This is a genomic window from Nonomuraea diastatica (assembly GCF_004349015.1).
Lineage (GTDB): Bacteria > Actinomycetota > Actinomycetes > Streptosporangiales > Streptosporangiaceae > Nonomuraea > Nonomuraea diastatica.
On record NZ_SMKP01000055.1, the window covers coordinates 1 to 54,045 of the forward strand.

Sequence of the window (54,045 nt, forward strand, 5' to 3'; positions counted from 1 at the left end):
GCTGGGGGGCTGGCACGCCATCTTCTGGATCAACCTCCCCCTCGCCGCCCTCGCCGCCGTCGCCGTCCACCTCACGGTCCCTGGCCGCCCCGTACGTTCTCTCCGAACGGCCACCGTCCCCGCGGACGCCACCAAACCGGGACAACTCCCCGCGGACGCCACCGAAGCGGGACAACGCCCCGCGGGCACGGCCGGAGGACGATCGCTCCCCGCACACACGACCGAAACGGGCAACGGTCCCGCGGGCACCACCGCAGGGCGATCCATCCCCGCAGGAGCCGAAGCGGGCGACGGTCCCGCGGACATCCCCCGGGGGCGGTTCGTTCCCGCGGGTGGTGATGGGCGGGTGGACGTGGTCGGCGGCGGGCTGCTGGCGCTGGCGCTCGGTCTGCTGGTGGTCGGCCTGTACAACCCCGACCCCGCCAAGGCAGTGCTTCCCCCGTGGGGCCTGCCCGTGATCGCCGCCGGCGCGCTGGTGGCCGTGCTCTTCGTCTGGTGGGAGGTCCGCTCCCCCGTCCGCCTGCTCGACCTGTCCGGCACCCGCAAGGGCCCGCTGCTCGCCACCCTGGCGGTGAGTTTCCTGGCCGGGGCCTCGCTGCTCGTGACCATGGTGTTCGTCCAGTTCACCGCCCAGACGCTGCTCGGCGCCGACGCGTTGGGGGCGTCGCTGATCCTGGCCAGGTTCCTGGCCGCGCTGACGGTGGGCGCGCTGCTCGGCGGGCTCCTGGCGCGCAAGGCGGGTGATCGGGCCGTGGCGGTGGCGGGCATGGTGCTGGCGGCGGCCGGCTACTGGCTGATGAGCCGCTGGCCGCTCGACCTGGAGAGCGCGGGCCTGCTGATGGACCTCCACCTGGTCGTCGCCGGGCTGGGTCTGGGGCTGGTCATCGCGCCGGTCTCGTCGGCGGTGCTGCGGGTGAGCCCGGCGGCCCAGCACGGCGTCGCCTCGGCGGCGGTCGTGGTGGCCAGGATGATGGGCATGCTGATCGGCATCGCGGCCGTGTCGGCGTGGGGTTTCTACCGGTTCCAGTCGCTGACCGCCCACCTGGACACGCCGCTCCCGTTCGGTGTGGACGCCGTGACCTACCAGCGGCAGTTGGCCGACTACACCGCGAAGGTGCAGGCGGCGCTGCACGTCGAGTACACCGAGATGTTCCTCGTCACGGCGTTCATCTGCGTGCTCGGCGCGGGCGTCGCGCTGCTCATGCCGTCCATCGCCCGGACCCGCTGAGGGGTGCCGGGCGATGGACGGCAGGCGGGAAGGTTACGGGGAGAGGCGGTGCAGGTCGCGGGGGAAGGCGGTGACCTGGCGGATGTTGGCGGCGCCCGTCAGCCGCGCCGTCCACCGTTCAAGCCCCAGGGCGAACCCTCCGTGCGGCGGCATCCCGTACGTGAATGCCTGCAGATACCCTTCGTACGCCTCCGTCCCCTCACCCCGGGCGGCCAGCGCGGCGACGTAGTCCGCGTACGCGTGCAGCCGCTGCCCGCCCGTGACCAGCTCCAGCCCTCGGAACAACAGGTCGAACCCGTTGGAGTAGCCCGGCCTGGCGGGATCGGGGTGGGTGTAGAAGGGCCGTTTGGCCATCGGGTAGCCGGTGACGAAGAGGAACTCCGACCCGTGTTCCCGCAGCGCCCACTCCGACAGCCGGCGTTCCTGCGCGGGTGACAGGTCGGGCTCCTCGGAGGACGTCAGCCGCTGCGCCTCGGTGAAGTGGATGGCCGGGATCTCGGCGGGCACCTCGGGCAACGTGGCGCCGAGCAGGGCGGCGGCGGAGGCGGCACGGCGGCGTACCGACTCCAGCATGCCCGCCATCGCCTCGCGCAGCACCGCCATCACGTCGCGGTGGTCGCGGACGAAGCCGAGCTCGGCGTCGAGGCTGGTGTACTGGGCCAGGTGGCGCACGGTGTCGTGCGGCTCGGCGCGGAAGACGGGCCCGACCTCGTAGACCCGCTCGAACACCCCGACCATCGCCTGCTTGCAGAACTGCGGTGACTGCGCCAGGTAGGCGGGCCTGCCGAAGTAGTCGATGCCGAAGACGTTCGCGCCGGACTCGGTGGCCGAGCCGACGATCTTCGGGGTGTGGATCTCGGTAAAGCCGAGCCCGTCGAGCGTCTCGCGGAACCCGGCCACGCCTGCGGCCGCGATCTCCAGCGGCGCCCTGAGGCGGGGGTGCCGCAGCGCGACGGGGGCGTGGTCGAGGATCGTCGGGAGCGTCGCACCCGGCTCCGGCCGGTAGAGGTCGAACGGCGGAGCCGTGCACGGCTCCGCCAGCACCTCGATCTCCGGCGCGACCAGCTCGAACCCTCCGGGGGCCTGCGGGCTGGCCGTCACGGTGCCGGTGACTTCGACGACGCTCTCCTCGCCCGGCAGGTCGCGCGCGGTCACCGCCTGGGCGAGGCCGGTGCGGTCTCTGACGACGAGGAAGGACACGGACTTCAGTTGCCGGCGGCGATGGACCCAGCCGGCGATCGTCACTCGTTGCCCGGCGTGCTCAGCGAGCTCCGCCGACATGACACGAGAGATCATCACAGCTCCTCACGAGGAAATGCATGATCCCTTGGGAGTGCGGGGGAGAAGGGAGCTCCCGGTGCCACCGCACTTTCGCCGCCCCTGGTCGAGGCGGCCTCGAGGACCCGATGACGGAAGTCAGGCGGCGGGGCATTTCCTCCCCGCACTCGGGAGTGTCTTCGCCGGAGGTGCACGGGACCGCCTTCACAGCTGCCGGCGGCTCTCTCGGCCCGTGCGGGACCTCGGCTACTCGTCTCCGTCGACGTTTGCGGTAAATCCTACGATCCCACGGAGGGGGACGGCAAAACCTTTGCCGCCCCCAGGCGAGCTATCGGTCCTTTTTCGAGCGCTTCTCCCGGATCTTCATCGTGACCTCGATCGGCGACCCGGCGAAGCCGAACTCCTCGCGGATGCGGCGCTCCACGAAGCGGCGGTAGGTGTCTTCCAGCCAGCCCGAGGTGAACAACACGAACTTGGGCGGCTCCACCGACGCCTGCGTGGCGAAGAGGATCTTCGGCTGCTTGCCGCCCCGCACCGGCGGCGGCGTCTGCTGCACCAGCTCGGTCAGGAACGCGTTGAGCCGGGCCGTGGGCACCCGCGTGGACCACGAGTCGAGCGCCTTCTCCAGCGCGGGGACCAGCCGGTCGACGTGCCGCCCCGTCGTGGCGGAGATGTTGACGCGCAGCGCCCACGGAGTGCGGACGAGCTGCCGGTCGATCTCCTTCTCCAGGTAGTAGCGGCGGTCCTCGTCGACCAGGTCCCACTTGTTGAAGGCGACCACCATCGCCCGCCCCGACTCGATGACCAGGCCGATGATGCGGAGATCCTGCTCGGTGAGCGGCTGGCTGGCGTCGATCAGCACGATCGCCACCTCAGTGCGCTCCAGGGCCGCGCGCGTGCGCATGGCGGCGTAGAAGTCGGCGCCCTGCAGCTCGCGGTCACGCCGCCGGATGCCGGCCGTGTCGACGAAGCGCCAGGTGCGCCCGCCCAGCTCGACCAGCTCGTCAACCGGATCGCGGGTGGTGCCGGCCATCGGGTCGACCAGGACCCGCTCCTCCCCCGCCAGCTTGTTGAGCAACGAGGACTTGCCGACGTTGGGCTTGCCGAGAAGGGCGACGCGGGCGGGCCCGCGCTCGGCCCCGAACGTCACCTCGGGCGTCTCCGGCAGCGCGTCGAGCACCACGTCGAGCAGGTCGCCGCTGGAGCGGCCGTGCAGGGCGGAGACGGGATAGGGCTCGCCGAGCCCGAGCGACCACAGCGCGGCCGCCTCCAGCTCAAGCTGCTGGTTGTCGACCTTGTTGGCGGCCAGGATGACCGGCTTGCCCGACTGCCGCAGCACCGAGCCCACGGTCTCGTCGGCGTCGGTCGCGCCGACGGTGGTGTCGACCACGAACACGATCACGTCGGCCAGCTCCGCCGCGATCTGGGCCTGCTCGGCGATGCGCAGGTTCATCCCGGTCGCGTCAGGGTCCCATCCTCCGGTGTCGACCACGGTGAAGCGGCGGCCGCGCCAGTTGGCTTCGTAGGTGACGCGGTCGCGGGTGACGCCCGGCACATCCTCGACGACCGCCTCGCGGCGGCCGATGATGCGGTTGACCAGCGTGGACTTGCCGACGTTCGGCCGCCCCACGATGGCGACGACCGGCAGCGGCACGGCGTCGCCGTGCTCGGTGATCTCAAGATCGTCGAGGTCGGCCTCGACCCAATCCCCCGTTGACACGATGTTTCGTCCTTAGTGAGTACCGCACCTGCTCGTCAGGTGCGCTCGCGAATGCGGTCGCCGCCGGGCCCGCCCGGGCCCGTCTGCTCGGCGACCAGTCTCAGCACCTCCGCGATGACCTCGTCGAGGCGCATCGCGGTGGTGTCGAGCTCGACGGCGCCATCCGCCATCGAGAGTGGGTCGGCCTTACGTGTCGAGTCGAGGGTGTCACGCCTGGCCATGGCCTCCTGCTGCGCCCGGGCTGTCGAGCCGGCCAGCTCCGCGCTGCGCCGCAGGGCACGCGCCTCGGCGCTGGCCGTCAGATAGATCTTGACGGCGGCGCCGGGGCAGACGACCGTGCCGATATCGCGGCCCTCGACCACGATGCCACCGGCGCCGATGATCTCCCGCTGCCGCGCGACCAGGCGGGCGCGCACCTCGGGGACGGCGGCGACGACGGAGACGGAGCCGGTGACGTCGGCCTCCCTGATCGGCCCCGCGACGTCGACCTCGTCGACATGGATCGCCGGGCTGTCGGGGTCGGTGCCGGAGACGATCAGCGGCTCGCCGCAGCGGGCCGCGATCGCGCCGGGGTCGGCCAGGTCGACGCCCTGCCGGAGCATCCACCACGTCATCGCGCGGTACATCGCCCCGGTGTCGAGGTAACGCAGGCCCAGCGCGCGGGCCACTCCGCGCGAGACGCTCGACTTGCCCGACCCCGAAGGGCCGTCCATGGCGACGACCAGACCCGTCACGGTCTCTCCCTCTTCACGTTGTTCCACCCGACTTGAAGAGGCTACAGCCTCCGGCTCGGTCGGCGATCCAGCCTCCGTGGCGGCCGAGCGGCACCCTGGCCGGCAGGTGCACGGTGGCGACCGGCTCTCCCGCGTACGCACCCCGCCTCAGGCTCCGCGCCAACGTACACCTTGTCGGACGGTGCACTCACCTGCGCGGACACCGTCCAGGAATTTGAGTCCGAGAAGGGCGGCGACGTCGAGACCCTCGTCGGCGAGTCTGACATGCGGGCGGGACGCCCCGGCTATCCGCTGCGGGTGCCGCCCTCGGGGCCGGGGCTTGGGTTTCCCCTCATTCGCCTGCCGGGCTGTCCCAGCCAGAGACGAACCACCGGACTGCTCCAGTGGCCGGATCGTACAACCGCCGGCTGATGGTGCCGATGTTGCCTCCGTAGACGTGGATCCCGACGGTGGGCTGGTCGCCGAGGGCTGTGACGGCGTGGACGTCGTCGTCGGTCGTACAGCACACGGTGACCTGCCCGCGTTCCCACACCTGCTCGCCGGCGGGCGTCAGGGCTCTCCCCGGCTCGGACGCCGCGGGCTTGACGTAGCGGAGCTCGCGTTCGGCTCCCGAGTAGATCCCGACGACACCCCATGTCTCGTGTCCGTGCACGGGTGTGCGTTGACCGACGTTCCAGACGACGGACGCAAGTGACCAGCTGTCGTCGGGGGCGATGTACAGCGGGTACGTGGCATGGTGCTCCTCCGACGGCCGGGTGAACTCTCGGGGAAGCCGGTAGTCGCTGGCCAGCAGACCGGACAACTGGCCGCGATCTGCTTCGTGATCGCGTACTCGTCGTCGATGCCGCTGACCAACGACGCCACGTCTTTGATGAAGGTGTCCATGGTCTCCACTCACATACGGCTCGGTTGCGTTCGCGGTCACCGGCTCTTGGCGGTGAACGTCAGGTGAGTGACGCCAGAGGGCGTGGAGACCGCCTCGATGTGGTACGCCTCCTCCAGCGACTCCAGGCCGTCCCAGAGCCGGACGCCGCGGCCGAGCAGGATCGGGGCCTGGACGACGTGCATGTGATCGACCAGCCCCTCGGCGAGGAAGTCGCGTATGACGGAGGGCCCGCCGCCCAGGCGCACGTCCTGGCCGTCGGCCGCTTTGCGGGCCTTCTCGAGCGCCTCCGCGGGCGAGGCGTCAAGGAAGTGGAACGTGGTGCCGCCCTCCATCTCGACCGAGGGCCGCGGCCGGTGGGTGAGCACGAAGACCGGCGTGTGGAATGGCGGGTTGGTGCCCCACGCGCCCTTGTAGTCGAGGTCGTCCTGCCAGCCAGGCGGGCCGAACTTGCCGGCGCCCATGATCTCGGCGCCGATGCCGCGACCGTGCATCGCAGCGAATGCGTTGTCGGCGCCGACACTCCCATCGCGGCCGCCGCCCATCTCATGCCAGTACCGGGTGGCGAACATCCAGTCGTGCAGGCGCTCACCGGCGTGACCGAACGGGGCGCCGGGAGCTTGACCCTCTCCGGTGCCGAAGCCGTCCAGCGAGACGGTGAAGTTGTGAACGCGCAACTTTCCCATGGTTGCTTCCTCTACCTTTCAGTAGCCGATGACGTTCCGTCCAGGAACATCGACACGTCCGGCACCACCTTGTTCATCGCGAAACTCTCGCCCTGTCGGCGCGGCAGCACCTCCTGTCCTGGGGCCGGAGGATAACTGTGTCTATAGGACACTGTGTATGATAGATACGGTTTAGGTGGCATGACAAGAGGGAGGGGCGGCGATGCCGGCCAGCGAGGATCAGAAAGCAGTGGCCGAGCTGTTGTGGGGCCTCCGGAAACCGCCCAGCAGAGGCCCCAGGCCCGCCTTCGACATCGCCCAGATCGCCGACACCGCCGTGAAGGTCGCCGACGCCGAGGGACTGGAGGCGGTCTCCATGCAACGAGTCGCCGCCGAGCTCGGCTTCACCAAGATGGCCCTTTACCGCTACGTCAACGACAAGGCCGAACTGATCGCCGTCATGATCGAAGCCGCGGTCGGCCCAGCCCCCGACCTGAGCGGGGTCTGCGGATGGCGGGCCAAGCTCGAAGAGTACGCCCGCCAGCTGTCCGCCGCCTGGAGGCTCCGCCCCTGGCTGCCGTCGATCACCGCGGGCGACCGCGTGATGGGCCCACGAGAGACCGGGTGGCCAGAGAGCGCCCTCAGCGCCCTGGCCGACACCCCCCTGACCGAACGCGAACGCCTGGACGCGATCATGCTGGTGTCCAACCACATCCGCGCCACCCACGCAGCCGCCACCCCTGGCACCCAGACCTGGACGGCCGGCAACGCCGCCCCGATCATGCGCGACCTGCTCCTGCTCAACGCCGACCGTTTCCCGCTGCTCGCCACCACGCAGGCCGCCCCTTCGGCCACCACGATCCAGGAGTTCGGCCTACACGCCATTCTCGACGGTGTCGAACACGCCATCACCCAACGCACCCCGAAACAGTGAGCTTGTGGAGGGTGGCCGCCACCCAAGCAGCGGGCCTGGTACGCGGTAACCGCCACCCCCGGCACCACCGTCTCTTGGTCGTCACGCTGGTTTCCGCCCCTGCCCCGGCCGCCCGTCAACGCCCACGGCAGGACTAACGGCCGCCGCCCCGGTAAGTGACCTCTTGTGACAGACGAAGCACGCGTCACAGTCGTCGTGGCCAGCAAGGACAGGCTTCGGGCACTGGCCCGATCCCTTCCGATGCACCCGCGGCCGGTGATCCTCGTGGACAACGGTTCCACCGACGGGACGGCCTGGTTCGTGCGCCGCCACTTCCCCGACGTCCTGCTGGTCGAGCCGGGTTCCAATCTCGGCGCTCCCGGCCGCAACCTCGGCGTGCGGATGGCCGGAACACCGTACGTGGCCTTCGCCGACGACGACTCCTGGTGGGCGCCTGGCGCGCTGGAGCGGGCCGCCGACGTGCTGGACGCCCATCCCCGGCTGGCCGTTCTCGGCGCGCGCGTGCTGGTGGGCCCGGAGGAGCGGCTGGATCCGGTGTCGGAGCTGATGCGTCGCTCGCCGCTCGGCAGGGAGCCGGATCTGCCGGGGCCGAGTGTGCTGGGGTTCCTGGCGTGCGGGGCGGTGGTGCGCAGGGAGGCGTTCCTGGAGGCGGACGGCTTCGACGACGTGATCTTCTTCTTCGGGGAGGAGGAGCGCCTGGCGGTCGACCTGGCCGCGAAGGGGTGGGGGCTGGCGTACGTGGACGACGTCGTGGCCCACCACCATCCGTCGCCGGCCAAGGACCCGCGCGGCAGGCAGGTGCTGGCCCTGCGGAACGCCGTGCTGACCGCGGTGTTGCGCCGCCCGTGGCCGGTGGTGGCGCGGCGGGCGCTCGACGCCCTGCGGGCGGGACCAGCCGGATGGGAGGGGCTGCGCACGGCCGTGCCGCGCCTTCCGGGGGCGCTGGCGGAGCGGCGGGGGTTGCCGCGCGCCGTGGAGCGGGCACGACGGCGGCTGGAACGGGCCGGCGGCTGAGCACAGGCGTGCGGTTACGTCTCACCGAACGGGGGCAGCAGGCGCTCATGAGTACCGCACCTAACCCGATCGACCTGCAGAAACACCTGGGTGGCGTCGACTACCCAGCCGGCAAGGCCGATCTGATCAAGGCCGCGCGCGACCACAACGCGAGCAAGGACATCGTCGAAGCCCTGGAGGCCATGCCCGACCGCCAGTACGACGGCCCGAACGCCGTGAGCGAGGCCGTCACCAAACGCTGACCCGCTGGGACGCGGCGGACGGGGACTGGGAGGCCCCGTCCGCCGCGCCGCCCTCATCTCACGGGATCCCGGCGCTCAACGCGAACGCCCTGACGGGCACGAGCCCGCGTTTGAGCAGCCGGTACGTCGGCAGCGGGCTGCTGCTGACCATCTCCTTGTAGGCGACGGCGGCCCGTCCCTTCAGATACCACCGGCGGGGGCTGTCGTCCGGCCGGGTGAACTGGATGACGGCGTCCTTCCGTCCCAGGCTGACCGGCTGGTGGATATATCCGAACCTGAACTGTTTCGGGGTTTTCCCTCGCAGGGTGGCGGCCAGCGAGTCGGCCGCGTGCAGGCCGGTGGGGATGCCGCCCTGGCAGGTGCCGTGCAGCACCCCGAACTTCTGGGTGACCGCGGCGGCGTCGCCGACGGCGTACACGTCAGGGTGTGACACCGAGCGGAGCGCCGAGTCCACCACGATCCTGTCACGGGCGTCCACGCTCAGCCCGGACCCGGCGACCAGGGGCAGACCCCGGGTGCCGGCCGTCCAGAGTGTCACGTCGGAGTGAATCAGCTCTCCGCCGACCAGTTCGACGGCGTCCGGCAGGACCTTGTGGACCTCCACGCCGGTGCGCACCTCGACGCAGAGCCGCTCCAGCGCCGCGTCCAGGTGGGCTCGGGCCCGCTCCCCCATCATGGAGCCGGGCCGTCCCCTGGACAGCAGGACGACGTGCAGGCGCGGGTGCGCCTCGGCGAACTCCGCCGCCGATTCGATGCCGGTCAGCCCGCCGCCCACCACGACCACCGTGCCGCTGCGCAGCGTGCCGAGATGCCCGCAGAGCCGTACGGCCTGCTCGTGGTCGTAGAAAGTGTAGGCGTGGCTGTCGGCTCCGGGCACCGAGGCGTCTGCGACGGCGCCGAGCGCGTAGATCAGCTTGTCGTAGCCGAGCACACGCCCGTCGTCGAGGTGCGCCTCGTGGCGTGCCGCGTCGAGCCGGGCGACCCGGCCCAGCACGACGTCGAGGCCGGTGCCCGCGACGATCTCGTCCAGCGGGTGCACGGCGAGCGACTCCCCCGCCGCCGTCTGGTGCAGCCTGAGCCGCTCGGTGAAGGTGGGCGAGGCGTTCACCAGCCTGACCCTGCCGCCCACGCGGCGGGTTTTGGCGGCGACCCTGACGGCCGCCGCGATGCCGGTGTAGCCCGCGCCCAGAACCAGGATGTTGCTCATCTTCCTTACCTCCTCGATTCGCCCCGAAGACGGATCGAGCAGGCTCGGACGTGACATCGGCTGCTAGGGAACCTGCCAGCCGCGTTCGCGCAGGGCCTCGGAGAGCGTGGCGGCCGCGTCGGGCTGCACCGACAGCTCGGCGATGCCCAGCGGCAGCCCTGGGGCGTGCTCCAGGCGCACGTCCTCGACGTTGACGCCGACCTCGTCGCACACCTGGAACAGCCGGGCCAGCTGGCCGGGACGGTCACCGATGACGACCTGGACGACGGCGTAGGAGGAGGCGGGGCCGCCGTGCTTGCCGGGGATACGATCGTGGCCGACGACACCCCGCTTGAGCAGCTGGGTGATCTCGCCGGTCGCGGTGCCGTCGCCCTCGGCCAGGGCCCGCAGCGCGCTCGCCGCGTCGGCCAGGTCGTGCGCGACGGCTTCCAGCACCTCGGCGACCGGGGAGGCGTTGCCCGACAGGATGCCGAGCCAGAGCCCGGGGTCGCTGCCCGCGATCCGGGTGACGTCGCGCACGCCCTGCCCGGCCAGGCCGAGGGCGACGTCGGTGGCGTCGGCCAGGCGCGCGGCCACGGCGGAGGCCGCGACGTGGGGCGCGTGGGAGACGACGGCGACAGCCCGGTCGTGGTCGGTGGCGCTGACCTCGACCGCGTTGGCGCCGCACAACTCGATCAGGCGCAGCACGGCCGCCTTCGCCTCGGGGTCGGCCTCGGCCGTGGGGCACAGCGCCCACGGCCGGCCCAGGAAAAGGTCGTCCCTGGCCGCCCCCGGGCCGGACTTCTCGCGGCCGGCGAGCGGGTGGGAGGCGACGTAGGCGGACAGGTCGCAGCCGAGCTGCGCGGCCCGGTGGATGGGCTCGGCTTTGACGCTGGCGACGTCGGTGTAGAACCTGGCCGCCTGAAGGCGCTGCAGCTCGAGCAGCTCGGTCGCCACGTGGGCGGGGGGCACCGCGATGATCGCCAGGTCGGCCTGCTCAGTGGCCCGGCCGTCCTGCGGCCCTGGCTCCTCGCCCGCGGGGCCCACGTGCCCCCGCCCTGGCTTCTCGGCCGCCGGGTCGCCGGGCTGGGCGGGGTGCGGGCCGCCGGGCCGCCACTCCTCACCCGCCCCGAGCTCCCGTGCCAGCCGTACGGCTCCCTGATCGCGGTCGGCGAGCAGCACGCGCACACCGCGCTTGCGCAGCGCCAACGCCGCGGAGGTGCCGATGAGACCGGTGCCGACGACGAGCACGGTGCGAAGTTCCATCTGGTGTCCTGATTTATCGGGCCATTGGGATAGCCAGTATCTCGTTATGTGGTGCCCGGTCGCTCACTGCGCGATGTCCTGCCGCAGTGCCACCGCGCCACGCAGGTAAACATGCTGGATCTCGGCCCTCGCGCGGTCGGTCTCCACGTGGGCCATGAGGCGCACCACGCGGGGCAGCCCACCCGGCACGGCGATCTCGGTGCAGCAGATCAGCGGCACCTCGTGGAAACCGAGCTTCCGCGCCGCGAGCGCGGGAAACTCGGCCGTCAGATCGGGCGTGGCCGTGAACAGCACGCTGATCACGTCATCGGGGGTCAGCTCGTTACGCTCCATGATCGCGCTGACCAGCTCGGTCGTCCCTTCGATGATCGAGCCACGGTCGTCGGCGTCCACCTGGATCGCCCCACGAATCGCGCGCACCATGTGGTCGGTCCCCTTCCCCTAACCGGGCGAGCCCGTGCGAGGATCGCACGGGCTCCTTCGTCCGGCCAGGTTACAGCTTCACGGCAGCGTAGAGCTCGCCGACTTCCTTCAGGCTGAGCGCCCGGATGGTGCCCGGCTTCGTACGGCCCAGCTTCACCGGACCGAATTCGATCCTGGCCAGGTCGATCACCCGGTGGCCCGCCACCTCCAGCATGCGCCGTACGACGTGCCTGCGGCCCTCGTGCAGCACGACCTCGACCAGCGCCTGCTGCCCGTGTTCCTGCACGACGGTGAAGCTGTCGGCCCTGACGATGCCGTCCTCCAGCTCGATGCCCTGCTTGAGCCTGCGGCCCAGGTCGCGCGGGATCGGCCCGGGCACCTTGGCCCAGTATTTCTTCTGCACCCCATAGCTCGGATGCGTCAGCCTGTTGGCCAGCTCGCCGTCGTTGGTGAGCAGCAGCAGACCCTCGGTCTCGGTGTCGAGCCTGCCCACGTGAAACAGCCTCGGCGCCAGCTCCTCGACGTAGTCGGCCAGGCACGGGCGACCCTGCGGGTCGTCCATCGTGGAGACGACGCCGATGGGCTTGTTGAGAGCGTAGTAGACGAGGTCGGGGGCGGTGGGGATGCGCTTCCCGTCGACGTGGATGACCTGCGTCGCGGGATCGACCTTGGCGCCGAACCTCCGTACGACCTGGCCGTTCACCGTGACCCGGCCCTCGCCGATCATCTCCTCGCACGCCCTGCGGCTGGCGACGCCCGCCTGGGCGAGCACCTTCTGCAGCCGCACGCCGTCAGGGACCTCGGTGGTGTCGCGCTCGTCGGAGTAGCCCTCAGGGTAGAAGTCACGGTCGCGCAGGGGCTGGCGGGCCGCCTTCACCCGGTCGTGCTGGGGGCTGCCGTAGCCACGTCCGCCGCTGCGCCTGCCCCCGATCGTCTGAACGTCGTCCCGCCGGGGAGCACGCCCGTTGTCGCGCCCGGTACGCCCGGCGTCGCGCCCGGTGCGGGCATCGCCGTCCCGCCTGCCGTAGCGGGACCTGGTGGACTCGGTGTCCCGGGGAGCGGCCTCACGACGCCCGCTCCTGTCGGCCCGGAACCCGCCGCGCTCCTCACGCCGCTCGCCCCCGTAACCACCCCGGTCGGCCCTGCCGCCCTGTTCGGATCGGTAACCTCCGCGCTCGTCACGCCGCTCGGACCGGTAACCTCCGCCACGCTCGTCACGCCGCTCGGACCGGTAACCTCCGCCACGCTCGTCACGCCGCTCGGACCGGTAACCTCCGCCACGCTCGTCACGTCGCTCGGACCCGTAACCTCCGCGCTCGTCACGCCGCTCGGACCGGTAACCTCCGCCACGCTCGTCACGCCGCTCGGACCCGTAACCTCCGCGCTCGTCACGCCGCTCGGACCGGTAACCGCCACCGCGCTCGTCACGCCGCTCAGACCGGTAACCACGCTCGAACCTGTCGCCGCGCTCGGAACGCTGACCGCCTGCGCGGTCATCACGGCGCTCGGAACGGTAACCACCAGCGCGCCCGGACGCGTAACCGCCACCGCGCTCGTCGCGACGCTCGGAACGGTAACCGTCCCGGTCGCCACGAGGACGCTCACCACGTCCGTAACGGTCGTCGCGGCCATCGCGCTCGCCGCGGTCGCCGCGGTCGCCGCGGTCGCCGCGGTCGCCGCGTGTGGAGCGGTCGTCGCGGTCGGCTCCTCGCGAGTAGCGGCCGCCGGCGTCGTCGCGCCCGGCGGGCCTGCCGTACCGGGCGCGGGTGCCGCCCCGGTCGGCGCGAAGGGAGTCGCGGGAGGGGCGGGCGTCGCCTACGGAGTCGCGGCCGCGGGCACGGTCGTCGCCCCGGAAGTCGTCACGGAAGTCGTCACGCCGAGGCCCACCTCTGGAGTCTCTTCGGCCGGTGCCACCGCGGAAGTCGTCACGCCGGGAGTCGCCACGGGCGTCGTCGGAGCGGAAGGCGGGACGCCCACCACGGCCGGAGCCGCCCGTGCGTCCACGACCGCGTCCATCACCGGACGGGGTGCTGCGCCTGTTGATCACTTTGTTGTCTCCTCGAGGTTTTCCACGTCGTCGGGGAGGAAGGGCGCGAGCTCGGGGAGCTCGCTCAGATCCCGTAGTCCCAGACGTTCAAGGAAGTATGAGCTTGTCCGGTAGAGCACCGCTTGGCTCTCCGGGTCGGTGCCGGCCTCTTCGACCAGCCCTCTGGCGACGAGTGTGCGCATGACACCGTCGCTGTTGACGCCGCGTACGGCGGCGACGCGGGAACGGCTCACCGGTTGCCGGTAGGCCACGACCGCGAGTGTTTCGAGCGCGGCCTGGGTGAGCCGCGTCTGCTGGCCGTCGCGTACGAACCTTTCGACCAGCGGCGCGCAGCCGGCACGCGTGTAGAAACGCCAACCACCCGCCACTTCTCTCAAATCGAAACCCCGTCCGGCGGCGGTGTATTCCGCCGCCAGCCCACGCAGCGCCACGGCGACCTCGTGGGTGGGCCGTTCGAGCACCTGAGCCAGCGTCACCTCGGCGACCGGCTCGTCAACGACAAGCAGGATAGCCTCAAGCGCCGCCTCGAGCCTCGGCCCCTCCCCCGGCTCGGTCTCCTCGGCGCCCACCGCGGGCCCGGCGGCGGCGTCCTGGCCTGGCTCGTCGCCGGGTGTCAGGTCGCCGTTTCCCGTGGCCGGGGTGGTGGGCGTGCCGTCCGCCGCCTCGTCGCGACCGGAGGCGCCGGTCACCGGCCCGTCGCCCTCGGCCTTCTCGTCAGCGGCGAAGGCCGGTCCGTCAGCCCCCGCGGCCGGCTCCTCCTGCCGCACCGGCTCGTCGTCCGGTGCCAGGCCCTCATCCGGCGGCGTCCCATCCCTGGACGGCGTATCGTCCTGGTGCGGCGTCTCCCCACGGACGGGCCCGCCCCTCTGGAGCACCGGCTCGCCCACGGCGGGGATGTCGTCCGCAACCGGCGTCTCTGCACAAGACAGCGTGTCGTCCCGGACCAGCGTGTCGTCCGTGACCGGCGTCTCCGCACGGGATGGCGTGTCGTCCTGGGGTGGGTCCTCGTGGGGCGGCGCCTGGTCGTCGCGTGGGGAGGTCTCCGCCTCCGGGGCGCCCGGCTGGATGAGGGAGCCGGGGAGGGTCATCCAGGCGGGCAGCGGCGGCTCCGAGTCGGGAGACTTGCGGGGGTTGGGCAGTGGGTTGTCAGTCATGGGATGGTTTCTCCGCGGATTCTTCGTAGTCGTCCCCCACCGCGACGTCGCCGTCGTCGGCGCCCGTCCAGGTGACGTGCAGGTCGCCCAGCGGCTCGACCTGCTCGAACGTGACCGCCGACTCCCGGAACAGCTCCAGCACGGCCAGGAAGCGGGCGATGACCTCGAAGGTGCCCTCGCAGTCGGCCACCAGCGCCCTGAAGGTGGCCCGCCGGAGGCGCCGCAGGTGCATGACCAGGATGGCCGCCTGCTCCTTGACGCTCGCCAGCGGCTGGTAGATGTGCCCCACGTTGACGGTGGGCGGCAGCTTGGGCGTGAAGGCCCCGGCAGCGATCTTGGCGAGTTGTTCGGGCCCGATGCCCAGGATGAGCTCGGGCAGCAGGTCGGCGAACTGCGGCTCGAGCGGCACCGTGCGGGGAAAGCGCAGGGACTCCTCGGCCATCCGCCCGGCGAAAATCTTGGCGACCTCTTTGTACGCTTTGTACTGCAGCAGTCGTGCGAACAGCAGGTCTCTGGCCTCCAGCAGGGCCAGGTCCTCCTCGTCCTCCACCTCGCCCGACGGCAACAGCCGGGCCGCCTTGAGGTCGAGCAGCGTGGCCGCGACCAGCAGGAAGTGGCTGGTCTGGTCGAGGTCCCACTCGGGGCCGCGGGAGCGGATGTAGGCGATGAACTCGTCGGTGACCTTGGAGAGCGAGACCTCGGTGATGTCGAGCTTGTGCTTGGCGATGAGGCCGAGAAGCAGATCGAAGGGACCCTCGAAGACGTCCAGGTGAACCTGGAACCCTTGGGGCTCGGTCTGCTCGGCGGTCACCTGGCCATTGTGGCAGGCGCGGGCCAGCGCGAGAGCACTTCGCGCGCCAGCTCACGGTAGGCGTTGGCGCCGAGGGACGAAGGGTCGAACGTGGTGATCGGCTCGCCGGCGACGGTCGCGTCGGGGAAGCGCACCGTGCGGTTGATGACGGTGTGGAACACCTTGTCGCCGAACGCGTCGACCACGCGGGCCAGCACCTCGCGGCCGTGCAGGGTGCGGGCGTCGTACATGGTGGCGAGCAGGCCCTCGATCTCGAGGTCTTCGTTGAGCCGCTCCTGGACCTTGGAGATGGTGTCCATCAGCAGGGCCACGCCGCGCAGCGCGAAAAACTCGCACTCCAGCGGCACCATGACGCCATGGGCGCACGTGAGCGCGTTGATGGTGAGCAGGCCGAGCGACGGCTGGCAGTCGATGAGGCACACGTCGTAGTGCGGCAGCAGCGGCTTGATCACGCGGCCGAGCACCTGCTCGCGGGCGACCTCGGTGACGAGCTGCACTTCGGCGGCCGACAGGTCGATGTTGCTCGGCAGCAGGTCGAGCCCCTCGACACCGGTCTCGAGCAGGACGTCCTCGGCGGTGACGCCGCGCTCCATCAGCAGGTTGTAGACGGTCAGGTCGAGCTGGAGCGGGTTGATGCCCAGGCCGACGGAGAGCGCGCCCTGCGGGTCGAAGTCGACCAGCAGCACCTTGAGCCCGTATTCGACGAGGGCCGCGCCCAGGTTGATGGTGGTCGTGGTCTTGCCGACCCCGCCCTTCTGGTTGACCATCGCGACCACGCGCGCCGGGCCGTGCACGTCGGGCACCACCGGCTCGGGGAACACGGGTCTGGGCCGCTGCGTGGGCCCGAGGTTGACGCCGTTGGAAGGCGCGTTGGTCTTCGTGTCGCCCCAGGGGTTGTCGGGGGTCCCCGGGGTCGAACCCTTGGTCGTCACAGTCACCAGCTCGAACCTCCCTGACGATCCCGAACCGGACCGTCCGGACGGACACTATGGCGTCACCACTTAACGCGGCAAGGCGGCACGCCGAGGGTGCCGCACACCGCAAAGACTATAGATCACTGCCGGGCCCGTGGATGCGCCGCGGCGTAGACCTCGCGGAGCTTGTCGACCGTGACCAGGGTGTAGACCTGGGTGGTCGTCACCGAGGCGTGGCCGAGCAATTCCTGGACCACCCTAACGTCCGCGCCGCCGTCCAAGAGATGAGTTGCGAAGGAATGTCGGAGAACATGGGGAGATATCTTTTTTAGCCCGGCTCGTTCGGCGGCCGCGTGGAGCACCTCCCACGCTCCCTGCCTGGTCAGACGGCCTCCCCTGGCGTTCAGGAAGACGGCCGGCGTGCCGCGCCCGTGGGCGAGCAGGCCGGGCCGGGCGCGGACGAGGTAGGCGTCGAGGGCGGAGCGGGCATAGCGTCCCAACGGCACGACGCGGGTGCGGCCGCCCTTGCCGCGCAGGCGCACCTGCTCGTCCTCGAGGTCGTCCACGGCCAGCCCGACGGCCTCCGAGATGCGGGCGCCCGTGCCGTACAGGACCTCCAGCAGGGCACGGTTGCGCAGCGTGAGGGGCGCGCCGTCGGGGCCTGAGGCGGCGATGAGCCGCTCGACCTCGTCGACGGCGATGGCCTTCGGGAGCCTGCGCATCGGGCGCGGCGGGCGTACCTCATGGGCGGGGTTGTGGGCCGTGACGCCTTCGCGCAGAGCGAAACGGTGCAGCCCCCGCACGGCCGACAGGGCACGGGCGGCGGAGCTGGCGACGAGCGCCGGGTGCTCCCCGTCGCCCTCGCGCAGCGCGGCGAGGAAGGCCAGGACGTCGGCCTCGCCCACCTCGTGGAGCTCCAGGCGCCCGCGCGCCCGCAGGTGCTCGTAGTAGCGGCGCAGGTCACGACGGTAGGACGCGAGCGTGTTGGCAGCCACGCCCTGCTCCACCGCCAGATGGGCGAGGTAGCTGGAGAGCACGGCCTCCACGATCGGTCCTTCCGTCACGCCTCCGGGGCGTCGGCGGGGCGCAACAGGGCGAGTCCCTCAACCGAAGCCGCGTACGCGGCGAGGATACCGGCCACGGCCGGGGAATTGTGGATCATTCCCATGAGCGCCTTTTCTACCGCGTCGGGCAGAGGGATCCATTTGACCGGCATGTCGATTTCTTCGTGCCGGTGCACGAAGCCGTTCTCCTCGTCGGGGATCTTGGTCAGGTCGCGGGCCAGGAACACCCTGATGCGCTCGTCGCTCATGCCGGGCGAGGTGCGCAGGTCGATGAGCGTGTGCCAGGTGGCGGCGCGGTAGCCCGCCTCCTCGGCGAGTTCGCGCGCGGCCGTGTCGACCAGCGGCTCGCCCGGCACGTCGCGGATGCCGGCGGGCAGCTCCCACATCAGGTGGCGGGTGGGGTGACGGTATTGCCTGATGAGCAGGACGCGATCCTGGTCGTCGAGCGCGAGCACGGCGACGGCCCCGGGATGGACCACGTAGTCGCGCTCGGCCGCCTCGTCGCGCGGCATCCTGACGGTGTCGGTGACCACCTTGATGATGTGTCCGTCGAACCGCTGCTTCGTCTGGAGCACGTCCCACGACTCGGGCGTGTCCTCGACCGTTTCCCTCGCTCGCCGGTGGTGCGAACCGTCGCCGTAGGAGTTCACTGGCCCACCGTCGTCGCGCCCACACGGCCGTCGGCGTAGGCCAGGGCGGCGCCGATGAGGCCCTTGAACATCGGGTTGGACCGGGTGGGCCGGGAGCGGAACTCCGGATGCGCCTGGGTGCCGATGAAGAACGGGTGGATGTCGGCGGGCAGCTCGGTGTACTCGACCAGGCGGCCGTCGGGCGATACACCCGAGAAGACCAGGCCGACGTTCTCCAGCTGCTCGCGGTAGGCATTGTTGACTTCGTAGCGGTGGCGGTGACGCTCGTCGGCCTTGGCCATGCCGCCGTAGAGCTGCCGGGCGAGGGTGCCCTCGGTGAGCTTGGCGGTGTAGCTGCCGAGCCGCATGGTGCCGCCCATGTCGCGCTCGCCGGCGACGACGTCCTCCTGGTCGGCCATGGTGGAGATGACCGGGTGCTTGGTGTCGGGGTCGAACTCGGTGGAGTTGGCGCCGTCGATGCCCGCCATGTTGCGTGCGGCCTCGATGACCATGCCCTGCATGCCGAGGCAGATGCCGAGCAGCGGGATCTTGCCCTCACGGGCGTGGCGGATGGCGCCGATCTTGCCCTCGATGCCGCGCACGCCGAACCCGCCGGGGATCAGCACGCCGTCGACGCCGTCGAGCTCGCGCGCGGCGCCCTCGGGGGTCTCGCAGTCGTCGCTCTTGACCCACCGGATGTTGACCCGCGCGTCGTTGGCGAACCCGCCGGCTCGCAGGGCCTCGGTCACCGAGAGGTACGCGTCCGGCAAATCAATATATTTCCCTACAAGGGCGACAGTGGCCTCCTTCGCCGGGCGGTGCACGCGGCGCAGGAGCTGCTCCCACTCCTTCCAGTCGACGTCACGGAACGGCAGGCCGAGCCGGCGCACCACGTACGCGTCGAGGCCCTCGGAGTGGAGCACCTTGGGGATGTCGTAGATCGAGGCCGCGTCGACGGCGGACACGACGGCGTCCTCGTCGACGTCGCACATCAGGCTGATCTTGCGCTTGATCGCCGTCTGCACGGGCCGGTCGGAGCGCAACACGATCGCGTCCGGCTGGATGCCGATGCTGCGCAGCGCCGCCACGCTGTGCTGCGTCGGCTTGGTCTTGAGCTCTCCCGAGGGCCCGATGTACGGCAGCAGCGAGACGTGCAGGAAGAAGACGTTGTCGCGCCCCACCTCGTGCCTGATCTGTCGCACGGCCTCCAGGAACGGCAGCGACTCGATGTCGCCCACCGTGCCGCCGACCTCGGTGATGACGACGTCCACCTCAGGACCGGCCATGCCCCTGATCCGGTCTTTGATCTCGTTGGTGATGTGCGGGATGACCTGGACGGTGTCGCCCAGGTATTCACCCCGCCGCTCCTTGGCGATGACGTTGGAGTAGACCTGCCCGGTGGTGACGTTGGCCGAGCCGTGCAGGTCGGTGTCGAGGAACCGCTCGTAGTGGCCGACGTCGAGGTCGGTCTCCGCGCCGTCGTCGGTGACGAAGACCTCGCCGTGCTGGAACGGGTTCATCGTGCCGGGGTCGACGTTGAGGTAGGGGTCGAGCTTCTGCATGGTGACCCTGAGACCGCGCCCTTTGAGCAGGCGACCGAGGCTGGATGCCGTGAGGCCCTTGCCGAGACTGGAGGCGACACCGCCGGTGACGAACAGATGTTTGGTTTGCGATGCGCTGCGCAAAGGGGCTCCCGTGGCTCGAGGTGTGGTCGAAGTGTCCACGGGCTCTCAGGATATCAAACAACGCCCCTCACATGGGCGAACGGCATGACCTGAGGGTAACTTTGAACTCTATGTCACTCGTACGGCGGACAACGGGCTCGCTGATACACCGTGTCTACCGGGCGATCCGCCGCGCAGGCGCGATCACTCCGGCGAGCCCGGCGGGCCACCGGTTCCGCCGGCTCGGTGACGGGGTAAGCATCGCGTTCCCCCCTGGCGCGATCTTCGGCGAGCAGTGGATCGAGATCGGCGACCACACCCTGATCGGCGAGCGGGTGTCGCTCTCCTGCGGCATGGGCCCGGGCGTGGACCTCGGCCCGGGATCGATCCTGCGCATCGGCGGCGGCTGCTCGATCGGCCGGGGCACGCACATCGTGGCCCACCAGTCGATCGACGTGGGCGACGACGTCTTCACCGGCCCGTACGTCTACATCACCGACCAGAACCACGTCTACGACGACCCCGACGTGCCGATCGGCAGGCAGTGGCCGCGCAACAGCCCGGTCTCGATCGGCTCGGGGTCGTGGCTGGGCGCGGGCGCGATCGTCCTGCCGGGCACGACGCTGGGCCGCCAGTGCGTGGTGGCCGCCGGGGCGGTGGTGCGCGGCGAGTTCCCCGACCACAGCGTGGTGGCCGGGGTGCCGGCCAGGCGGGTACGCGGTTACACGCCCGAGTTAGGCTGGCACGCGCCGGACGCCGTCCTGGCCGACAGCGGATCCTGATCTGGACCGAACATCGTTCTGACGGTTAGCGTCACATCATGCGAACCGCCATCTGCGAGCGTCTGGGCATCGAGTTCCCCCTGTTCGCGTTCAGCCACTGCCGCGACGTGGTGGCCGCGGTGACGAACGCGGGCGGCTTCGGGGTGCTGGGCGCGATCGCGTACTCGCCCGACCAGCTCGACGCCGAGCTCACCTGGATCGACGAGCGGGTGGGCGGCCGGCCGTACGGCGTCGACGTGCTCGTGCCGGGCAAGGTCGACGCCTCCGCGCTCGACCAGCGCGCGCACCTCATGGACTTCATCCCCGGGCGGCACCGCGACTTCGTCACCCACCTGCTGTCCAAATACGGTGTGGGCGCGGCCGCGCAGCCGATGACGGCGGTGGCCGACGAGTTCGGCCGGCGGGTGACGGCGGCGGGGGCGACGGGGCTGATCGACGTCGCGCTCAAACACCGGATCGGGCTGATCGCCAGCGCTCTGGGGCCGCCGCCGCCCGAGATGGTGGCCAGGGCCAGGAAGGCGGGCGTGCCGGTGGCCGCGCTGGTCGGCACGGTCGAGCACGCGTGCAGGCAGGTCGCGGCGGGCGCGGACCTCATCGTGGCGCAGGGCACCGAGGCGGGCGGGCACACCGGCGAGATCTCCACGATGGTGCTGGTGCCGCAGGTCGTGGACGCGGTGGCACCGGTGCCCGTGCTGGCGGCGGGCGGGATCGCGTCGGGGCGTCAGATGGCCGCGGCCATGGCGCTCGGCGCGGACGGCGTGTGGTGCGGCTCGGTCTGGCTCACGACGGAGGAGGCGGAGACCCCGCCCGCGGTCAAGCGCAAGTTCCTGGCGGCCTCGTCACTGGACACGGTCAGGTCCAGGTCCCGTACGGGCAAGCCGGCCAGGCAGCTCCGATCGGCCTGGACCGACGAGTGGGACTCCAGCCAGGAGAGCCCCGGCCCGCTGGGGATGCCGCTGCAGCTCCTGGTGGCCGAGGGGGCCATGGCGCGCATCGCGGCGGCGGCGGAGAAGGGCGAGCCGGGGGCGGTGGACCTGGTCAACTACTACGTCGGGCAGGTCGTGGGCCAGCTCGACCAGGTCAAACCGGCCAGGCATGTGGTCTACGACCTGGTCAGCGAGTTCGGTGAGGCCGTGGAGCGGCTCAAGCGCCTGTCCGGGTGATGCCCGCGGCGACCGGTGGGCGAGAATGGCACTTGGCGGCTCGTTGTCGCGCGCCGCTCCTTCACACGAGGACGGAGACGACGAACCGTGGGCAAGACATACGACGGCATCACCGGCCGTTTGCGGGCGTTCATCGAGGCACAGCCCGTGTTCTTCACGGCGACCGCGCCGCTCGCCGGCGACGGCACGATCAACCTCTCCCCCAAGGGGGTGAGCGGTTCGCTGGCGGTTCTCGACGAGCTGACGGTGGCCTACCTCGACTTCGCGGGCAGCAACGCGGAGACCGTCGCCCACCTGCGCGAGAACGGCCGGATCACCGTGATGTGGTGCGCCTTCCAGGGGCCCCCGTCCATCGTGCGGGTGCACGGGCGCGGCGAGCCCGTCTTCAGGGACGACCCCCGGTGGGCCGAGCTGATCGCCCGCTTCCCGGCGGTCGACACCAGTGTGCACGGGCTGCGCGCGATCGTGGTCGTCCACGCCGAGCTGATCCGCGACACCTGCGGCTTCGCGGTTCCCCTCATGTCCTACGAGCAGGACCGCGACCTGCACGCGAAGCGGTTCGCCCGGGAGGACGACGAGTCGCTCAACGCCTATTTCTCCCGCAAGGAGCACGTCGCCACCAGCATCGACGGCTTGCCGGGGCTGCCCCTTCCCCTGCCCCCGGCGCACGCCCGGAGCTGACGCTCCGTCGGGCGCCGGCCGCGCCCGAACGCGACGGCGTGCCGGTCAGAGGGCTCAGCCGGCGGTCGCCGCGGCGAAGACGTACAGGTAGGGGTGGTGCGGCCGGACGGATCCGGCGGCGGCGGCCCTGGCGAGGGCGAGCGCGCCGTCGGCCGACGTGCCGAGCGGGGGCGCGAAGCGGGCGGCCGGCAGCAGGGCCAGCACCGTGCTCTGGAAGGGCTCCATCAGCAGGTCCGCGGCGTCGAAGAGGCGGCCGCCCCACGAGAAGACCGGGTCCAGCCCGGACGCGGCGGCGGCCGCGCTCTGGCCGAGCTGCCGTCCTGCCTCGGTCCAGATCCGCCTGGCGACCGGGTCCCCCGCGCGGGCCGCGTCGGCGACGGACGGCGCGAACGACGCCAGGTGGTGCGCCGCCGAGCCCGACTCGTAGACGAGCGCCACCAGGTCCAGGGGATGGCCGAAGCGGGCGGTCATGCGGTCGAGCAGGGCGAGCGAGCCGCCGGCCCGGCCGTCGTGCGCGCGCAGGGCGGCATGCAGCCCGTGCATGCCGACCCAGGCCCCGCCGCCGTGGTCGCCGAGCAGGTGGCCCCATCCGTCGGACTGGTTCCATACGCGGTCGAGGTCCGTGCCGAGGGTGATGACGCCCGTTCCCGCGGCGACGACGACGCCGGGACGGAACCCGAGCGCGCCGACGTGCGTGGTCACCATGTCGCCCGCCACGACGAGCGTCTCCAGGCCGAACCGCTCCCGCAGCGCGTCCCACAACGTCCCCGGATCCCTGACAAGCCCCGGCAACCCGGTCACCCCGATCGCCATCCCCGCGAACCGCCCCACATCCCGCGTCACCCCCGGCCGCTCCTGAGCCGGCGTGACGGCGGCCGGAAGCCCGCCGGGGACCGGCATCGCGCCCTCGACCGCCAGGGCGATGCGGGAGGCGAGCCGGGCGAGGTCGACCCGTCCCCTGTCGCGGGGCACCGGCGCCACGTGCTCCCCGTACGCGCTCTCCTCTCCGATCTCGGCCCGCACCCTGATGCCTCCCCCGCCGACGTCCACGCCGGCGAAGCCGGTGCTGCTCATCCGGCGCGCCCGCCCAGCGCGGCGACGGCCGCCCGGACGCCGGGGTTCGCGCCGAGCGCCACCCGTGCCTGCCCGGGTGAGCATCCCGTGAGCAGCCGCACGAGCGTCTCGGGGATCCGCCCGTCCGACTCCGCCAGTGCGGTGCGGCAGGCCGCCGCGTCGAGGCCGGTCGCCTCGGCCAGCAGGCTCACCGAGCGCTCGGCGAGCTTGGCGTTGGTGGCGACCAGCCCCACCATGAGGTTCCCGTACGTGCGCCCTTCCTTGATCATGAGCGCCGTGGAGAACGCGTTGAGCAGCACCTTGGTGGCCGTGCCGGCCTTGAGCCTGGTGGAGCCGGTCAGCGCCTCGGGCCCGGTGTCGGCGACGACGCCGATCTCGGCCAGCTCGCGCAGCGGCGCGTCCGGATTGCAGGTGATGAGCACCGTGAGCGCGCCGGCGGCCCTGGCCGCGCGGAGGGCGCCGGCCACGTAGGGGGTGGACCCGGACGCCGTGATCCCGATCGCCACGCTCGCCTCGTCGAGGACCCCGGCGTCGGCCGCCCCGAGCGCCTCGCCGTCCTCGTGGTCGGCGGACGGGTCGGTGAGAGCGGCGGGGCCGCCGGCGAAGTGGGCGGTGAACAGGTCGCGCGCCACCCCGAACGTCGGCGTGGTCTCGGTGGCGTCCAGCACCGCCAGCCGCCCCGACGCGCCCGCGCCGAAGTAGTGGACGCTGCCGCCCCGGCCCAGCCGCCGGTGCGTCTCGGCCACCGCCAGGGCCAGCTGGCCGGTCGCCGCGCGGGCCGCCTCGACCGCCCTGGCGTCCTCCTCCAGCAGGAGCCGCAGGACGTCGCCGGACTCGAGGGCGTCGATGCCGGCGGTGCGGGGGTTGCGGCGCTCGGTCGGTGGCACCGGCTGGGTCATCGTGCTCCTCGTCGTTCGTCTTCGGCGGTGAACGCGCTCGCGTACGTGCTGAACAGCCGGCGGGACTCGGCGGCCGGGTCGCCGGGGGTCACCGGCGCCGCGCCCTCGCGCAGGAAGGCTTCGGCGCGGTCGCGGAGCCGTTCGCGCAGCTCCGCCTCGGTGCCGGGTTCGCCGGCCAGCGCGCGGCCGAGTCCTCGCGCCCACAACTCCCAGCGGTCGCGGTAGTAGCCGCCGAGGAGCCCCGCCCAGTGCCGGCCCGCGTAGTCGTCGAGCAGCGGGCTGTCCGTCGTGCCCCACACCGTGATGATGCGGCGGGCGTTGTCCAGCAGCACGTCGCGGTCGGCGGGTCCGGTGGCCCACGACACGGCCTTGGCCTCCCAGTGCTGGAAGGTGTACTCGGGGCGGCAGGCCAGCATCCGGTCGAGGTCCTCGAAGACGCGCAGGAACCGGGCGACGTGCGCCGCGTCACCGGCCGACTCCACGACGTCGAGGCAGAACCGGTCGGCCACCCTGGCCAGGTACGCGATGCCGATCTCGGCGAGGTCGTGCCCGAGCGGCCCCGCGGCCAGTCCTGGGTCGCGCTCGGCCACTTCGATCATCCGCTCCCAGGCCCGCGCCAGCACGTCCGGCGGGTACCGGAGGCCGCGGGCGACGTCGGCGCGGAGCTCCGCCACGCCGACGGTGTACGACGGCTTGGCGGTGAGGACGCCCTTGAACCGGTCGGGAGAGATGCGCAGGCCTTCGGCCCCGTAGACGGTGTCCAGAAGGTCGTGCCAGGCCGCGCGCAGCTCGGCCGTCCGCCGGCCGCCGTAGCGCCAGGGGACGAAGGCGTCCAGCCAGGCGTCGACGCCGGAGACCCGGTTCCAGATCTGGTCGGCCACCAGCTCGAAGAAGACGGGGTTGTTGCGGGTGGCCTCCATGGACAGGCCGATGCCGGTCGGCGGGCTGTCCGCCGCCAGGGCGGCGTCGATCGCGGACGGCACCCCGCGCAGGCCGGCACCCGGATCGGTGCGGCCGCCGAAGTTGAGCAGCGCGCACCAGAGCCATGGTTTCCCGGAGAACTCGTCGAAGCGGCCCCACAGCGGGTCGTGCTCCGCCCACAGGTCAGCCACGAGCATCCGGCCGTCCGGGATCGCATCGAGAAAGGTGGTGACGCGGTCTTCGGTCCAGAACTCCCGCTGGTAGGAGAACGGCCAGGCCTGCATGAGCCAGACGGCGTCCGGGTCGGCGGCCCGCAGCCCGGCCAGCGTCGCGGCCGCCACGGCACCGGGAAAGGCCGGGTCGGCGTCGATGGGGATCATCTCGATGAACGGGTCGGCCGCGTACAGGTGGTCGGTGCCGAAGAGCTCGATCTGGGCGCGGGTGATCTCGGCGCCGATCCGCTCGTACAGCGGGTCGCCCGGGTCGAGGACCCAGGTCTCGAACCCCTGCCATTCGCGACGGCCGGCCCGCGCCGCCGCGGCCGTCTCGCGGGGGACGTGCCCGGTGAAGGCCGGGAGCACAGGTGTCATGCCCAAGGCGCGCTCGCGGTCGAGGACGCGCGCCCCGAGCTCGCGGTGGCGCTCGATCCAGGACGAGGGAAGCGGGCCGGCGAAGCCGTCCAGGCAGCCCATGAACTGGAACGGCAGGTAGCCGGGCCCGCCCAGGAAGCTTCGGATGCGGTGGTCGTCGAGGCCGAGACGGGAGTACGCGGCGTACAGCGCCGCCTCGTGGCCGGTGACGGCGAGCGGCATGGTGATGCCGTGCAGCGCCATCCAGTCGATCTCGCGCTCCCAGTCGGCCCAGTCCCAGTACGGCATCGTGTAGCTGAAGGTACAGAAGTTGAAGTAGTAGCCCTCCCGCACCCGCGCCGAGCCCTGGCGGGGCAGGGCGTCGGGAAGAGACGCCAGCCGCAGCGGCAGCACCGTGTCCCAGTCCACGGACATGGCGCAGCGTTCCCGGAGGTAGTGATGGAGCGCGACGGACGCGCTCACCCCGTCCGTCGCGGCGATGGTGAGCCGGCCGCCCTTCGCCTCGTAGGCGTAGCCGCGCCCTTCGCCGTCGAGGGCGGCGAACCGGACAGACTCCGCCACGGGCCCCAGCACGCGATGGGCAAGGCCGCGGACGGTGTCCGCCCACAGCGGCGCATGCTCGCCGTCATCGGACAACATCGCAGGTCACACTCCTCGACCCATTAGTTCCGTACAGTACATAATTATTATGCTAGCGTACCGCCACATCTGGTCGAGGGGTCTGGGAGAGGTCATGGAGCAGCTGGTCGCCGCGGGAACGCAGTTCATGCGGGAGGTCAACTCCGCCGCGATCCTGCGCCGGCTGCGGGCCGAGACCAGCATGAGCGTGTCGGCGCTGGCCAAGTCGGTGGGGTTGTCCAGGCAGGCGGTCACCCGAGCGCTCAACGCGCTGGTCGAGGAGGGCATCGCCGAGTTCGGCCCCCTCGACCGCGACTCCAGCAGGGCGGGACGGCCCGCGCAGCTCGTGCGATTCCGGGCGGAGGCCGGCCACGTGCTCGGCCTGTCGATCAGCCCGCAGGACCTGCGCGTGGCGGTGGCGGATCTGGCCGGGACGGTCACGGCGACCGGCGCGACGCAGCTCGGCGCGGCTCCGGGCGGCGAGCAGGTGGTGGAGACGCTCCTGTCCGCAGTGGACCGGGCGCTGAGCTCGGCGGGCCTCGCCGCCGGCGACCTCTGGTTCGCCTCGGTGGGCACCCCCGGCATCGTCGACCCGGCGGCCGGGATCATCAAGCTCATCCCGAGCATGCCCGGCCTGACCGGCGACATCCTTCCGCGCCGGCTGCGGGAGGCGCTCGGCTGCCCGATCTACCTGGACAACGACGTCAAGCTGGCCACGCAGGGCGAGCGGTGGCGGGACGCGGAGCGGCGCGGGGACTCGCTGGTGATGCTGCACTGGGGCGAGCGCGTGGGCGCCGGGATCGTGCTGAACGGCGAGCTCTACCGCGGCGCCTCCAACGACGCGGGCGACGTCGGCTTCCTCGACCTGTTCGCCGACCTGTTCGCCGACAGGGCGGGCGCCGGCCACTCCGAGTCCCGCCATCCGCAGGGCCTCGGCCCGTTCGAGGACCGCGTCGGCGGGGCTGAGATCGTGCGCCAGGCCACGGCGGCGGCCGAGCGCGCCGGCGACGACACGTTCCTGGCCCGGATCGAGGCGGCGGGCGATCGCGCGTTCGAGGCCGTGCTCGACGCCGTGGCCGACGGCAGCCCGGCGGCTCTGGAGGCGATCGACGTCGTGGCGCGCCGCTTCGCCAAAGGCATCGCCGTGATCAGGGCGATCCTCAACCCGCGGCTGGTGGTCATCGGCGGTCCCCTGGCCAGATGCGGCGAGAGGCTGCTCGCGGCGCTCCGGCGGCATCTGTCCGGCGAGCCGCTTGACCAGCCGGCGCTGGAGGTCTCGGCGCTCCAGGAGGACGCCGTCGTCCACGGGGCGCTGCTCCACTCGCTGGACGAGATCGAGCGGACCAGGTTCGGCCTGGTGAGAGGCGGTCGCCATGAGGGCCGACAACCCACCCGATAGAGGAGGAAGGTCATGCGCATGACGAGACCAGCCCGGCGGCTCGCAGCGCTCGTAGCGCTCGGCGTCACGGCGGCATCCGCTCTGACGGCCTGCGCGGGCAGCAGTAGCACGGGGGGAGGTACGGCACAGAAGATCGACGTGTCGACCACCATTCCCGGCGACCCGGTGACGCTCACCCTGGCTTACAGCAACGACCCGCCCACCAAGGCGCTCATCGACGGCTTCTCCAAGAAGCACCCGAACGTCACGATCAAGCCTCAGATGACGCCGTTCAACGACTACGTCAAGTCCATCAAACTGTCGATGTCGTCCGACGCGGCGCCGGACATCGCCCAGTACAACCCCGGCGCGATGAACTCCCTGGTCCCGGCCGGCCTCATCCTCGACCTGGGCCCGTGGGCCCAGGCGTACGGCTGGAACGGCAAGTTCCCGCCGTCGACCCTCGAGATCCTCAGCTCCGACAAGTCGGCCAAGCAGTTCGGTACCGGCGGCCTGTACGCGGTGCCGGGCGGGCTCTCCGTGGTCGGCGTCTATTACAACAAGAAGATCGTGAAGGAGGCGCCGAAGACGCTGGCCGAGTTCGAGGCCGCGATGCAGAAGGTGAAGGACTCCGGCCGGACCCCGCTGAGCCTCGGCGCGCTCCAGGTCGGCGGGTTCCACCTCTGGAACGCGCTGCTCAACGTCACCGGCGACGTCGCCGACTACCGAGCCTGGGTGTACGGCAAGCCGGGCGCGACGATCGAGAACGAGGCCGCGCTGAAGGCCAGCCAGACGCTGACCGACTGGGCGCGCAAGGGATACTTCCCCGACGCGGCGAACGCCACGGCCGACACCGACGCGCTGGCGAACTTCGCCAAGGGCAAGAGCGCGTTCCTGGTGACCGGCAACTGGGGCGCCACCGCACTGGAGAGCGAGCTGAAGGACGACGTCGGCTTCTTCCTCCTGCCCTCGGCATCGGCGGACAAGCCCGCTAGCGTCGCCTCGGGAGCGAGCGTCGCGTACGCCATCTCGTCGAAGACGAAGCATCCGAACGTTGCCGCGGCGTTCCTCGACTACCTGAGCTCGCCGGAAGCCGCGAGAATCGAGTTCGACGGCGGGTTCATGCCGGTCGACACCAAAGCCGACCTGGGCGGCACGGGGCTGCGCGGCGAGATCGCGGCCGTCTTCACGCCGGTGGCGCAGGGCAACGGCATCGTCCCGTTCCCCGACTACGCCTCCCCCGGGATGATCGACAAGCTGACTCCCGGCATCCAGGGCCTCATCAGCGGCAAGACCGCCCCCGACGCGTTCCTGCGCTCCCTGCAGGAGTCGTGGGACGCGCACCATGGCTCGTGAGCTGAGCCAGGCCGTTGCCCCGCCGCTCCCCGCGCGCGGCGGGGAGCGGGTGGCCGGGCGGCGCGCCCGCCCCCCGCACTGGCGCGGACGACGGCTGCGCGGCTGGCTCTACGTGCTGCCCGCGCTCGCGGTGTACCTGGGGTTCGCCATCTGGCCTGCGCTGAACACGCTGCGCCTGTCCCTCCTGACGTGGGACGGCATCCTGCCACCGGTCTGGGCGGGTTTCGACAACTACATAAAGATATTTCGTGATTCGTCGCTGTACGAGGCCATCCTGCATAGCCTCGTGCTGATCGTCTTCTTCTCGGTCATCCCCATCGGCGCCGGGTTGCTCATGACGGCTCTCATGATGGGCAAGGTGCGCCGGGGGATGACGTTCTTCCGCGTCGTCTTCTTCCTCCCCCAGGTGCTGCCGCTCGTCGCCGTCGGCATCACCTGGCGCTGGTTCTACAGCGAGTCCGGAGGCGTCAACCAGCTCCTCGACCTGCTGGGGCTGGAGGCGATCACCCGTGCCTGGCTGGGCGACTACGGCCTGGCGCTGGCCGCGCTCGGGCTCATCGGCACCTGGGTGATGAGCGGGCTGTGCATGATGCTCTTCCTGGCCGGCGCGCAGAAGATCGACCCGTCCCTGTACGAGGCGGCCACGCTCGACGGCGCGGGATCATTCCGGCAGTTCCGGCACGTCACCCTGCCCGGGGTGCGCAGGGAGATCACGGTCGCCGGCGTCATCACCACGATCGCCGCGCTGGCCAGCTTCGACCTCGTCTTCGTCACGACGAACGGCGGCCCTGCCGGGCAGACCAACGTGCCCGGCCTGCTCGTCTACCGGCTGGCCTTCAACGAGGGCGACATCGGCGGCGCCAGCGCGCTGGCCGTCGTGCTGACCGTGATCGTGATCGCCGCGGTCAGCGCAGTCCGGTACTTCATGAGAGACGAGGGTTGAGCATGCGCGGCGGTGTCGGTGTCCGTTACGGAGTGCTCGTCGTGCTGGCGGCCATGGTGCTGGTGCCGTTCGTCGGCATCATTCTGGCCGCCCTGCATCCTCCCGGCGCGCAGCTCGACGGGCTGAGCATCCCGGACCGGTGGTCGTGGGAGAACTTCGCGCTCGCCTGGGAGCGGGGCAACATGACCGCCCTGATGCGCTCCAGCGTGCTGATCGCGGTCTTCGTGGTGCCGCTCTCCGTGGTGCTGGCCACTCTCGCCGGCTACGGGCTGACGATTCTCAAGGTGTGGGGGCATCGGACGCTGTCGTTCGGGTTCGTGCTGGGGCTCACGCTGCCGATCGAGCTCATCGTGGTGGCGCTCTACTTCAACCTGCGCGAGGTCGGCCTCACCAACTCCTACACCGGCATCATCCTCGCCGAGGCGGCCCTGTTCATGCCGTTCGGGGTGTACTGGATGCAGACGCACTTCTCGAACGTGCCCGACGAGCTCGTCGAGGCCGCCCGCATCGACGGCGCGAGGGATCTCGTCGTGCTGGCACGGGTGCTGCTGCCCATCTCCTGGCCTGCGGTCACCACGCTGTCGGTGCTGTACTTCATGTGGTCGTGGAACCAGTTCATGCTGGTGCTGGTCATGATGCAGGACCCGGACCGGCGCACCGCGCCGAGCGGCCTGGGCCTGTTCGTCGGCCAGTACACGACGGACATCCCGTTGCTGGCGGCGGCCTGCCTGATCGTCATCGCGCCGATCGTCGTCGTGTACCTGATCTTCCAGCGCAGCTTCGTCAACGGCATCACGCAGGGGGCCATCAAGGGCTGACCGGGCTACGATGCGCGTGTGGTAGGGACACCGCCTCAGCTGGAGCGCGGCACCGGCGTCCCCGCGCACGTGCAGATCGAGCGGTGGCTGCTCGAGTCGATCTCCGGCGGCGAGCTGGCGCCGGGCGACCGGCTGCCCGGCGAGCGCGAGCTGGCCGGGCGGCTCGGCGTGAGCAGGATGACGCTCCGGCAGGCGCTGGCCACGCTGGAACGCGACGGCGTGCTCGTCAGGATGCCCGGCAGGGCGGGCGGCGCGTTCGTGGCCGAGCCGCGCATCGAGTGCGACCTGACCGGGCTGACCGGGTTCACCGAGCAGATACGGCGGGCGCACCTGCGGGCCGAGGCGCGCATCCTGGTGGCGGCGACGGTGCCCGCGCCCGCGGCGGTGGCCAGGGCGCTGCGGGTCGCTCCCGGCTCGCCGGTGCACGAGGTGGCCCGGGTGCGCTCGGCGGGGCGGTCGCCTGTGGCGCTCGAACGCTCCTACTTCCCCGACCTGCCCGGCCTGCTCGACCAGGATCTCACCGGCTCCCTCTACGCGCTGCTGGCCGGCCGCTACGACCTGGCGCCGCGCACGGCGGCCGAGCGGCTCGACCCGGTGATCGCCCGTCCGGCCGAGGCCGCGGAGCTGGGCATGACGCCGGGCGCGCCGCTCATGCTGATCGAGCGCACGGCGTACGCGGCCGGCGGCATGCCCGTGGAGTTCGCCCGCGACCTGTTCCGCCCCGACCGGGTGCGGATCTCGGTGCGCAGCGGCGTCACGGAACCAGGGGGTTCTTGACCACGGTGCCCGGCACCCAGGTGCCCTCGACCTCGATCTCCACCCCGGCCCCCGGCTCGACCGGCAGGTACGCGTAGGCGATCGACCGGCCGGCGGTGTAGCCGTACCCGCCGGAGGTGACGCGGGCCAGCACCTGGCCGTCCACCCGGACCGGCTCGTTGCCGAGCGCGACCGCCCTCGGGTCGCCCAGCGTCACGCAGCGCAGCCTCCTGCCAGGATCGGGGTCGAGGGCGTCCCTGCCGAGGAAGTCCTTGTCCGGCTTGACGCAGAACCCCAGCCCCGCCTCGTACGGCGTCGTCTCCGGCCCGATGTCGGCGCCCCACACCCGGTAGCCCTTCTCCAGCCGGAGGCTGTCGATGGCGCGGTAGCCGCAGGCCGCCATCCCGTGCGGCTGGCCCGCCTCCCACAGCGCCTGCCACAGCGCGAGCCCGTACTCGCTGGAGCAGTAGAGCTCCCAGCCGTGCTCCCCTACGAACGTCACCCGCAGCGCCAGCACCGGCACGTCGCCCACGGTGAGCTCACGTGACGACATGAACGGGAAGTCGAGCGGGCCGGGGGTGAGGCTGGACAGGATGTCGCGGGCGCGCGGCCCCCACAGGGCGACGCAGGCGTACTGGCCGGTGACGTCGGCGATCCTGGCGGTGGAGCCCGTGAGCGCGGCCTGCTTGCGCAGCCAGCCGAGGTCGTGCGTGCCGCACGCGGTGCCGGTGACGACGAGGAACTCCTCCTCGCCGCGCCGGGTGACGGTGAAGTCGCACTCGATGCCGCCGCGCCGGTTGAGCGCCTGGGTGTAGGTGACGGCGCCGACCTGGCGGGCGACCCGGTTGTCGCACACCCACTCCAGCAGGGTGGCCGCGTCGGGACCGGTGACCTCGATCTTGGCGAACGAGCTCTCGTCGAACAGCCCGGCTGCCGTGCGCGTGGCCCGGTGCTCGGCCCCGGTCGCGGGCGACCACTCGCGTCCCGCCCAGCCCGCGGGGCGCTCGTCGTCGTCCCCGCTGGCGGCGTTGGCCGCGTAGTGGTTGACCCGCTCCCAGCCCGCCTTCTCGCCGAAGACGGCCCCGTGCCGCTGGTGCCACGCGTACGCGGGCGAGACCCGCAACGGCCGTCCCGCCGACCGCTCATGGCCGGGGTAACGGATGTCGTAGTACGTCTCGTAGTTCTCGACCGCGCGCTTGACCGTGTACGACGGCGAGCGGTAGTGGCGGCCGAAGCGGCGGATGTCCATGTGCCGGACGTCCATGGCGGGCTCGCCCTCGACGATCCACTCCGCCATCACCTTGCCGATGCCGCCGGCGCCGGCGATGCCGTGGGCGCAGAACCCGGCCGCGACGAAGAACCCGCCCACCTCCGTCTCCCCCAGGCAGAACTCGTTGTCGGGGGTGAACGCCTCGGGCCCGTTGATCAGCTTGCGGATGCCGACGTCGGCCATCGCCGGCACGCGGATCCTGGAATTTTCGGAAATCTCCTCGAATCTCGCCCAGTCCTCGGGCAGGAGGCGGCCGTTGAAGTCCGGGGGCACGGCGTCGAAGGAGTTCGGCCCGGCCGTCCAGGGCGCGCACGTGCGCTCGTAGCCGCCCATGACCAGGCCCTGCACCTCCTGCCGGTAGTAGACGAGCAGGTCGGGGTCGCGCAGCGTGGGCAGGCCCGTGTGGTCGTGAAAGGCGTCGGTCACCACGTACTGGTGGGACATCGGCACGATCGGGACGCGCACGCCGGCCATGCGGCCGATCTCGGCGGCGAACATGCCGCCGCAGTTGACCACGATCTCGCAGTCGATGTCACCCTGGTCCGTGCGCACGCCGGTGACCCGGCCGCGCGCGGTGGTGATGCCGAGGACGCGCGTCTTGGTGCGCAGCCTCGCCCCGCCCTCGCGGGCGCGCGCGGCCAGCGCGTAGCAGAGCTGGGAGGGGTCCACCTGCCCGTCCGTGGGCAGGTACGCGGCCCCCACGACCCCGTCAGGGTCCATGAGGGGGAACAGCTCGACGGCCTCCGCCACCGAGATCTCCCGCAGCGGCAGCCCGAACGTGCGCGCCCAGCCGATCTGGCGGCGGATCTCCGCCATGCGCTCGGGCGTGGAGGCCAGCTTGATGCCGCCGCACTCCGTCCAGCCGGCGTCGAGGGTGCGGTAGAGCTCGACGGAGTACTGGTTCATCCGGGTCAGCGCCGGGTCGGCGCGCAACTGGCCGACCAGGCCCGCGGAGTGGAAGGTGGAGCCGCTGGTGAGCTCGTCCCGATCCAGCAGGACGACGTCGCGTTCGCCTAGTTGGGTGAGGTGGTAGGCGACGGACGTGCCGCCCACCCCACCACCGATGATCACGATGCGGGCCGAGTCGCTCATGGTCGCGAGGCTAACCGCCGCGCCATAAAAGGTCTAGACCGTTTGGGCAGGTGGAGCTAGCATCGACCATGGCCGTTGCCCAGGTCCTCGATCGCATCCCCCTGCTGTCCGGCGTGCCACGAGACGTGGAGGAGCTGCCAGGCGGGCTGACCAATCGCAACTATAAGGTGACCACGCCCGGCGGCGCGTATGTCGTGCGCGTGTCGGCCAGCGACGGCGCGCTGCTGGCCATCGACAGGGACGCCGAGCACGCCAACTCGCTCTCCGCGGCACGCGCCGGGGTCGGCGCGCCGGTGCACGCCTACCTGCCCGGTCAGGGGGTGCTGGTGGTGGGTTACCTCGACGCGCGCACGTTCACCGAGGCCGATCTGCACGATCCGGCCAACCTGCCGAGGGTGGCGGAGGTGTGCCGGCGGCTGCACGCCGGGCCGCGGTTCGTGAGCGACTTCGACATGTTCGACGTGCAGCTGCGTTACCTGGAGATCGTCCAGGAACGCGGCTTCCGACTTCCTTCCAGATATCTCGACTTCATGCCCATCGTGGCCGAGATCCGGAAATGTCTCGCTATACGGGATGAAGGCACGGTTCCGTGCAACAACGACCTCCTACCCGGCAACATCCTCGACGACGGCCGGCGCCTCTGGCTGATCGACTACGAGTACGCCGGCAACAACGACCCCTGCTTCGAGCTCGGCAACATCTGGAGCGAGTCCGACCTGCCGCCCGGCCACCTGGAGGCACTCGTCACCGCGTACTACGGCCACCCGCTCCGCCACAAGATCGCCCGCGCCCGCCTGCTCGGCCTCATGTCCAAGTACGGCTGGACACTCTGGGCCTCCATCCAGGACAGCGCGAACGAGAGCATCGACTTCGACTTCTGGTCGTGGGGGATGGAGAAGTACGAGCGCGCGGTGGCCGAGTTCACCGGTCCCGCCCTGGCGGGCCTCATGGACGACGCGGCCCGGGCAGACTAGGGGCATGCTCGCCGCTCTGACCGGTCTGGGCCTGTCCACGGCCGCCGGGCTCAACGCCTACATCCCGCTCCTCGTCGTGGGCGTGCTCGCCAACCTCACCGACGCCGTGAAGCTCCCCGACGGCTACGCCTGGCTGTCCCACTGGGGCGTGCTCGCCGTGATCGCGGTGCTGCTGATCGCGGAGACGGTCCTCGACAAGGTCCCCGCCGTCGACAGCGTCAACGACGCCATCCAGACCGTGATCCGCCCGGCGTCGGGCGGCGTGGTGTTCTCCGCCACGAGCGCCGCCGCCGAGCTCGACCAGTCGACCTGGATGGCCGAGCACCCGTGGGCCGGATGGTTGCTGGGCATCGTGATGGCGCTGGCCGTACACGTGATCAAGACCACCGCCCGGCCGGTGATCAACGTCGGCACGGCCGGGACCGGCGCGCCGATCGTGAGCACGGCGGAGGACGCGGGCTCGCTCGGCCTGAGCCTGGTCGCGATCTTCCTGCCCGTCCTCGTGATCGTCGCGCTGCTGCTGCTCGCCGTCCTGAGCTGGTGGCTCATCAGGAAAGTACGCCGCCGCCGCGCCCGCAGAAGGGCGGCCGGGAGCCGCCCCCTGGCGTGACCCCGGTCCGGGCACCGGCCGGTCACGTCCGCAGGCGGGCCACCCACCCCTCCACCAGGTGCACGAACTCGGCGGCCCGTTCCTCGTGCAGCCGGTGGCTCGAACCCTCCCAGCACACCACCTTCGAGGCCGGATCCCGCAACAACCCGGCCTCCCAGCGGGCCCGGCCCGGATCCGACCAGATCGACAACACCGGGCACCGCCTGCGCGCCAGATAGTCGTCGGAGGCCGGCCGCACCCCGATCGCGTCCGGTCCGGTGAACATCGCCTCGAACGCCTCGGCCAGCACGTGCGGCGGCATGCCGTGCAGCCGGCGTTTGTGCCAGCGCCTGATGACGGCGGGGGTGGCGGCGTTCGTGCACCACTCGTCGATCTGCTCGGCGACCGTGTGCGCGTGCTCGCCGCGCAGGCCCGCGAGCATCTGGGGGAGACCTGCGGCGATGTCGGCCGTCATGCCGTAGCCGGGGTCGACGGCGACGATCCCGCGCACCTGCCCGGGATGCTCGACGGCGAGGATGGACACCACCTGAGCGCCCATCGAGTGCCCGGCCACGGTCGCCTGCGGGATGCCGAGGTGGTCGCCGAGCAGGGCGTGCAGGTCCCCGGCCATCGCGCGGGGCGTGTTGCCCGTCTCCGGCACCGACGAGTAGCCGTGCCCGCGCAGGTCGACGGCGATCACGCGGTGCCGGGCGGCCAGCGCGTCGATGTGCCACGACCACTGGTGCGAGTCGGCGCCCCACCCGTGCACGAGCAGCAGCGGCGGCCCGTCCCCGTCATCGGTGTAGAAGAGCCGGACATCCTCCCCGACGTCGGCGTACGGCATCCGCCTACCGCTTCCCTTCCGGCTGGTCGTCGTCCGGCCGGTTCCCGTCCCGCGGGCCCTCTTCCCGCCGGTTCCCCTCCATGCGGCTTCGGTCAGGGCGGAGCAGCAGCGCGGCCTCCCCCGCCGTCAGCCCTCCGTCGACGGCCAGCTCGGCCCCCGTCACGTACGAGGCCGCGTCGGACAGCAGGAACGCGGTCGTCTCCGCGACCTCCTCCGGCTCCCCCCAGCGCCCGGCCGGGGCGAGAGGGAAGGTGCCCTCGCCGGACACCGCGCCGAGCGGCTCGGTCATCGTTGTGACGATCATTCCGGGATGCACGGAGTTGACCCGGATGCGGTGCCGCCCGAACTCCAACGCCGCGATCTTGGTCAGGCCGCGCACCCCCCATTTCGAGGCGCCGTAGCCACCTGTGCCGGGCAGGGCGCTGAGGCCGGCGACCGACGACACGTTCACGATCGCGCCGCCGCCCGACTCCCGCATGGGCCCCACCACCGCCTTGAGACCCAGGAAGACGCCGAGCAGGTTGACCCGCAGCACGTGCTCGAACTCCTCGGCCGACTGCTGCTCGATCATCAACATGGTGGCGATGCCCGCGTTGTTCACCAGCCCGTCGAGCCGCCCGTGTTCGTCGACCGTCTGGGCGACCACCGCCGCCCACTGATCCTCATCCCGCACATCGTGGGCGATGAACCGGGCGTCCACTTCCTTGGCCGTGGCCGTACCCTCGTCAACCAGCACATCCGTGAGGACCACCCGCGCCCCCGCCGCGGCACACCGCCGCGCCGTCGCGGCTCCCATCCCCCTCGCACCGCCAGTGACGATCACAACCTTGTCCTCAAGCACCGCCATGTTCCCTTCTGCCGCACAAGCGCCTCAGGCCGCGTCGCCGACCGGCGTGACCCGCTGCCCGGCGACCGATGTCGATGGTGAACTGAAACACAGGCCAAACTGATCGATCAAGAGCCGCCCCGGCCAGGCGCGCCAGACCCGCCCTGCCCGGCTATCCTTCACATCATCAATCCCAACAGGAGGTGGCGGAGATCAGCGAAATCCTTCTCATCGCACTGGTGATCCTGGCGTTCCTCCTGTTGCTGGGCGGCGTCGGCATCTACGTGCTGGTCAAGCTGGGCAAGAAGGCCGCGGTCAAGGCCAGGGAGGCCACGACCCGGATCACCACGCATGTCAACGCGATGGGCGCGGGCGAGGCCGCGGAGGTCGAACGCCTCCGGCTCGACCTGCGCCGCGAGATGTCCCTCACCCGCCAGGCCGTCGATCAGGCCCAGCGCCAGGGGTGGGGTCTGGGCGACCTGCCGAAGATCATCGCCGACCTGACGACCCACGTCGACACGCACGACGGGCACCTGGCGACGTTCGCCCAGCAGCAGCGCGTGTCACCGTACGTCGACCATGTCACGCTCGAACGGCTCAGAGAGCACCAGGCCAAGCTGACGGCCATGTGCGCCCGCATCCGCACCGGCCTGCTCAATGACCAGGTCCACCACACCGCGTCGGGCATCGCCGATCTGACCTCCCGCACCGACCTGGAGATCGAGGCCCGCCGCCGCGACCCCGACCCGCTGGACGAGATCGACGACCTCTACCGCCGCACGATGGAGGAACGCAGGAACGAACCCTGACCATCGCTCGTTGTGACACAATGTATGCGTCGCGTGAGCTTCGCTGAGGAGGCATTCCGATGACCACGGCCCTCCCGGAATGGTTCTACCCCGGCCCTCCCGGTGGCTGGACCGCCGACATGCTCGATCACCTTCCCCCCGACGCGCCCCGGCACGTCGAGCTGATCGATGGGTCACTCATCATGATGTCGCCACAGACCGGCTTTCACATGCTCGCACTCCGGTTGTTCGAGCGATCGCTCCGGCCGCCGAGAGAGCTGATGGCTGTTCGCGAAATGACGGTGACGTTGGGAGTGCATCAACGTCCGGAGCCAGACGTCCTCCTGGTCAGAAGGTCGGCCTTCAGCACGAGAGGCACTTCGTTCAAGCCCGAGGATGTCCATCTCGTCATCGAAGTCGTCTCGGATGAATCCAGGGAGAGAGATCGAGCCACCAAGCCGATCAAATATTCAAACGCGGGCATCAAGCACTTCTGGCGAGTCGAACAGGAAAACGGTCAGCCCGTGGTCTATACATTCGAGCTCGAGCCGGCGGTCAGGGCATATGTCCCTACCGGCATCCACCGCAAGCGGCTGCAGGTCGGCATTGGGTTCGAGGTAGACATCGATCTTGATTTGGGCGCCGTCACAGATTGACCCCTGAGATCACGCACGGCCGCACTCTCCGAAGATGACCGCGGCCAACTCCGCCTCGGAAGCGCCCTTGACCACCATGGCCTTGGTGGCCTGAGCCTGCGCCACGGTGGGCAGCCGGCCGTCCAGGAGCAGCGGCAGGGAAAGGCGCCGCAGCAGCACCTCCGACGCCGAGATCCCGTACGGCCGGCGCGTCACCGCCACGTTGACCCGTAGCGCGTGCTCGTTGCCCGGCGGCACACCCGGGCGGTCGATCTCGATGGCCGAATAGCGGAAACCGTTGGCGAGGTCGCAGGGGGCGCACCCGGCCGGGCCCCTGCTGAGCCGGCCGCCGCACTCCGGGCAGGCCAGGCGGTCGTACGCGGCGTCCACCACGCGCCACACATGCCGATCCGGTTCGTCCACGACCATTTCGGCGAGGAGCCGCTCGCCGGGCGGCTCGGGCGCGCCGAACTCGCGCTCCAGGAAGGCCCGCCACCCCTCCTCCACGATCTCGTCGACCAGCCCCGCGCACCGGGCACAGCCATGGGCGCCGGCCGGCTCCCACTGCCCGCACTCACCGCACCGTCGCATGCCCGCACGGTACCCGCCCATCCGGCCGTCCCGCACCGCGATATCCGGCCCGACCCGCACATGCCGGCGGCATCCGCCCGCACCGCGACAGCCCGTTTATTCGGTTGCGGCGCCCGGGGGTGGACCGGCATAGTCGGGCACGAGTCGATCGCTGCGACGCGAAGGGAGGGTGAGACTGTGATGACGATTGTTCGCGTGCCGTTTTCCGCGTCCTCACACCTTCCCGCCGGGCGTTCGCTGACCTGACCGACGAGCCGGTGGGCCTCACTTCTGGAGCAATCCCACCGTGCCCAAGCACTCGCAACACCGCCGCCGCGGCAAGTACGCCCTCGACGCCGACGACATCGCCTGGTTGGAGAGCACCTCTTCGAGCACCTTCTCCGAGACCGGCGACGGCCCTCCCGAAGGTGATCGCTGGTCCACCTGGGACCAGAGCACACCCACCGAGAAGGGCCCCCGGCCCTACCCTGACTGGCTGGTCACCGAACTGGCCGCCGTCGACACCGAGCACGGCGTGCTCAAGACCGGCAAGGAAGCCGACGTCCACCTGATCTCGCGTGGCGTGCCCGGCACCGACCGTGAGTGCCTGCTGGCCGCCAAACGCTACCGGTCCGCCGACCACCGCCTGTTCCACCGCGACGCCGGCTACCTGGAGGGACGCAGCACACGCGAGAGCCGGATGAACCGGGCCATGGCCAACCGCACGGCCTTCGGCAAGCAGGTGATCGCCGCTCAGTGGGCGGTGGCCGAGTTCGCGGCCCTGTGCCGGCTGTGGGAACTCGGGGTGCCGGTGCCGTACCCGGTGCAGATCACCGGAACGGAGATCCTGCAGGAGTTCATCGGCACGCGGGACGGCTTCGCGGCGCCGCGGCTGGCCCAGGTGGCCGACGGCCTGGACGACCTGTGGGAGCAGCTGGTCACGGCCATGGTCACCCTGGCCAGGGAAGGGCTGGCCCACGGGGACCTGTCACCGTACAACCTCCTGGTGCACGAGGGCAGGCTGGTCATCATCGACCTTCCGCAGATCGTGGACGTGATCGCGCATCCGGCGGGCCCGTCGTTCCTCGACCGCGACGCGCGCAACGTCGCCACCTGGTTCGCCGCCAAGGGCGTCACAGCCGCCGACCCCGGCTCCCTCGCCGCCCTCCTGCGGGAGGAAGCCCGGATGTGACCGCCCCGCCCCACGTCGCCGCGGCCCGGGCCTGCCCCCGTCTCGGTCGCCTCGCTCCCGGCGCACGTCGGCGCCGGGCATCGGGAGGGCGCGGGTCCGGACGTCGACGCGTGGCGCCACCGTCACGGGTTCGCCTATTCGACGCCTGCCTCGCGCATGTCGCGCAGCTCGCGCTTGAGCTCCTTGATCTCGTCGCGCAGCCGGGCGGCCACCTCGAACTGCAGGTCGGCCGCGGACTGGTGCATCTGCTCGGTCAGCGAGTCGATCAGGGACTCCATCTGCGCCCTGGGCATGTCGCCGGCGATGGCCTTGGCGTGCTGACCGGCCTGCCGGGCGGCGAAGCCCGGCACCGGCGCCTTGCCGCGCGACTGCTGGCGGCCCCCGCCGAGCAGCCGGTCGGTGTCGGCGTCCTCGCGCTGCAGCGAGTCGAGGATGTCGGCGATCTTCTTGCGCAGGGGCTGCGGGTCGATGCCGGTGGCTTCGTTGTAGGCGATCTGCTTGGCCCGGCGCCGGTTGGTCTCGTCGATCGCCCGCTCCATCGACGGGGTGATCTTGTCGGCGTACATGTGGACCTGGCCGGAGACGTTACGGGCGGCGCGGCCGATGGTCTGGATCAGGGACGTCTCCGAGCGGAGGAAGCCCTCCTTGTCGGCGTCGAGGATCGACACCAGCGAGACCTCGGGCAGGTCGAGGCCCTCGCGCAGGAGGTTGATGCCGACGAGCACGTCGAACTCGCCGGTGCGCAGCTCGCGCAGCAGCTCGATGCGGCGCAGCGTGTCGACCTCGCTGTGGAGATAGCGGACCCGGATGCCGAGCTCCAGGAGGTAGTCGGTCAGGTCTTCTGACATCTTCTTGGTCAGCGTGGTGACCAGGACACGTTCGTCGCGCTCGGCGCGGTCGCGGATCTCGTGGACCAGGTCGTCGATCTGGCCCTTGGTGGGCTTGACCACGATCTCGGGGTCGACCAGGCCGGTCGGGCGGATGACCTGCTCGACGACCTCGCCCTTGACCCGGCCCAGCTCATAGGGCCCGGGAGTGGCCGACAGGTAGACCGTCTGCCCGATGCGCTCCAGGAACTCCTCCCACTTGAGCGGCCGGTTGTCGAGCGCCGACGGCAGCCGGAACCCGTGCTCGACCAGCGTGCGCTTGCGCGAGGCGTCGCCTTCGTACATGGCGCCGATCTGCGGCACGGTCTGGTGGGACTCGTCGAGCACCAGGACGAAGTCTTCGGGGAAGTAGTCGAGCAGCGTGTTGGGGGCGCTGCCAGCCTCGCGGCCGTCCATGTGGCGCGAGTAGTTCTCGATGCCGGAGCAGGTGCCGATCTGGCGCATCATCTCGATGTCGTACGTCGTGCGCATGCGCAGCCGCTGCGCCTCCAGCAGCTTGCCCTGACGCTCGAGCTCCGACAGGCGTTCGGCCAGCTCCGCCTCGATGCCCGTCACGGCGGCCGCCATGCGCTGCTCGCCCGCGACGTAGTGGGAGGCGGGGAAGATGTAGAGCTCTTCGTCTTCGGTGATGACCTCGCCGGTCAGCGGGTGCATGGTCGAGAGCTTCTCGATCTCGTCGCCGAACATCTCGATGCGCACGGCCAGCTCTTCGTATTTCGGGATGATCTCGATCGTGTCGCCGCGCACCCGGAACGTGCCCCGTGTGAAGGCGAGGTCGTTGCGCGTGTACTGCATGTCGACCAGGCGGCGCAGCAGCTGGTCGCGGTCGACGTCCATGCCGACGCGGAGCCTGGCCATGCGGTCGACGTATTCCTGCGGCGTGCCCAGGCCGTAGATGCACGACACGGAGGCGACCACGATGGTGTCGCGCCGGGTGAGCAGCGAGTTGGTCGCCGAGTGGCGCAGGCGCTCGACCTCGTCGTTGATCGAGGAGTCTTTCTCGATGTAGGTGTCGCTCTGCGGGACGTAAGCCTCAGGCTGGTAATAGTCATAGTAGGAGACGAAATATTCGACCGCGTTGTTCGGCAACATCTCGCGGAGCTCGTTGGCGAACTGCGCGGCGAGGGTCTTGTTGGGCTGCATCACCAGCGCGGGCCGCTGCAGCCGCTCGATGAGCCAGGCGATCGTGGCCGTCTTGCCGGTGCCGGTGGCGCCCAGCAGGACGTTGTCCTTCTCCCCGGCCTTGACGCGGTGCTCCAGCTCGGCGATGGCCGTCGGCTGGTCGCCGGAGGGAGTCATCTCGGTGACGACCTCGAAGGGCGCCACCTTCCGCTGCAAATCTGTGACCGGTCGCATGGTGCCCACTGTAGGCGGCCGGACTGACAGAAAACGTCAAGCGGACCGCTCGCCGATCCTGGGGAAGGGTCTGGTGGAGAAGACCACTTCGACGGGCACCTCGAAATAGCCGGCGATGCGCAGCGCCAGGGAGAGGCTGGGGCTGTACTCGCCGCGTTCGAGATAGCCGATGGTCTGGTAGTGGACTCCCAGAGCCTCGGCGAGCTGCTTGCGGGTCACGTTCCGCTCCGCGCGCAGCAACGCGATGCGGTTGTAGACGGTCTCGCTCATCGCACTCCTTGCATGCATCCCCCGACGTAGTGCGTCCACTACATATGCAGCACAGCTGCTACGAACAGCAATACATATGTGATGCCGCATTGCAAGCGAACAGTAAGTCATTCCCGATACGGTCGTAATCGCCTGTAGCGGAAAAGGAAGGTCCAATGTCACGTCCCAGAGAGGCACTACGCCAAGCAGGTCAGGGCATCGCCCAAGCAGTGGCGCAAGGGGGTGACGTACGCCAGGCAATGGGTCAGGCCGTGGAACAGTTCGCCGGCCAGGCTGGACCCCAAGGTGGACCCCATGGTGGACAGGGTCAGGCCCCGGGCTTCGCGCTGAACCCGCACGACTTCGTGGCGGCCCGCGAGGGCGGCGTCTCCATCGGCACCCTCATCGAGGCCAGAACGGCGTCGCTGAACGAGGCCGGCGAGATCGTCAACCGCAGCTTCGCCGACAACGGCATGCACGTCATCTCACCCGTGGTGATCCCCAAGGGCAGCACCGCGAAGGTCCTCGTGCCCCTCGGCATCCTCGTGGTGCTCGGCCTGATCGGCGCCCTCGGCAACGTCATCCCCAACACCGACCTGATCTTCGGCCCGCACTACTGGTTCGTCCTGGTTCTGGCCGCCGTGTTCCTGTGGTGGCGGCGGAGCGTGGTGATGGTGCCCGAAGGTTGCAAGGCGCTGATCACGAAGTTCGGCAAGCTGGTGCACATCGCGGATCCCGGACGGGTGACGCTGTTCAACCCGTGGAAGCGGGTCAGCTACATCGTCAACACCACGCGCGAATACCCGTTCAACGCGCCGATCAGCGAAGCGCCGACCCAGCAGGGCGTCAAGGCGAGCGTGGACCTGTTCCTGCAGTTCAGGATCGAGAACCCGGCCGAGTTCATCTTCGTGCTCGGCTCGGTCAGCGGCTTCCAGTCGAAGCTCCAGAACGCCATCAGCGAGGTCACCCGCTCCCTCATCTACGCCCAGCGGGCCGAGGAGATCTACGACCTGGTGGGCGAGAGCACGCTCGGCATGCTGGAGAGCCTCAACCAGCAGTTCCTGCCCGCCGTACGGCTCACCGACGTGAACATCACGCACGCCGAGCCCTCCAGCCAGGAATACCGCATGGACCTGGCGGCCCCCGAGATGGTCCGCGTCGCCAAGGAGGCCTACACCTACGAGTACGAGCTGAACCTGCGCAAGGAGCAGAACGAGGGCGACCTGGTCAAGGAGCTGGCCGGGCTGCAGGAGACGCTGAGCGCCATCCAGGCCGAGATCGCCGGCTACCAGGCCCGCATGGACACCGCGCTCGAACGCGCCACCCACCAGGCCACGGCGCAGGCCAGGCAGCGGCTGGTCGAGGCCGAGTCCACGGCCAACGCCAACGCCGCGCTGCTGGAGGCCCAGGCGCTGGACATCAGGGCGCTGTCGGCCGCGGAGGCGCCCGAGATCCTCGACTACCGCTTCCAGCAGGACCTGCTGACCAAGCTGGAGTCCGTCTCGGCCCGGCTGCCGCAGGTGGTGCAGGTGGGCGAGCAGACCGACATCGACTTCCTGGCCCTGGCGCAGCAGCTGGTGGGCGGGAAGGGCGCGGTGCTGTTCTCCCCCGAGGACATGGCCGCCATCCGCTCCAGGCTCGACGAGATCGGCGCGCGCGTGGCGGGCCGGGAGGACGAGATCGTCGCCCTGCTCAAGAAGGCCGCCGCCGACGTGGGCGAGGCCGTGGAGCCGCCGCAGCCCGACCCGGAGCTCGATCGGACCGTCGAACGCCTCCTGCCCGGCGGCCGGGCCCAGGGAAGTGAGCTCCTGTGAGCACAGAGCTGAACCGACGCAGTGAGCGCAGTGGAGGGCCGAGGAACGAGGCACTCCGCGCAGCTAATGAGGAGCTGGTGAGCGACCGATGAGCAGGGAGCGAACCCGACGCAGTGAGCGCAGTGGAGGGCCGAGGAACGAGGCACTCCGCGCAGCGAATGAGGAGCTGGTGAGCGACCGATGAGCAGGGAATTCTCGAAGATCAAGGAGTCGCTGGCCTCCTGGGGCGAGATCCGCCAGCTGCTGCGCGGCGGAGAGCAGGGCCAGCTCGTCCCCGTCGTGATCCCCAAGGACCGCCGCGGCTTCGCCTGGATGGCGCTGGTGTTCCTGGCGCTCTACTGCGCCGGCATGGCCGCGCTGACCGACCTCACGATCATCGCCGCGCTCGCGGCGCTGTTCTTCCTGGCCCTGGCGCTGGTCATGATCTGGCGTAAGGCGATCATCGAGATCGAGGAGGGCACCACCGGCGTGCGCAGCCGATGGGGCGCCATCACCAGCACGCTGCCTCCCGGCCGCCACTACCTCTGGCTGCCGTGGGACCGGGTGGACGCGGTGGTCGACACTTCGACCGAGATCCCGTACTCGGCGCCGATCGTGGCCTGCCCCACGGCCGAGAACGTGCCGCTGAAGTCGATCGAGTTCTTCCTGAAGTTCCGCATCGTGGACCCGGTCGCGTTCGTCCGCACGATCGGCGCGGGCAACTTCGACCTGGTGCTCTCCAGCGCGGTGCAGGACGCGATCAGGCAGCGCAGCCGCAGGGTCAACACCGAGCGCGCGTACGACCTGCGCGGCTCCGACGTCGGCGACATGCAGGACGCGCTCAACCGCCAGCTCGGCAGGTACGGCGTGCGCATCACGGGCGCCAACATCCCCGACGTCCAGCTGCCCGACCAGTACCAGCAGCACCTGTCCACCCGGGAGAAGGTGGCCAAGGAGATGTCGGCCTACGAGCGCGAGTGGGAGCTGACCCGCAAGCGCCGCATCGACACCCTGCTGATGGAGATCGAGCGTTCCAAGAAGACCCGTGACGCCCGCGTGGTCGAGGTCAAGGCCGCCCACAACACCGCGCGCAAGGACGTGGCGCGCATGCTGGAGGAGCAGGAGACCGAGGCGCAGCGGGTGACGTGGGAGATCGAGGCGCGCGGGAGGGCCGAGCTGACCGCCGCCGAGAACGAGGCCAAGGCGCTGCGCCGGCTGGCCGAGTCGTACCGGGACAACCGGGCCGTGCTGCAGTACGAGCTGGCCCGCAAGCGCCTCGACGTGGGCGCCAAACTGGCGGAGAACGCGCCCCAGCCGCTGGTCGTACGCACCCAGCAGGGGCAGTCGGACTCCGCGCTCTCCACCCTCCTCCTGGCCCAGTTGCTTCCCCGCATCTCGGGCATGGGTTCCGGCCCAGGGAGCGGTCACGTGAACGGCCACACACCTTCCGCATAGGAGAACCCCCATGGTGTTCCGCAAGTTGATGGCCGCGTTCGGCGCGGGCGTCGAGGTTGACACGGTGCTGACCAACACGGGAGTGCGCCCTGGCGAGCCGCTGCGCGCAGTCGTCCACTTCCGCGGCGGCAAGGCGGACTACAAGGTCGAGGGCATCCACATCGACCTGACCGCGGTCGTGGAGGTCGAGTCGGGCGACAACGAGTACAAGTCGACCTACAGCTTCCTGCGCCAGCAGGTCTCGGGGCCGTTCCAGCTCGCCGCGGGCGCGCAGCACCAGCATCCGTTCGAGGTGACGATCCCGTGGGAGACGCCGATCAGCGCAATCGCGGGGCAGCCGCTGCGCGGAATGAGGCTGGGCGTGCAGACGGAGCTGGCGCTGGCGGGCGCGCTCGACAAGGGCGACCTCGACCCGCTGTTCGTCAGCCCGCTGCCCGTCCAGGAGAACGTGATCGCCGCGCTCGACCGGTTGGGCTTCCGGTTCAAGAAGGCCGACCTGGAGCGCGGCACGCTCTACGGCTCGACGATGCCGTTCTTCCAGGAGATCGAGTACTACGCCGGCGGCAAGTGGCGGCGCCACTTCAACGAGCTGGAGCTGACGTTCATCGCCGGGCCCGGGAAGATGGACGTCATCCTGGAGGCCGACAAGCGGGGCGGTTTCCTGACCTCCAGTCATGACGCCTACAACCGGTTCACCATCCGCTACGACGATCCGACCGGCGCGGCGGACCAGGCCCTGGAGCGCGGGCTGGAGAAGATGGCCCGCCACCGCGGGTGGTTCTAGACCCGCGTCACGGCCAGCAGATGACCGCTGGCCCCCAGGAGCGACGGCTCGCACTCGACCCTGCGGGCGGCGTCAAGCAGCAGCTCGCGCCGCCCGTCGTCATCCAGCCAGGCGTTCACGTCCCCAAAGAGCCAGAACACGCCTTCCAGGCCGTAGCGGCGCGGCTCGGGCAGCCCGGCGTCGGTGAACTCGCCGGGGATCTCCTCAGGGGTGTGCAGGTAACCCCGGAATCCCGTCTCCACGGGCGAGACGATCGTCCCGGTCTCGACGGAGCGGTAGTCGGCGGCCCGCGCGTCCTGTTGCGTGAAGGTCCCGTGGTAGACGCTGTCGTGCAGGGCCGCGTACCTGCTGATGAAGGCTGCGGCGATCGTGCCGCCGGGCCGTGCGGCCCGCCGCGCCTCAGCCAGCGCCCGGACCCGGTCGGCCCGCTCGGGCAGGTGGTAGAGCGGCCCCAGCAGCAGCACCGCGTCGGCCTGGCCGCCCGGGACGGGCAGGTCGCGGGCGTCGCCGAGCCGCGCGGTCACCCCCGGCAGCGCCGCCGCCTCCGTGACGTGAAGGGGCACCGGGTCGATCACCTCGACGGCGTACCCGTCGGCTGCCAGCCACTCGGCGTGCACGCCGGCGCCGCCGCCCACGTCGAGCACCCGCGCGGGCGGCGGGGGCAGCGTGCGGCGCAGCACGTCGCGGGTGCGGTGGAACTCCAGCCTGCCGCGCCCCTGGCGCAGCCTGGTCAGCTCTCCGCCGCGCTCGTAGTAGGCGCGGACTTCCGGATCCATGATCATGCCGCCGGATCCTACGTTCGGCCGCGGTCCGGTTTCGACGCATTTTCCGCCTGACACCGGCTCCCCCACGGGTGCCTGAGGAAAAGTCCACACAAGTTGTGTGTCATATGTCGATGAGTTCCGCCGCCGTTCGATGTCTATTTAGAGGGTGCCGGCAAACGGCACGTGTGGAGAGGAGCCCGACATGTTCACCACGACCGAGCTTGCGCAGGTGCTCTTCGCGACCGCTCTGCAGCCGTCGGACCGGCTGTCGCCCGTCCAGATCCGCGAAGCCGTGGACGAGCGGCTGTGCGCGTGCGGCGGCGACGCGTCCTGGTGCGCGGAGTACGTGGCGCAGGAGGCGGGCGACCATCCCGAGACGTACGTGCGGCGGATGCGCTGGGCGCTGAGCGCGGTCGCCGACGCCTACACGCTGGCCGCCGCCTGACACGCCCTGCACACCGGGCGTGCGGCGGGTGCTCGGCGGGCACGGGGCAGGCGGCGCCCGGCGGCGCCGTCACGCGTCCGAGGTGCCCGACATGGGACGGCCCAGCAGGTCTCCGGCTACGGCCGCCACGTGCGGAGCGAGGTCGTCGAGGCCGGCCTCGGCCAGCGCCGGGGTGGCCACGACCGAGCGCAGGATGCCGATGCCGACCAGCCAGGCGCTGAGCAGCTCCGCCCGCAGCTCGGCGTCGTCGCCCTCGGCCAGGTCCTCCAGGGCCCTGACATAGGTGTTGCAGACCTCCTCGCGGATGCGCTGCCTGGTGTCCTCATGGGCCGAGGAGCGCAGCATGGCGACCAGCGGGTGCTCGCCGCCGTAGCGGGTCCAGTCGGCGAAGACCACGGAACGCACCATGCGGGCGACCAGCTCCTCCTCGGGGCCGTCGAGCAGGTCGGCGGGAATGTCGGCGGTGGCCTCGTCGAAGAGCCGTTTCTTGTTGCCGAAGTAGCGGAAGATCAGGCCGGCGTCGACGCCGGCGTCTCCGGCGATGTCGCGCACGCTCGTGGCGTCGTAGCCCTCGCGGGCGAAGCGCAGCCTGGCGGCCTCCAGCAGGCGCGCTTTGGTGGCCTCCCGGTCCCTCTTCCGCACGCGGGGCTCCCTTCGTAGTCATCGATCGTTGACATTGTACGACCATGGTGTGTTACGTTCCTCCAAGTCAGCGTTCGATGACTTGGAGGGTGAAATATGAAGACATATGTCGTGCCGGGTGGCACAACCGGTATGGGGAGAGGGTTGGCCCGCCACTTCCTGCGGCGCGGCGACCAGGTGACGATCATCGGCAGCGATCCCGCGAAGGGCCGGCGGTTCCTCGACGAGGCGGCCCGCGCCGGGGCCGGCGACCAGGCCGCGTTCCTCCAGGCCGACCTGACCTCGGTCGCGGAGAACGTACGCGTGATCAAGGAGATCACGGCGCGGCACGACGCGCTGGACGGGCTCGTCCTCACCGCGATGCGGCACTTCCCCGGCCGGGTGGTGACGCCCGACGGCTTCGAGGCCACCTTCGCCCTCTACTATGTCAGCCGCATGCTGCTCAGCTACGGGCTGACCGGCCTGCTGGAGAAGGGCGCGAACCCGATGATCGTCAGCGTGTGCGGCGTCGGCGTCACCAAGGGCCGCATCGACTGGGACGATCTGTCGTTGAAGCACGGCTTCGGCCGCATCAAGGCCGTGCTCCAGGGAGGCCGCGCCACCGACCTCCTCGGCGTCGCCTACGCCGCCAACCATCCGGACGGGCGTACGCGCTTCCTCCTGCACCACCCGGGCTTCACCGACAGCGGCACCGACAGCCTCGGCCAGCCGGCCAAGGTCGTCCTCAAGGTGCTGGCCAGGTTCTTCGCCCAGCCGGTCGAGAAGAGCATCGAGCCGATCATCGAGCTCATGGACGACCCGCCGGGCCGCGGCCTGCTCGCCTACGACAGGCGCGCCCCGGTCGACCCGTCGCTGCCGACCCTCGACCCGGATGACGCGCCGCCTGTACGAGCAGACCGCCCACCTGCTGCCGTGACGCTCAGTACACCTCGATCCGGTCCATGCTGATCACGGTGCTGCCCGAGGCGGGGTTCTTCTCGCCTGTGACGCGGACCCGCAGGGTGTGCGGGCCAGGCGACAGGACCGGGCTCAGATAGTTGAGCTGCTCACCGACCCGGATGCCGCTGTAATAGTCGACGCGCTGCTCCGGGCCGCCGTCGATGGAGATCGCGGCGATGCCGTTGCCGCGGTCGCGTACGCTCAGCAGGGCCACCCTGGTGCCGGTGAACGTGACGGTGGCGGTCGCGCCGGCCTCGCCGCTCCAGTGGTCGTTGCTCCAGAAACACTGGTTGCCGCAGCCCGAGCCCGACTGCCACGTGCCGGCGTACGCCACCTGCGGATCGAAGTCGTTGATCACCGAGGTGGCCGCGCCCGGGTCGCCGGACGGAAGATCCTGGGTGGCCCCGGCGGCCAGCGGGCGGCCGAAGTCGGGAGTGCCGTCGCCCTTCCAGGTGAACTTCTGGACACGGGTGGTGCGGAAGTCGTAGGTGTATACGCTGGTGTTCTTGCCGTGGTAGGCGATCCAGTCCTCGGTGCCGTCGGGCGAGCGGAAGAACGAGTGGTGACCCGGGCCCCACACACCGGTGGCGTCGTTGCGCGAGAACACCGGCCCCGGATGCTGCCTCCAGTTGGCAGCCACCATCGGGTCGGCGCCGTCCGCGATGCTCTTCATCCACAGCTGGTAGTCCGGCTTGCCGGTGTCGCAGGTGGAGTAGGTCAGGAACGTCCTGCCGTTGCGGTAGAGCGGGGTCGGCCCCTCCCGCACCTCCGTGCAGCCACCGTCGGCGGGGATGGCCACCCGGCCGCCGGTCACCGTCCACGGGTTGCTCATGCGGGCGATGTAGAGCTGCGCCGGCCCGCCCATGCCGCGGCCCGGGCCGGCCCAGACGAAGTACTGCCGGCCGTTGTGGGTGATCGGCTCGCCGTCGATGGCGTACTCGCCGAAGTCGGCGATCGTGGCCTTGAAGGTGTACGGGCCCATCGGGTCGTCGCCCGCGGACTCCAGGACGTACATGCGGTGATTGGCGTCGACGCCGTCGGAGGCGGTGTAGTAGACGTACCAGCGGGATCCGACGTGGCGGAAGGCGGGCGCCCACATCTGGGTGTTGCGGCTCGGGTCGTTGTCGCGCCACACCACCTGCTCGGGCGCCGACAGCAAGGTGGCCAGGCTGGGCGACTTCCAGATGCCGATCCGGTCGCCGCGCGTGGTGGCCACGTAGTAGTTGCCGTCGTGGTACATCAGGCTGGGATCGGCGCTCGGGTTGACCGGGTTGCGGAAGGTCTGCGTCGCGGCGCTCCCGGCGGCGGCGCCGGGGAAGATTCCCATGAGCACGATGAAGGTTGCGGTTAAGACTGCGGACAAGCGCGGCATCGGGGTCCTTCCACGAAACCTGTCGGGCGATCTTTCCGATGGTCATGGATCGTGGTCAGCCCGTCAACGGGCTCAGCCGCGGCCGGCGCGCCTCGTCAGCTCGTGCCAGACCTCGGCCACGCGGGCGTCCAGCTCGTCCAGGGAGCCCTCGTTCGGCACCACGAGGTCGGCCGCCGCCAGCCGGTCCTCCCGGCTCGCCTGGGCGGCGATGCGGGCCCTGGCGTCCGCCTCCGGCATGCCCCGGTGCTCGGCGAGCCGTCTGACGCGCACCTCGTCGGCCGCGTCGACGACGATGACGACGTCGTACATCGAAGCCAGGTTGTTCTCCACCAGCAGCGGCACGTCGTAGACCACGATCGCGTCGTCGGGCGCTTGACTGCGCAGCTCGGCCACCCGCTCCCCCACCAGCGGATGGACGATCGCGTTGAGCTCGGCCAGCCGCTCGGCGTCGTTGAACACGATGGACCCGAGCCGCTCCCTGTCGAGTGAGCCGTCCGGGCGGAGCACCCCCTCGCCGAAAGCGGCGACCACCTTGGCCAGGCCCGGCGTGCCCGGCTCGACCACCTCGCGCGCGATCTTGTCGGCGTCGATCACCATGGCGCCCCTGGCCGCTAGCCGCTTGGACACCTCGCTCTTGCCGGAACCGATCCCGCCGGTGAGCCCTGTCGTCAGCACGGGCACGAGCCTATCGACCGGAGCGGAGCCATGGGGAACACGCCTGTCCCCGACGCCGCCGCGGGCCGCCGGGGATCACCTCGGGTCTGCGGGCCTGCGCAGGTGCACCAGCGTCAGATGGTCGTCCATCCGCTCCCGGTGCGTCTCCCGATAGCCGAGGCGACGGTAGAGCCGCACGTTGCCCTCCGACAGGTGCCCCGTGAACAGGTCGAACGCCGACGCCTCCGGCATCTCCTCGTGCAGGGACCGCAGCAGGGCCGTGCCCAGCCCTTGCCCTTGGTGGTCGGGCGCGACCACCAGCCGGCCGACCACGCACGTGGTGCCCGACAGCTGCCCGCGCACCGCGCCGACGATCCGCCCCGCGTCGAGCGCCTTGAGCACGACGGCGCTCTCGATGGCCTTGCGCATCTGCTCCAGCGACTCGACGAGCGGCAGGATGTACGGGTCGCCGTAGAGCTGGGCCTCGCTCACGTAGGCCGCCCGTTGCACGGTGAGGATCTCACCCGCGTCCGCGGCCACCGCCCGTTCGATCAGCACGCGCAGCACCTTACCGCTTACCAAGCCTCCACCAGGGCTCTCCCGCAGGCGCTGCCGCGGGCCGGCAGCGTGCCCTTGACGAGATGGTCGTGCACGCGGGCGCGCAGGCAGGTGGCGCGGAGCTTGCGTACGCCCTGCAGCAGGTAGGCGTCATGCCCGTCGCCGTGCCACAACACCACCGCGCCGGGGATGCGCCTGGCCACCCGGGCCGCGCCGGAGGCGGGCGCCTCGATGTCCAGCCGCCCGATCCCCACCAGCACCCGCGTCCCCGCGGACGGCGAGGACGGCCGGGACGCCTGCGACGGTCCCGTGCCAGCCAGGCCCAGGCACCGGCCGGCCTCCTGTCTCCCGCTCATCCACCCCACCCGGGGCGCGACCGCGCGCAACCTCCCCTCCATGGCGAGAAAGCGCCGGTATCGGGGCATGGCGGGCCCGACGTCATGACACATCATCATCCGCAGGGTCGTACCGTCCGTGCCGCCCGCCGTCGCGCCCGGCCCGCGTACCGCACCATGACCGTCTCCCGGGGCGAGCCCGCTCAGCGCGCCGCTCGACGGCAGCCCAGGCGCGTCGTCCGCACCCGCCGACGCCAGGGACGGGGACACCAAGGACGGGGACGCAAGGGACGCCAGCGGGCCGGCGTCGCCGGATCTGGCCGCCGACAGGGCGCTGGCCAGTTCGGGCCAGCGTGCCGGGGTGAGACCGGCGTACACGGCGGCGGCCAGCCGCCGGGCGTTCACCTTGCTTCGCGGCCCGGCAGGCAGCGGCACGCGTCCGGCCAGGTCGTCGAAGACCGACACGGCGTCGTCCTCACCCAGCGGGCAACCCAGATGGCCGCGGCACCAGTCGCGGAAGGTGTACAGCTGGCGCTCCACCGCGCGGGCCCTGGCGGTCATCCGCCGCTCCAGCCCGGGTTCGGTGAGGTCGGGTACGCCCTCCAGGTACATCCGCCCCACGCGGGCCGGGAACGACTCCACGTACGCCTGCCCGTAGACGGCCCCGTAGGAGTTGCCGAAGTAGCGCAGCCGTGCCTCGCCGAGGGCGGCCCGCAGGGCGTCGAGGTCGTGGGCGACCTGCCAGGACGTGAGCCGGATGGCTCCCGCGGCGGCGCGGCAACTCCTGCCGTAGGCGGCGTTGTCGCGGGCGTGGGCGCGCCATCCGGCCGGGCCCCGTGACAGCTGGAGCCGCAGCACGTCAGGGGGCGGCGCCGCACATCGTACGGCCGCCGCGCTGTCGTGGTCGCCGGACCCACGCGCCTCCATGATCACGACGTCGAACCACCGCGCCAGCTCGCTCACGGTGTCGGGCCGTGCCCGCACGTCCTGGATGGAGGACCCCGCACCGGTGTTCACGACCAGGTGGCCGAGACTCCGCCGCGGGTCCCGCGCGGGCATCCGGGCCACATCGACCTCGGTACGGGCTCCGCGCGGTCTGGCCCAGTGGGCGGGCACGGACAACTTGGCGCACTGCAGCCCGTCCCCGCAGTCCCACCAGGCGAGCTCCCGCCGTACCCCTGTCTCTTATACACAGCT

Annotated in this window: 52 protein-coding genes; 22 read left to right on the top strand and 30 right to left on the bottom strand. The window is 70.9% G+C overall.

What is annotated here, in order from left to right; genetic code table 11:
* Window positions 1-1,228, top strand: a 1,228-nt coding sequence (locus E1294_RS20255; protein WP_484213981.1) for an MFS transporter, incomplete at its 5' end; no start/stop codon positions are given.
* A 33-nt stretch (window positions 1,229-1,261) separates the two neighbouring features.
* Here E1294_RS20255 and aspS read toward each other — a convergent pair.
* The 5 genes from aspS to E1294_RS20280 all read right to left on the bottom strand — a co-directional run bounded on the left by aspS (window position 1,262) and on the right by E1294_RS20280 (window position 6,529).
* A complete protein-coding gene (gene aspS / locus E1294_RS20260) occupies window positions 1,262-2,524 on the bottom strand; it encodes an aspartate--tRNA(Asn) ligase (protein WP_132510344.1) in 1,263 nt (420 codons plus the stop codon).
* Window positions 2,525-2,834: 310 nt separating this feature from the next.
* Entirely contained in the window at window positions 2,835-4,226 is a 1,392-nt protein-coding gene (gene der / locus E1294_RS20265; RefSeq protein ID WP_132510346.1) for a ribosome biogenesis GTPase Der, read from the bottom strand.
* A 35-nt stretch (window positions 4,227-4,261) separates the two neighbouring features.
* Window positions 4,262-4,960 carry a (d)CMP kinase gene (gene cmk, locus E1294_RS20270; RefSeq protein ID WP_132510348.1) on the bottom strand — a complete coding sequence of 233 codons (699 nt, stop codon included), beginning with the start codon at window positions 4,958-4,960 and terminating at the stop codon, window positions 4,262-4,264.
* 331 nt (window positions 4,961-5,291) lie between these two features.
* On the bottom strand, window positions 5,292-5,762 hold the full coding sequence (locus tag E1294_RS20275; RefSeq protein WP_220447835.1) for a cysteine dioxygenase family protein: 471 nt from the start codon (window positions 5,760-5,762) through the stop codon (window positions 5,292-5,294).
* Window positions 5,763-5,881: 119 nt separating this feature from the next.
* Entirely contained in the window at window positions 5,882-6,529 is a 648-nt protein-coding gene (locus E1294_RS20280; protein ID WP_132510350.1) for a dihydrofolate reductase family protein, read from the bottom strand.
* Window positions 6,530-6,731: 202 nt separating this feature from the next.
* Between E1294_RS20280 and E1294_RS20285 the strand changes: the two genes are divergently transcribed.
* From E1294_RS20285 to E1294_RS52825, 3 genes are all read left to right on the top strand, one after another.
* A complete protein-coding gene (locus E1294_RS20285; RefSeq protein ID WP_132510352.1) occupies window positions 6,732-7,442 on the top strand; it encodes a TetR/AcrR family transcriptional regulator in 711 nt (236 codons plus the stop codon).
* Window positions 7,443-7,607: 165 nt separating this feature from the next.
* A complete protein-coding gene (locus E1294_RS20290) occupies window positions 7,608-8,456 on the top strand; it encodes a glycosyltransferase family 2 protein (protein WP_132510354.1) in 849 nt (282 codons plus the stop codon).
* 47 nt (window positions 8,457-8,503) lie between these two features.
* Window positions 8,504-8,698: a DUF2795 domain-containing protein gene (locus tag E1294_RS52825; protein ID WP_165977391.1), complete on the top strand. Its 195-nt coding sequence runs from the start codon at window positions 8,504-8,506 to the stop codon at window positions 8,696-8,698.
* 58 nt (window positions 8,699-8,756) lie between these two features.
* Here E1294_RS52825 and E1294_RS20300 read toward each other — a convergent pair whose 3' ends face one another.
* The 10 genes from E1294_RS20300 to E1294_RS20345 form a co-directional block, all read right to left on the bottom strand.
* A complete protein-coding gene (locus tag E1294_RS20300; RefSeq protein WP_132510358.1) occupies window positions 8,757-9,905 on the bottom strand; it encodes an NAD(P)/FAD-dependent oxidoreductase in 1,149 nt (382 codons plus the stop codon).
* A gap of 63 nt (window positions 9,906-9,968) precedes the next feature.
* A complete protein-coding gene (locus E1294_RS20305) occupies window positions 9,969-11,150 on the bottom strand; it encodes a prephenate dehydrogenase (protein WP_132510360.1) in 1,182 nt (393 codons plus the stop codon).
* A 63-nt stretch (window positions 11,151-11,213) separates the two neighbouring features.
* On the bottom strand, window positions 11,214-11,573 hold the full coding sequence (gene aroH, locus E1294_RS20310; RefSeq protein ID WP_132510362.1) for a chorismate mutase: 360 nt from the start codon (window positions 11,571-11,573) through the stop codon (window positions 11,214-11,216).
* A 70-nt stretch (window positions 11,574-11,643) separates the two neighbouring features.
* Complete coding sequence (locus E1294_RS54605; protein WP_246083140.1) at window positions 11,644-13,620, bottom strand: pseudouridine synthase; 1,977 nt, start codon at window positions 13,618-13,620, stop codon at window positions 11,644-11,646.
* Entirely contained in the window at window positions 13,617-14,237 is a 621-nt protein-coding gene (scpB, locus tag E1294_RS20320; RefSeq protein ID WP_425465214.1) for an SMC-Scp complex subunit ScpB, read from the bottom strand. Before scpB ends, E1294_RS54605 begins: the two co-directional genes overlap by 4 nt.
* Before the next feature lie 529 nt (window positions 14,238-14,766).
* Complete coding sequence (locus E1294_RS20325) at window positions 14,767-15,585, bottom strand: segregation and condensation protein A (RefSeq protein ID WP_132510364.1); 819 nt, start codon at window positions 15,583-15,585, stop codon at window positions 14,767-14,769.
* Entirely contained in the window at window positions 15,582-16,517 is a 936-nt protein-coding gene (locus E1294_RS20330; RefSeq protein WP_425465074.1) for a ParA family protein, read from the bottom strand. The genes E1294_RS20325 and E1294_RS20330 overlap by 4 nt, the downstream gene beginning before the upstream one ends.
* A 122-nt stretch (window positions 16,518-16,639) precedes the next feature.
* Window positions 16,640-17,563 (bottom strand): site-specific tyrosine recombinase XerD, encoded by a 924-nt coding sequence (locus E1294_RS20335; protein ID WP_132510366.1) that lies wholly within the window; start codon window positions 17,561-17,563, stop codon window positions 16,640-16,642.
* Window positions 17,560-18,213 (bottom strand): NUDIX domain-containing protein, encoded by a 654-nt coding sequence (locus tag E1294_RS20340; protein WP_132510368.1) that lies wholly within the window; start codon window positions 18,211-18,213, stop codon window positions 17,560-17,562. Before E1294_RS20340 ends, E1294_RS20335 begins: the two co-directional genes overlap by 4 nt.
* Window positions 18,210-19,877, bottom strand: a complete 1,668-nt coding sequence (locus E1294_RS20345) for a CTP synthase (protein WP_132510370.1) — start codon at window positions 19,875-19,877, stop codon at window positions 18,210-18,212. The genes E1294_RS20340 and E1294_RS20345 overlap by 4 nt, the downstream gene beginning before the upstream one ends.
* 110 nt (window positions 19,878-19,987) lie before the next feature.
* Between E1294_RS20345 and E1294_RS20350 the strand changes: the two genes are divergently transcribed.
* From E1294_RS20350 to E1294_RS20360, 3 genes are all read left to right on the top strand, one after another.
* Window positions 19,988-20,638 (top strand): acyltransferase, encoded by a 651-nt coding sequence (locus tag E1294_RS20350; protein ID WP_132510372.1) that lies wholly within the window; start codon window positions 19,988-19,990, stop codon window positions 20,636-20,638.
* Window positions 20,639-20,676: 38 nt separating this feature from the next.
* Complete coding sequence (locus tag E1294_RS20355; RefSeq protein ID WP_132510374.1) at window positions 20,677-21,801, top strand: nitronate monooxygenase; 1,125 nt, start codon at window positions 20,677-20,679, stop codon at window positions 21,799-21,801.
* Window positions 21,802-21,888: 87 nt separating this feature from the next.
* Window positions 21,889-22,482: a pyridoxamine 5'-phosphate oxidase family protein gene (locus E1294_RS20360; protein WP_132510376.1), complete on the top strand. Its 594-nt coding sequence runs from the start codon at window positions 21,889-21,891 to the stop codon at window positions 22,480-22,482.
* 54 nt (window positions 22,483-22,536) lie between these two features.
* Here E1294_RS20360 and E1294_RS20365 read toward each other — a convergent pair whose 3' ends face one another.
* Genes E1294_RS20365 through E1294_RS20375 form a run of 3 tightly spaced genes read right to left on the bottom strand, consistent with a single transcriptional unit; the run spans window position 22,537 to window position 26,605 of the window.
* Window positions 22,537-23,556 carry a BadF/BadG/BcrA/BcrD ATPase family protein gene (locus E1294_RS20365; protein WP_132510378.1) on the bottom strand — a complete coding sequence of 340 codons (1,020 nt, stop codon included), beginning with the start codon at window positions 23,554-23,556 and terminating at the stop codon, window positions 22,537-22,539.
* Window positions 23,553-24,455, bottom strand: coding sequence for an N-acetylmuramic acid 6-phosphate etherase (locus tag E1294_RS20370; RefSeq protein ID WP_132510380.1), 903 nt, complete (start codon window positions 24,453-24,455; stop codon window positions 23,553-23,555). The genes E1294_RS20365 and E1294_RS20370 overlap by 4 nt, the downstream gene beginning before the upstream one ends.
* Complete coding sequence (locus tag E1294_RS20375; protein ID WP_132510382.1) at window positions 24,452-26,605, bottom strand: alpha-N-acetylglucosaminidase; 2,154 nt, start codon at window positions 26,603-26,605, stop codon at window positions 24,452-24,454. Before E1294_RS20375 ends, E1294_RS20370 begins: the two co-directional genes overlap by 4 nt.
* Window positions 26,606-26,699: 94 nt before the next feature.
* Here E1294_RS20375 and E1294_RS20380 point away from each other — a divergent pair, with 94 nt between their 5' ends.
* The 5 genes from E1294_RS20380 to E1294_RS20400 are packed head-to-tail and all read left to right on the top strand — an operon-like array spanning window position 26,700 to window position 31,856.
* Window positions 26,700-27,983, top strand: a complete 1,284-nt coding sequence (locus E1294_RS20380; RefSeq protein WP_132510384.1) for an ROK family transcriptional regulator — start codon at window positions 26,700-26,702, stop codon at window positions 27,981-27,983.
* A gap of 18 nt (window positions 27,984-28,001) precedes the next feature.
* Window positions 28,002-29,318 (top strand): ABC transporter substrate-binding protein, encoded by a 1,317-nt coding sequence (locus tag E1294_RS20385; protein WP_246083141.1) that lies wholly within the window; start codon window positions 28,002-28,004, stop codon window positions 29,316-29,318.
* Window positions 29,308-30,261 carry a carbohydrate ABC transporter permease gene (locus E1294_RS20390; RefSeq protein WP_132510388.1) on the top strand — a complete coding sequence of 318 codons (954 nt, stop codon included), beginning with the start codon at window positions 29,308-29,310 and terminating at the stop codon, window positions 30,259-30,261. Before E1294_RS20385 ends, E1294_RS20390 begins: the two co-directional genes overlap by 11 nt.
* Window positions 30,262-30,263: 2 nt before the next feature.
* Window positions 30,264-31,079: a carbohydrate ABC transporter permease gene (locus tag E1294_RS20395; RefSeq protein WP_132510390.1), complete on the top strand. Its 816-nt coding sequence runs from the start codon at window positions 30,264-30,266 to the stop codon at window positions 31,077-31,079.
* 18 nt (window positions 31,080-31,097) lie between these two features.
* On the top strand, window positions 31,098-31,856 hold the full coding sequence (locus E1294_RS20400; protein WP_132510392.1) for a GntR family transcriptional regulator: 759 nt from the start codon (window positions 31,098-31,100) through the stop codon (window positions 31,854-31,856).
* On the opposite strand, the gene E1294_RS20405 is transcribed toward E1294_RS20400, so the two are convergent.
* Window positions 31,834-34,197, bottom strand: coding sequence for a GcvT family protein (locus E1294_RS20405; protein WP_132510394.1), 2,364 nt, complete (start codon window positions 34,195-34,197; stop codon window positions 31,834-31,836). The two genes, E1294_RS20400 and E1294_RS20405, sit on opposite strands and share 23 nt — an antisense overlap.
* A gap of 68 nt (window positions 34,198-34,265) precedes the next feature.
* Between E1294_RS20405 and E1294_RS20410 the strand changes: the two genes are divergently transcribed.
* Together E1294_RS20410 and E1294_RS20415 are read left to right on the top strand one after the other, a co-directional pair.
* Entirely contained in the window at window positions 34,266-35,171 is a 906-nt protein-coding gene (locus E1294_RS20410) for a choline/ethanolamine kinase family protein (RefSeq protein ID WP_132510396.1), read from the top strand.
* A gap of 4 nt (window positions 35,172-35,175) precedes the next feature.
* Window positions 35,176-35,781: a DUF4126 domain-containing protein gene (locus E1294_RS20415; RefSeq protein ID WP_132510398.1), complete on the top strand. Its 606-nt coding sequence runs from the start codon at window positions 35,176-35,178 to the stop codon at window positions 35,779-35,781.
* Between the two features lie 22 nt (window positions 35,782-35,803).
* On the opposite strand, the gene E1294_RS20420 is transcribed toward E1294_RS20415, so the two are convergent.
* Both E1294_RS20420 and E1294_RS20425 read right to left on the bottom strand, forming a co-directional pair.
* The gene (locus E1294_RS20420) at window positions 35,804-36,604 is read right to left on the bottom strand and encodes an alpha/beta fold hydrolase (RefSeq protein WP_132510400.1); all 801 of its coding nucleotides are present in this window, start codon (window positions 36,602-36,604) and stop codon (window positions 35,804-35,806) included.
* A 4-nt stretch (window positions 36,605-36,608) separates the two neighbouring features.
* Window positions 36,609-37,451 carry a glucose 1-dehydrogenase gene (locus tag E1294_RS20425; RefSeq protein ID WP_132510402.1) on the bottom strand — a complete coding sequence of 281 codons (843 nt, stop codon included), beginning with the start codon at window positions 37,449-37,451 and terminating at the stop codon, window positions 36,609-36,611.
* A 182-nt stretch (window positions 37,452-37,633) separates the two neighbouring features.
* Between E1294_RS20425 and E1294_RS20430 the strand changes: the two genes are divergently transcribed.
* Window positions 37,634-38,239 carry a hypothetical protein gene (locus tag E1294_RS20430; RefSeq protein WP_132510404.1) on the top strand — a complete coding sequence of 202 codons (606 nt, stop codon included), beginning with the start codon at window positions 37,634-37,636 and terminating at the stop codon, window positions 38,237-38,239.
* 59 nt (window positions 38,240-38,298) lie between these two features.
* Window positions 38,299-38,874, top strand: coding sequence for a Uma2 family endonuclease (locus E1294_RS20435; RefSeq protein WP_132510406.1), 576 nt, complete (start codon window positions 38,299-38,301; stop codon window positions 38,872-38,874).
* Window positions 38,875-38,883: 9 nt separating this feature from the next.
* Here the strand turns inward: E1294_RS20435 and E1294_RS20440 are convergent, their stop codons facing one another.
* On the bottom strand, window positions 38,884-39,444 hold the full coding sequence (locus tag E1294_RS20440; RefSeq protein ID WP_246083142.1) for a hypothetical protein: 561 nt from the start codon (window positions 39,442-39,444) through the stop codon (window positions 38,884-38,886).
* Between the two features lie 286 nt (window positions 39,445-39,730).
* Between E1294_RS20440 and E1294_RS20445 the strand changes: the two genes are divergently transcribed.
* Window positions 39,731-40,615, top strand: coding sequence for a serine protein kinase RIO (locus tag E1294_RS20445; RefSeq protein WP_132510408.1), 885 nt, complete (start codon window positions 39,731-39,733; stop codon window positions 40,613-40,615).
* Window positions 40,616-40,749: 134 nt separating this feature from the next.
* On the opposite strand, the gene uvrB is transcribed toward E1294_RS20445, so the two are convergent.
* Entirely contained in the window at window positions 40,750-42,858 is a 2,109-nt protein-coding gene (gene uvrB / locus E1294_RS20450) for an excinuclease ABC subunit UvrB (protein WP_132510410.1), read from the bottom strand.
* A gap of 36 nt (window positions 42,859-42,894) precedes the next feature.
* A complete protein-coding gene (locus E1294_RS20455) occupies window positions 42,895-43,128 on the bottom strand; it encodes a helix-turn-helix transcriptional regulator (protein WP_132510412.1) in 234 nt (77 codons plus the stop codon).
* Window positions 43,129-43,283: 155 nt separating this feature from the next.
* Between E1294_RS20455 and E1294_RS20460 the strand changes: the two genes are divergently transcribed.
* The 3 genes from E1294_RS20460 to E1294_RS20470 all read left to right on the top strand — a co-directional run bounded on the left by E1294_RS20460 (window position 43,284) and on the right by E1294_RS20470 (window position 47,139).
* Complete coding sequence (locus tag E1294_RS20460) at window positions 43,284-44,921, top strand: SPFH domain-containing protein (RefSeq protein WP_165977392.1); 1,638 nt, start codon at window positions 43,284-43,286, stop codon at window positions 44,919-44,921.
* Between the two features lie 180 nt (window positions 44,922-45,101).
* Window positions 45,102-46,355, top strand: coding sequence for an SPFH domain-containing protein (locus E1294_RS20465; RefSeq protein ID WP_132510414.1), 1,254 nt, complete (start codon window positions 45,102-45,104; stop codon window positions 46,353-46,355).
* Between the two features lie 10 nt (window positions 46,356-46,365).
* Window positions 46,366-47,139 carry a sporulation protein gene (locus E1294_RS20470; protein ID WP_132510416.1) on the top strand — a complete coding sequence of 258 codons (774 nt, stop codon included), beginning with the start codon at window positions 46,366-46,368 and terminating at the stop codon, window positions 47,137-47,139.
* On the opposite strand, the gene E1294_RS20475 is transcribed toward E1294_RS20470, so the two are convergent.
* Window positions 47,136-47,921 (bottom strand): class I SAM-dependent methyltransferase, encoded by a 786-nt coding sequence (locus E1294_RS20475; RefSeq protein WP_132510418.1) that lies wholly within the window; start codon window positions 47,919-47,921, stop codon window positions 47,136-47,138. The genes E1294_RS20470 and E1294_RS20475 overlap by 4 nt on opposite strands.
* Window positions 47,922-48,105: 184 nt before the next feature.
* Here E1294_RS20475 and E1294_RS20480 point away from each other — a divergent pair, with 184 nt between their 5' ends.
* Window positions 48,106-48,348: a hypothetical protein gene (locus E1294_RS20480; protein ID WP_132510420.1), complete on the top strand. Its 243-nt coding sequence runs from the start codon at window positions 48,106-48,108 to the stop codon at window positions 48,346-48,348.
* A gap of 69 nt (window positions 48,349-48,417) precedes the next feature.
* On the opposite strand, the gene E1294_RS20485 is transcribed toward E1294_RS20480, so the two are convergent.
* Entirely contained in the window at window positions 48,418-48,990 is a 573-nt protein-coding gene (locus tag E1294_RS20485) for a TetR/AcrR family transcriptional regulator (RefSeq protein WP_132510422.1), read from the bottom strand.
* 132 nt (window positions 48,991-49,122) lie between these two features.
* Between E1294_RS20485 and E1294_RS20490 the strand changes: the two genes are divergently transcribed.
* Window positions 49,123-49,938 (top strand): SDR family NAD(P)-dependent oxidoreductase, encoded by an 816-nt coding sequence (locus E1294_RS20490; RefSeq protein ID WP_220447836.1) that lies wholly within the window; start codon window positions 49,123-49,125, stop codon window positions 49,936-49,938.
* Here E1294_RS20490 and E1294_RS20495 read toward each other — a convergent pair.
* The 4 genes from E1294_RS20495 to E1294_RS20510 form a co-directional block, all read right to left on the bottom strand.
* Window positions 49,910-51,256: a glycoside hydrolase family 43 protein gene (locus E1294_RS20495; protein ID WP_246083143.1), complete on the bottom strand. Its 1,347-nt coding sequence runs from the start codon at window positions 51,254-51,256 to the stop codon at window positions 49,910-49,912. The genes E1294_RS20490 and E1294_RS20495 overlap by 29 nt on opposite strands.
* Before the next feature lie 117 nt (window positions 51,257-51,373).
* A complete protein-coding gene (gene coaE / locus E1294_RS20500) occupies window positions 51,374-51,976 on the bottom strand; it encodes a dephospho-CoA kinase (protein ID WP_132510428.1) in 603 nt (200 codons plus the stop codon).
* A 75-nt stretch (window positions 51,977-52,051) separates the two neighbouring features.
* Complete coding sequence (locus E1294_RS20505; RefSeq protein ID WP_132510440.1) at window positions 52,052-52,510, bottom strand: GNAT family N-acetyltransferase; 459 nt, start codon at window positions 52,508-52,510, stop codon at window positions 52,052-52,054.
* Window positions 52,511-52,530: 20 nt separating this feature from the next.
* Window positions 52,531-53,907 (bottom strand): alpha/beta fold hydrolase, encoded by a 1,377-nt coding sequence (locus E1294_RS20510; protein WP_132510430.1) that lies wholly within the window; start codon window positions 53,905-53,907, stop codon window positions 52,531-52,533.
* Window positions 53,908-54,045: the final 138 nt, after the last annotated feature.

Excerpts from the sequence above, each read along its gene's own strand:
- E1294_RS20425 (WP_132510402.1), bottom strand. The coding sequence starts at position 37,451 with ATGGCGGTGCTTGAGGACAAGGTTGTGATCGTCACTGGCGGTGCGAGG.
- E1294_RS20495 (WP_246083143.1), bottom strand. The coding sequence starts at position 51,256 with ATGGGAATCTTCCCCGGCGCCGCCGCCGGGAGCGCCGCGACGCAGACC.
- E1294_RS20280 (WP_132510350.1), bottom strand. The coding sequence starts at position 6,529 with ATGGGAAAGTTGCGCGTTCACAACTTCACCGTCTCGCTGGACGGCTTC.
- E1294_RS20385 (WP_246083141.1), top strand. The coding sequence starts at position 28,002 with ATGACGAGACCAGCCCGGCGGCTCGCAGCGCTCGTAGCGCTCGGCGTC.
- E1294_RS20365 (WP_132510378.1), bottom strand. The coding sequence starts at position 23,556 with ATGAGCAGCACCGGCTTCGCCGGCGTGGACGTCGGCGGGGGAGGCATC.
- E1294_RS20455 (WP_132510412.1), bottom strand. The coding sequence starts at position 43,128 with ATGAGCGAGACCGTCTACAACCGCATCGCGTTGCTGCGCGCGGAGCGG.
- E1294_RS20475 (WP_132510418.1), bottom strand. The coding sequence starts at position 47,921 with ATGATCATGGATCCGGAAGTCCGCGCCTACTACGAGCGCGGCGGAGAG.
- E1294_RS20415 (WP_132510398.1), top strand. The coding sequence starts at position 35,176 with ATGCTCGCCGCTCTGACCGGTCTGGGCCTGTCCACGGCCGCCGGGCTC.
- E1294_RS20390 (WP_132510388.1), top strand. The coding sequence starts at position 29,308 with ATGGCTCGTGAGCTGAGCCAGGCCGTTGCCCCGCCGCTCCCCGCGCGC.
- E1294_RS52825 (WP_165977391.1), top strand. The coding sequence starts at position 8,504 with ATGAGTACCGCACCTAACCCGATCGACCTGCAGAAACACCTGGGTGGC.
- E1294_RS20395 (WP_132510390.1), top strand. The coding sequence starts at position 30,264 with ATGCGCGGCGGTGTCGGTGTCCGTTACGGAGTGCTCGTCGTGCTGGCG.
- aspS (WP_132510344.1), bottom strand. The coding sequence starts at position 2,524 with ATGATCTCTCGTGTCATGTCGGCGGAGCTCGCTGAGCACGCCGGGCAA.
- aroH (WP_132510362.1), bottom strand. The coding sequence starts at position 11,573 with ATGGTGCGCGCGATTCGTGGGGCGATCCAGGTGGACGCCGACGACCGT.
- E1294_RS20420 (WP_132510400.1), bottom strand. The coding sequence starts at position 36,604 with ATGCCGTACGCCGACGTCGGGGAGGATGTCCGGCTCTTCTACACCGAT.
- E1294_RS20470 (WP_132510416.1), top strand. The coding sequence starts at position 46,366 with ATGGTGTTCCGCAAGTTGATGGCCGCGTTCGGCGCGGGCGTCGAGGTT.
- E1294_RS20490 (WP_220447836.1), top strand. The coding sequence starts at position 49,123 with ATGGGGAGAGGGTTGGCCCGCCACTTCCTGCGGCGCGGCGACCAGGTG.
- E1294_RS20355 (WP_132510374.1), top strand. The coding sequence starts at position 20,677 with ATGCGAACCGCCATCTGCGAGCGTCTGGGCATCGAGTTCCCCCTGTTC.
- E1294_RS20510 (WP_132510430.1), bottom strand. The coding sequence starts at position 53,907 with ATGCCCGCGCGGGACCCGCGGCGGAGTCTCGGCCACCTGGTCGTGAAC.
- E1294_RS20465 (WP_132510414.1), top strand. The coding sequence starts at position 45,102 with ATGAGCAGGGAATTCTCGAAGATCAAGGAGTCGCTGGCCTCCTGGGGC.
- E1294_RS20405 (WP_132510394.1), bottom strand. The coding sequence starts at position 34,197 with ATGAGCGACTCGGCCCGCATCGTGATCATCGGTGGTGGGGTGGGCGGC.
- E1294_RS20370 (WP_132510380.1), bottom strand. The coding sequence starts at position 24,455 with ATGACCCAGCCGGTGCCACCGACCGAGCGCCGCAACCCCCGCACCGCC.
- E1294_RS20375 (WP_132510382.1), bottom strand. The coding sequence starts at position 26,605 with ATGTTGTCCGATGACGGCGAGCATGCGCCGCTGTGGGCGGACACCGTC.
- E1294_RS20380 (WP_132510384.1), top strand. The coding sequence starts at position 26,700 with ATGGAGCAGCTGGTCGCCGCGGGAACGCAGTTCATGCGGGAGGTCAAC.
- E1294_RS20410 (WP_132510396.1), top strand. The coding sequence starts at position 34,266 with ATGGCCGTTGCCCAGGTCCTCGATCGCATCCCCCTGCTGTCCGGCGTG.
- E1294_RS20460 (WP_165977392.1), top strand. The coding sequence starts at position 43,284 with ATGTCACGTCCCAGAGAGGCACTACGCCAAGCAGGTCAGGGCATCGCC.
- E1294_RS20305 (WP_132510360.1), bottom strand. The coding sequence starts at position 11,150 with ATGGAACTTCGCACCGTGCTCGTCGTCGGCACCGGTCTCATCGGCACC.
- E1294_RS20440 (WP_246083142.1), bottom strand. The coding sequence starts at position 39,444 with ATGCGACGGTGCGGTGAGTGCGGGCAGTGGGAGCCGGCCGGCGCCCAT.
- E1294_RS20480 (WP_132510420.1), top strand. The coding sequence starts at position 48,106 with ATGTTCACCACGACCGAGCTTGCGCAGGTGCTCTTCGCGACCGCTCTG.
- E1294_RS20300 (WP_132510358.1), bottom strand. The coding sequence starts at position 9,905 with ATGAGCAACATCCTGGTTCTGGGCGCGGGCTACACCGGCATCGCGGCG.
- E1294_RS20435 (WP_132510406.1), top strand. The coding sequence starts at position 38,299 with ATGACCACGGCCCTCCCGGAATGGTTCTACCCCGGCCCTCCCGGTGGC.
- E1294_RS20350 (WP_132510372.1), top strand. The coding sequence starts at position 19,988 with ATGTCACTCGTACGGCGGACAACGGGCTCGCTGATACACCGTGTCTAC.
- uvrB (WP_132510410.1), bottom strand. The coding sequence starts at position 42,858 with ATGCGACCGGTCACAGATTTGCAGCGGAAGGTGGCGCCCTTCGAGGTC.
- E1294_RS20285 (WP_132510352.1), top strand. The coding sequence starts at position 6,732 with ATGCCGGCCAGCGAGGATCAGAAAGCAGTGGCCGAGCTGTTGTGGGGC.